This is a genomic window from Nitrospiria bacterium (genome assembly GCA_036397255.1).
GTDB lineage: Bacteria > Nitrospirota > Nitrospiria > DASWJH01 > DASWJH01 > DASWJH01.
On record DASWJH010000004.1, the window covers coordinates 1 to 57,671 of the forward strand.

Consider the following 57,671-nt stretch of genomic DNA (forward strand, 5'->3'; position numbering starts at 1 on the left):
CCCTTTAGCAAAGGGGGATGAAGGGGGATTTAAGATTACAAAATCTCCCCTGACCCCTCTTTTCCAAAGAGGGGAAATAGCATTTCCCTCATTATTGAAAAAGTATTATTATTCATCCTAACTCGTCATTCCCGGTTACCCCCGTCATTCCCGCGGAAGCGGGAATCCAGACATCCCCGTTTAAACCAACTGGATCCCCGATTACCTTTTCGGGGATGACGGCAAAGGGAGCTTTCAAATTACAAAATCTCCCCTAACCCCTCTTTTCCAAAGAGGGGAATTTTTTAGGAATTTTCTCCCTTAGAAAAAGGGAACCCTCCACCTCTCTCCCCCTTAAGAAAATGGGGCCTCCGTTTCTTTCCCACTTTAGAAAAAGGTGCCCTCCACTTCTCTCCCCCTTTAGCAAAGGGGGAATAAGGGGGATTTAAGATTACAAAATCTCCCCTGACCCCTCTTTTCCAAAGAGGGGAATTTTTTAGGAATTTTCTCCCTTAGAAAAAAGGGCCCTCCACCTCTCTCCCCCTTAAGAAATTGGGGCCTCCGTTTCTTTCCCACTTTAGAAATAGGTGCCCTCCACTTCTCTCCCCCTTTAGCAAAGGGGGAATAAGGGGGATTTAAGATTACAAAATCTCCCCTGACCCCTCTTTTCCAAAGAGGGGAAATAGCATTTCCCTCATTATTGAAAAAGTATATTCATCCTAACTCGTCATTCCCGGTTCCCCCGTCATTCCCGCGCAAGCGGGAATCCAGACATCCCCGTTTAAACCAACTGGATTCCCGATTACCTATTTCGAGGATGACGGCAAAGGGAGTTTTAAAAACCTGGTTAAGGTTGTGTCCCTGATGTTTCTTTCCGTTCACACTGAAACTTGGCGAAGGCCCTTATTAAAATAATTTTTGGGAGTTTTACGAGCCGGGTTGCTGATCCAGTTTTTCTTTTCGATCCTCTTTGAGGAGATCTTTGAGTTCCTCCAAGAATTCGTTGATGTCTTTAAATTCCCGGTAAACCGATGCAAAACGAACATAAGCCACTTGATCCAGGTGGTGGAGGGAGTTCATCACCTGCTCACCGATTTTAGTACTTTGAACCTCTTTCACTCCTAATTCTTGGGTCTCTTTCTCAATTCGATCTGCGACTTCTTCCAGTGTACCGATACTGATCGGTCTCTTTTCACAGGCTTTTTTTAACCCTTGAAGAATTTTCTGTCGATCAAAGGGTTCCCGGCGACTATCCTTTTTAATGACCAGGGGAAGAACCTCTTCAATCCGCTCGTAGGTGGTAAACCGGCCCTCGCATTTTAGGCACTCCCGGCGGCGGCGAATGGACTCCCCTTCTTTGCTTAAGCGAGAATCGACTACGCGATCTTCTAAATGAGTACAAAATGGACAGCGCATCCAGCACCTGGGGGGTTTTTAAGAATAAGAAAAAAGTGGAAAGCGACGGCACAGTGCTTTGACCTCTGCCCGAACCTTTTTCAGAACCTTTTCATCCTGGGGGGACTTCAAAACAGAATCCATTAACGCAACAATTTTTTTCATTTCCGGAACACCCATACCGCGTGTTGAAACAATGGGGGTGCCTAAGCGAATTCCGCTGGTGACGCGGGGGGGATTGGGGTCGTTTGGAATGGCGTTTTTGTTGACAGTAAGGCCTGCCCGATCCAGAGCCGCCTCCGCCTCAGCCCCGGTAATTCCCTTTTGCCGTAAATCCACCAACATCAGATGGGTATCGGTTCCCCCTGAAATGATTTGATAGCCCCTTTGAATCAAGCCCTCCGCCATGGCTTTGGCATTTTCAACAATTTTTTCCTGGTAAGTCCGAAACGTTGGGAGCATGGCTTCTTGGAAGGCCACCGCTTTTGCGGCAATGACATGCATGAGGGGGCCTCCTTGAAGCCCGGGAAAGATTTTTTTATCCACTGCCTTCGCGTGAACCTCTTTGCACATGACCATCCCTCCCCGAGGCCCCCGGAGGGTTTTGTGGGTCGTGGTGGTCACAAAGTCCGCATAAGGAAAAGGATTCGGATGAAGCCCAGCCGCAACCAAACCCGCGGGATGAGCAATATCCGCCATTAAAAGGGCGCCTGCCTGATCGGCAATTTCGCGAAACCGTTTAAAGTCAATGACCCGAGAGTAGGCGCTGGCCCCTACCACAATCAGCTTTGGATGATGTTCTTTTGCCAGGGACTCGGCCTGATCATAATCGATTAAACCGGTTTCAGGTTTCACTCCGTAAAAAACGGGACGGTAAAGTATCCCTGAAAAACTCACAGGACTTCCGTGGGTTAAATGCCCGCCATGGGCCAAATTCATTCCCATCAGGGTATCCCCTGGGTTTAAAACCGAAAAATAGACGGCCATATTGGCTTGAGAACCGGAATGGGCTTGGACATTGACATGCTCGGCCCCGAAAAGTTTTTTGGCCCTTTCAATGGCCAACTCTTCCGCATCATCCACAAATTCACACCCCCCATAATAACGACGCCGGGGGTATCCCTCCGCATACTTATTGGTAAAAACGGATCCCAGTGCCTCCATCACCGCACGGCTTGCATAATTTTCCGATGCAATCAGAATTATTTTTTCTTTTTCCCGGTGTTTCTCGGATTGAATGGCCCGATAAATATCCGGATCGGTTTCTTTTAACCGGGGCGGAGGGTTTTCTTTCATTGTCAATTTAATCCTTTTTACTTTTGGAATTCATGGTTGCTTTCTCTAACTCTTTAATTTTTTGTAACCGTCGGCCATGGCGGCCCCCTTCAAAATCTGTTGAAAACCATTCCTTAACCATCTCCAACGCATTCTCATGGTCTAAAACACGCCCTCCTAAAACCAGCACGTTGGCATCATTATGCTCCCGGCTCACCCGGGCCGTAAAGGAATCATGGCACAATGCAGCACGAACCCCTGGATACTTATTGGCAACGATGGACATACCAATTCCTGTTCCACAGATTAAAATTCCCTTATCCACGCTCCCCTCCGAAACCGCCTCGGCCACTTTAATCCCATAATCCGGATAATCTACGGAAGCCTCTCCGTCGGTTCCGAAATCCAGTGTTTTTAAACCCAAATTTTGCATGAGGGCTTTGATTTTCTCTTTTAACCCATGCCCCGCATGATCACTTCCAATAGCAACTTGCATCTCTCACCTTAAAAAAAGGGATGGTATCCTACTTTGAAAGAGAGAGTCAAGTCCATGTTTTATCCTCCGCAACCCTTTTTGATCAATCCCAAAAAGCACTTCTCGGACCTTCCTCTTTCACATCTTGACACCCAAAGGTGAACTGCCTATACTTCCCTTGAGTATCCCCAACCCTTCTTTCAGAAGAGCGCCCAACGGATGAAGAAAAAATATCCCCAGCCCATTGCTCCTATTTTATCTGGGATCGTTGAGCGATACGGGCTTCAAACCAACCTCCAGGTGGAAAACCTAAAAAAAAACTGGGAACAAATCGCCGGACCCCAATTGGCAGAGCATACCCTGCCCATCTCCCTCCGGTTCCGAAAATTAACTCTTTTGGTGGACAGCCCTTCTTGGACACAACAAATTAATTTTATTCGCCCAGGGCTATTGGATCAAATTAAGGCATTTCAAAAAAATTTGGATGTGGCCGAAATCGGCTTTAGAATAGGACCCCTTCCGGAGAAAAAACCTGCCATGGACAAGGAAACCCCAGGGTCTACCTTCCTATCCGAGGATGAATTCAATTTTATTCAGGAATCTTTAAAACCGATTCAGGATCCAAAAATACAGGAATCTTTCCGGAGGGTCATGGTACGGGCTTTACTGGCGAAGGGGCCCACCCACCCTTAAATCAGGGGGGGGGATCATCTAAAGGGGTTGGGGTCGTTTTTCCCAGGGTTGAAAAATTGGCCTGAACGGTAATGGACACCCGTTCCGCACGACGGAAAATTACCTCCTCATTCCCCTGGAAATCTGCTACGATATAATCTCCCATTTTAATTTCTCCCAGAGAATACAATTCGGCAATCTTTCCATCTATAAAACGTTCCACCCGATTGAGGAGCGGCCGGGCACCCATTTCGGGATTGTTTTCCTCACACACTAAAAATCGTTTCATCCGGGGGGTCAAATTCACGGCGAACCCCTTTTCCGCAAACCGTTCATAGCTTTTTTTGAGGATTTTTTCCAACACTCCGAATAAATCCTCCTCCCTGAGGGGTTGAAATACGACAAAATCACTGATCCGGTTTCGAAACTCAGGACTAAAGGTTTTCTCCATTTCCCGGCGGACCGCTTGATTAATCTGTTGATCAACGGCTTCGGGCCTTGTGGGGTTGACTCCTTTAAAACCGATCTGCTGTTCCTCAAGGAGCCGACTCACCGCCCGGGACCCCACATTACTGGTGAGGATCAAAATGGAAGAGGTAAAATCAACCCGCGTTTCCTCCTGGACACTTCGGCGCGTGACCGTGACGGATCCTTCATCCATTACCTGAAGGAGTAAATTGTGAAGAGAAGGATGGGCCTTTTCGATTTCATCAAAAACAACCACATTCCATTTTCTCGCCTCCACCTCCGTTTTATCCAATATGGCAGGCATGTCGCTTCCCATATATCCGGGGGGGCTTCCAATCAGTCGTGAAACGGTATGGGGTTCACCAAACTCGGAGCAGTCAATTTTTAACCAGGCTTTGGGATCGTGGTGAATGGCTCTCGCCAGTGCCCTTGCGGTCTCCGTTTTTCCAACCCCGCTGGGCCCTGAGAAGAAAAAGGTCGCAATAGGGCGTTCTTTATTTCGAAAGCCCGTGGCCGCCCGAACCAATGCCCGGATGATCGCTAACACTGCGGGATCTTGTCCCACGACCTCTTCCTTTAAAGTGGATTCAATGGAGGTGAGGGGCCCTCGGCCTTTGGGGTGGGTGGACATTAAAACGTTGGCCTCGGGAATAAGCGGGCTTGAAAATTCCGGTGGTAAATTTTTCTCTTTCACCTTGGAATGCCTACCTCATTTCAAAGCCTAACCAAGGGACTCTTTTTTGTCAAGAATATTGTCGGAATTCAGGATCGTTCGCGGGTGGCTTTGTCTCGTGTCTCCCGGATCCGTAACTCGAGAACCGGGCGATTCGGGTAGGATTCCAAAAGTTCTTTATAGATTTCTAAGGCCTCAACGTGCCGCTGGGTTTCCGCCAGACAATTGGCCATTTTAAATCTGGCCTCCAGCCTGTAAGAACTATCCGGATATTTTTGAACCAATTGTTGATAACGATCAAAAGCGTCTCCAAATTTGTCTTCTATAAAATAGGTTCCTGCAATCCGAAAGAGGGCTTCATCTACTTGATCCCCCTCGGGATGATTTCGAATAAAGGCCTCCCACTCGGTTCGGGCTTGTGCCAACTCTCCCCTATCAAAATAAATCTCCGCAATCCGAAGATGGGCCTTTTTTGAAAAAACGGGATCCTGCGTATCATTCACTAAACGTTGATAGGTGGTAATGGCACTTTGGGTTTCCTGGAGTCGCCGTTCGTACAACTCTCCCATAGAAAAAAGAGCAGAGGAAACCCGTTTATGATCGGGAAATTGGTTCACCAAAAACCCAAAAGCCTCCAAACTATGATCCGGGTCATCCAAATAGTGAAAATAAAGGACCCCCAACCAATAATAGGCCTCCCCGGTGAGTCGGCTTTTGGGAAACTCCTCAACCAACTTTTCATACTCTCGAGCGGCTCCCAAATAATCTCCTTGGTCCATGCGCTTCTCGGCGAGACTCAAATGCCGTTGGGGGGAAAATTCACAGCCGTTTCCCGCAACCAGGAGTATCGCCATCAGCATCCCGGAAATTCCAAAGTTCATCTTATTCCACCCCGCCCGGCTCCTCAGATGAACCCTCCTCTTCGACTTTTTCCGCCAACATGGCGGTACCCACCACACGATCCGTTTCCGCTATTCCAATCAACTTTACCCCTTGAGTATTTCGGCCGATGACACGAAGCCCTTCCATTTGGAGTCTCAAAATCATCCCCTCCGAAGTCATGAGCATAATTTCATCCTCCTGGTTGACCTGAAATAGAGAAACCACATTTCCATTTCGGGATGTGGTTTTAATCGTAATAATTCCTTTTCCTCCGCGGCCTTGCACACGGTATTCCTCCAGCTCGGTTCTTTTTCCAAAACCCCGCTCCGTCACCGTTAATATGGAGGAGGTTGCATCTTCACTGATGGTCTCCATTCCAACCACCTCATCCCCTTTCCCCAGGGTAATGCCTCGAACCCCACGTCCCGAACGGCCAATGGAGCGAACATCGCTCTCATGAAAACGAATGGCCAAACCCTTTCGGGTGCCCATCAAAATATCCTGATTCCCTTGAATAATCCGAGCGCCAACCAAGCGGTCCCCTTCATCTAAACTGATGGCAATGATCCCCCCGTTTCGAGGGTTACTGTAGGCTTCCAGACTTGTTTTTTTAATGACTCCCTGTCGTGTTCCCATCACCACAAAGCAATCCTCTCTGAACTCTGAAACCGGAAGGATGGCGGAAACCCCGTCCCCGGGGGATAACTGAAGAAGATTCACAATGGCTTTTCCTTTGGCCATTCTACCTGCCTCAGGAATTTGATGAACCTTGAGCCAATACACTCTGCCGATTTCCGTAAAAAACAAAAGATAGTCCCGGGTTGAGGCGATAAAAAGATGTTCCACAAAATCTTGTTCTTTCACACCCATGGCGATTTTTCCTTTACCGCCACGTCGCTGGCTCCGATAAATACTCACGGGGTTCCTTTTGATATAACCTGTGTGAGAAACCGTGATGACTGCCTCTTCAGGGGTAATTAAATCTTCCAGACTGATCTCTTCTGTTTCGGGAAGAATTTCGGTTTTCCGGGGATCGCTGTAGCGTTCCCGCACCTCGGTGAGTTCATCCTTGATGATCTTTAGGACCAATGCTTCATTTCCTAAAACCGATTGAAGATAACCGATACGCTCTAAGGTCTGCTGATATTCATCCACCAGTTTTTGGCGCTCCAACCCAGTTAACCTTTGCAGCCGCATATCCAAAATGGCTTGAGCCTGGATGGCCGTTAACCCAAAACGGGTGATCAACCCTACCCTTGCCTCCTCGGGGGATTGGGACTGTCGGATTAAGGTAATGACTTCATCCAAATGATCCAAGGCCACCTTGAGGCCCTCAAGGATATGGGCTCGTTCCTCCGCTTTTCGAAGCTCAAATTGGGTCCGACGAACCACCACCTCCCGCCGGTGTTCAATAAAGTGGAATAACATTTCCCGAAGGGAAAGGACTTTAGGCTGATTATTAACCAAGGCCAGCATGATGACCCCGAAAGTGGACTGGAGTTGGGTCAGCTTGAAAAGTTGGTTTAAGATAATGGTCGCAATCTCCCCTTTTTTAAGCTCTAAAACAATCCGCATGCCATCCCGATCGGATTCATCTCTTAAGTCTGAAATGCCTTCTACTTTTTTATCCCGAACCAACTCCGCCATCCGTTCAATGAGTCTTGCTTTATTGACCTGGTAGGGAAGTTCCGTCACGATAATGCTTTCCCGGTCATTTTTGGGGTTGCTCTCAATAAAGGCACGGGCACGCATTTGAATAATCCCCCGTCCGGTTTTGTAGGCATCCAGGATACCCTGGGTTCCATGAATGGCCCCCGCGGTTGGAAAATCAGGACCTTTAATCTTTTCCATCAAATTCTCCAGGGAAACATCGGGCGTGTCGATCATCATGATGAGCCCATCGATGATTTCTCCAAGGTTATTCGGGGGAATGTTGGTCGCCATCCCCACCGCAATCCCTGAAGACCCGTTTATCAAAAGGTTGGGAATCCGCGTGGGGAGCACCACCGGTTCTTCCGTCACTTCATCAAAATTAGGGGAAAAATTAACGGTTTCCATATCGATGTCCGCCAATAACTCTTCCGCCAAACGGGTCAATCGCGCTTCCGTATACCGATAGGCGGCGGGAGGATCACCGTCCACCGACCCAAAATTACCTTGACCATCCACAAGGAGGTATCGCATGTTGAAATTCTGGGCCATTCGGACCAGTGCGTCATAAACAGCAGCATCCCCATGGGGATGGTATTTTTTTATGACCTCTCCCACCACCCCCGCGCACTTGGAATATCGACGGCTGGATAGAAGACCCTCTCGAAACATGGCATAGAGAATCCGTCGATGAACCGGTTTGAGTCCATCACGGACATCAGGCAGGGCCCGTCCCACAATCACGCTCATGGCATAATCGAGGTAGGCAGATTTCATTTCATCTTCAAGGTGGATCTGTTCTACTCGTTCTTCTACTGGCACGGTTTCCTCCGCTCTACAAGGCCGTTACACTTCCTACGGGTTAAATTATTCGGAAAGACAGTGGATGGCAATTCTGATTCATCCAGGCAACCTTTGTCGGTAAGGGGAAGAATGGTGGATTCCAAGTTGCTTAAATATCCAGATTTCGTACTTCAAGGGCATGCTTCTGGATAAAATCTCGACGGGACTCCACGACATCTCCCATAAGGATGGTAAAAATTTCATCTGCAACCACGATATCCTCAAGGGTGACTTGGAGCGTGTGGCGTGTTTCAGGGTTCATGGTGGTTTCCCACAACTGATCCGGATTCATTTCCCCTAAACCTTTGTACCGCTGAATCATCAGTCCCCGTTTCCCGATTTCTAAAACGGCAGCAAGTATTTCCTGTGTGGTAACAAAAGATCTCTCCTCTCCCGCTTGCTTAGACCGCTTGGCCGATTTTCCCTCCCCTTCCGCTTCATGCTCCCTCAGTCGATAGGGAGGCTTTCCCAATCCCAAAACAAGGGGAGACAAAAGGGCCAGTTCCTTAAATTCTGGGGAGCTCACCAATTCCTGATTGATGAGCGTTCGGGTTACCACCCCATTGCGATGAAGGGTACACTGTATCTGATGCCCTTGATGCTCCTCATCCCGTTCCATTTCAAGATCACATCCATCATTAGGATACTGATTGCGAAAATATTCCCGGATTCCATCCCCTAAGAGGGTCACCTTGCGGTGGTCTCGGAAGATCTCTTTTTCCAAAAGCTGATGGGACAAACAGGCTCTGAGGACTTTTCCCTGAACCTGCTTTCTGTCAAAATGGCTCAAAATGGTTTCAAACCTGACCAGTTTTTCCAATAGTGCCTTGAGGGGTGGGCCGGAAATGCCTTCAGAGGCCCCCTCCACCAGCAGGGATACCTCATCCACCACCAGATCCATCAGATAATTTCTCATTGCGGTTTCATCTTTAATGTAAGCTTCTTTTTTCCCTTTCTTAACTTTAAACAAGGGTGGTTGGGCAATATAAATGTAACCATTTTCAATCATCTGAGGCATTTGCCGATAAAAAAAGGTAAGCAGCAAGGTGCGAATGTGGGATCCATCCACATCCGCATCGGTCATAATAATGATCCGGTGATAACGGGCCTTTTTGATATCAAAATCACCCACCCCAATGCCTGTCCCCAAGGCAGTGATTAAGGTTCGAATTTCTTCACTGGAAATCATCTTATCAAAACGGGCTTTTTCAACGTTTAAAATTTTTCCCTTCAAGGGGAGAATGGCTTGATACCGCCGGTCCCGTCCTTGCTTGGCGGACCCCCCGGCGGAGTCCCCTTCCACTAAAAAAATTTCGCTGTGGTCAGGATCTTTTTCCGAGCAATCCGCAAGCTTACCGGGAAGATTACTGCCATCCAGTGCATTTTTCCGTCGGATAAGGTCTTTGGCTTTTCTGGCTGCTTCCCGGGCCCGATAGGCATTGAGTGTTTTTTCAATAATCTTTTTTGCAATGGGCGGATTTTCCTCAAAAAACTCTCCCAGCGCTTCGTTAATGGCGGCTTCAACCAGTCCTTTTGCCTCGCTATTACCCAGTTTGGTTTTCGTTTGTCCTTCAAACTGCGGGTTGGGTAATTTCACACTAATCACCGCCGTTAAACCTTCCCGAACATCTTCCCCGCTTAGGGACTCCTTGGGGTCTTTAATAATATTGGCGGAGGTTCCATAACTGTTAACCGTCCGGGTGAGGGCCGCTTTGAGGCCAACCATATGGGTTCCCCCCTCCCGGGTATTAATATTATTGGCAAAGGAGAAAATATTTTCTGCATAGCCGTCATTATATTGAAGTGCAACTTCGAGCATGAGTCCATTTTTTTCCCGAGAAATATAAATGGGTTTATGGAGGGGGTTTTTATTTTCGTTAAGATGCTCCACGAAAGATAAAATTCCGCCTTTATATTGAAAAACCTGCTCCTTCTCCGTACGTTCATCTGTTAGGGTAATGGTAAGCCCTTTGTTGAGAAACGCCAACTCCCGAAATCGCCGCGCCAGGGTATCAAAATTAAATTCCATTTCCTCAAAAATTTGAGAATCCGGTTTAAAGGTAATTTTGGTGCCCCGCTTTTTTGTTTTTCCTGTGATGGCAAGAGACGCCATGGGGTGACCTCGTTCGTATCGCTGTTCAAAAACAGACCCCTCTTGGCGAATTTCCATTTCCAACCATTCAGAGAGCGCATTGACCACCGAAATACCCACGCCATGAAGCCCTCCGGATACCTTGTAGGCCTCATGGTCAAATTTTCCGCCCGAGTGTAACACCGTTAGGACCACCTCCGCAGCGGATCGTTTTTGGGTGGAATGAATTCCTGTTGGAATCCCCCTTCCATTATCATTCACCGTTGCACTGCAATCCACATGGAGGGTAATTTCAATGGAATCACAAAATCCAGCCATGGATTCATCGATACTGTTATCCACCACTTCATAAACCAAATGGTGCAACCCATCGATTCCGGTACTCCCAATATACATCGCCGGTCGCTTTCGAACGGCCTCTAAACCTTCCAGGACTTTTATTTTTTCGGCATTATACTGGTCGCCCATGAACCCCTCTATATTCTCATCGGCATAACGACACAAAGAAATTGGGAGTCGGTTTCATCCGTCACCATACATGGGCTAAAAGCATCATCAAAATGCAAGAAAACAGTCTCACTCTTTATGACAGAGATGGCGTCTAAGAGATAACGGGCGTTAAATCCGGCCACAATTTCCTCCCCCTTATACTCCGCCTTTACTTCCTCCTGAGCTTCCCCTACATCAGGGTTGTTGGATAAGAGTCCCAAGCGATTGGGTTGAACCGTCAACCGAATGGCATTGGTTTTCTCCCGGGCAAAAATGGATACCCTTTTCAAAGCCCCTTCCAGGGTTTTCTTTTCCAGGGCCATTTTATTTTTGTTGTTTCTAGGAATCACCTGTTCATAGTTGGGGAAACTGCCTTCCATTAAACGGGTGATAAAAAGTAAATTGCCTTTTTTCAAAACGATTTGGTTTTCCGAAAGTCCCATAACGGGCTCTTGGTCGTCTTCCTCCAGCAGCTTTTTGATCTCCAAGATCGCCTTCTTTGAAATGACCAAGTTATGTTCCGGGGGACCCGTCGTATTTCCCCCTTCCAGGGTCAGCTTTCTCTCCACTTTGGCCAAACGGTGCCCATCGGTTCCCACCAGGCGTAACGTATATCCCCCTCTTCCCTCTTGCTTGATGTTTAAAAGAACTCCGTTGAGAATATGGCGGGCGTCATTGTCTCCTACCGCAAAAACAACCTTTTCAATCCCCTCCAGAAAAGGTTTCCGGGGAACCGTCAACAGCACTTCTTTCTCCGGATTGGGAATTGGGGGGAATTCCTCAGGAGAAAGGCCCGCCATTCGAAACTTTGAAGATGCCGCGGTTATTTCTATCCAATGGTTATCTTGTGATGAAATTTCAATCTGCGTCTCAGGCAGTTCCCGAATAATATCCAAAAATTTTCGGGCTGAGATGGAAACCGCCCCCGCTTTCTTCACCGTGGCGGGATATTCTCCCTTTAACCCGATTTCTAGGTCAGTTGCAAAAAGCCTTAACTTTCCTTCTTCCGCTTCCATCAGAAGGTTTGAGAGAATCGGCATCGTATTTCTTTTTTCCACGATACCCTGAACTCTTTGTAGCCCGGACAACAGGACCCCTCTTTCGATTGTGAGTTCCATGGTCATCTTCCCTCCTTAAGCTTTTTGGTTAATAACTCAAGGGTCTTTCTAAGTTGGACATCTTTCTCCTTGCTCTCCCCTATGATTCGGCAAGAGTGCATTACCGTGGTATGATCCCTGCCCCCAAAGTTTCTACCAATTTCCGGAAAGGAAAGGGGGGTGATTTCTCGGCAAATATACATGGCTATTTGCCTAGGGTAAACCAGGTTTTTTGTCCTTTTCTTAGATTTCATGTCAGAGACCTTGATTTGAAATTGTTCGGCAACAGCTTTTTGAATCTCCTCTACGGAGACTACTTTTCCTTTTCCAATCAGGGTATCCCGGAGGACCGTTTTCGCCAACTCAATGGTAACCTCCTGCCCGGTAAGAGATGAAAAAGCCCCGAGACGAATGAGAGACCCCTCCAGTTCTCGGATGTTGGTTTGTATGTTGCTGGCCAGGAAAAGAGCCACTTCATCGTTTAAAGGCATTTTTTCCGTTTCAGCCTTTCTTTTTAAAATAGCAATCTTTGTTTCCAAATCCGGAGGTTGAATATCTGCAATTAAACCCCATTCAAACCGGGATCTTAAGCGTTCTTCAATAGTAGGCATCTCTTTCGGAAAAAGATCGCTAGTGATGACAATCTGTTTTTGAGACTCGTACAGCGTGTTAAAGGTATGGAAAAACTCTTCCTGGGTTCTCTCCTTCCCTGCGATGAACTGAATATCATCCACCAACAGCATGTCAATATTTCGATAGCGATTTCTAAAATCTCCCATTCGATCATAGCGGATGGAGTTGATGACCTCGTTGGTAAATTGTTCTGAAGAGACATAAACAATTTTAGTTAATCTTTTATGATTTAAAGCGTGGTTTCCAATGGCATTTAAAAGATGGGTTTTCCCAAGACCCACCCCTCCATAGATAAAAAGAGGATTGTAGGCCCGCGCGGGGTTCTCTGCCACCGCTTGCGTTGCCGCATGGGCAAATTGGTTGCTGGATCCTACCACAAAGGTGTTAAAGGTATATCTAGGATTTAAAGCGGCCCCAACCCATGTCCTGCGCTCTGGTTTCCCCTCTTCCTTCAGGACTTTTTCCCGGAATAGGTTCTCCTGCTTTTCCATTTTTACACCGAAAGTAATTTCAACATCGTTTCTTTGAAGAAGTCCATTCAGTGTTTCAATTAAGACATCCTGGTAATGATCCTTCAGCCAATCCCCAAAAAAACGGTTTGGAACCCCTATTTTTACTTTTCCTTCCTGAAGACTTTCGAGGTTTGCGGTTTGAAACCAGGTTTCAAAAATCTGCTTCGAAAATTTTCCTTGAAGAGCGTTCAACGTTTGGCTCCATATCTTCTCCCTCTCCATAAATAAACACAGACCCCCCTACCTTTAGAAAATTAACCACAACTTTATCAACACCTGTTGATAATAATAATTTCCCTTTATTTTCAATGAAATAAAGGATTTTTTTTATTTAATAGTAACACCCTTCTAGAAGAAATCTTATACAAGAAAAGCAAGTGTTTAGAGGCTGGTTAGCGGAGGCCATCTTATAACAAGGTTTTTTTTTTATCAAGTCTTTTTACCCTTATCATCTTTCCTAAAACACATAATTTTACACAAGGTCAAAATACCCTTATGATCCTAATTTTTATAGGGTAAAAAAATAAATTTCCCCTTTTCCCCCGCTTCTACTACTTCTCCTACTAGTTTTTAATTTAATAATACTATTAGTAATAAGGCTGTGGGAAAAAACTAAATTTTCTTGACAGTTCAAAACCTGGTCCATATAATACACCCTCTTAAAAATAAGGAGGAAAAATGTCAGAGACCTACCAACCCAGTCGAATTAAGAGAAAAAGAACCCATGGTTTTCTAAAAAGGATGAAAACCAAGGATGGGAGAAAAATTATTAACAATAGAAGAAAAAAGGGTAGGAGAAAGTTATCCGTTGAATAACAGAACCCTTGTAAAAAAAAAGGAAAAAAGGTCTATTCATATTAAAAGAACCTTTAAAAAAGGAAGGGTTCTTGAGAATCGATTTTTTAAGGTTTTTTTTGAAAAGGGAGAAGAAACAGAGGGTGGTTTTGCTGTGGTTGTAGGGAAAAAGTTCGGAAATGCTGTGGAAAGAAATAGGATAAAAAGAATTTACAGAGAAATACTTAGGAAACATAAGTCTTTTTTTGAAAAGAAAAACCTCATTATCCTTCCTAGAGGTCCTTCTAAAAAGGTGTCCTTTGGTCAATTGAAAGAAAAGGTTAAAGAAAGTTTGAAAGGATTTGATCAGGGTTTTCAGTGTTAAAAAAGATGTTTATCCTTTTAATTAGGGGATATCAAAGGATTATTTCCCCATTACTTTTCCCCTCCTGCCGTTTTTACCCTTCTTGTTCAAATTATGCGGTTCAAGCCCTTGAGGCCCGTGGGCTTTTTAAAGGGTTTTTCCTCTTTATGGTCAGGGTACTTAAGTGTCACCCTTTCCACCCAGGCGGTTACGATCCAGTAAAATAGGTTTTTTTAGTAAAAAAACATGGAAAAGAACGCAATTTTATTTTTAGTTATTTCACTGGTGATTCTTCTTTCTTATCCTTTAATCATGGAAAAATGGTTTGGAATAGGGGAGAAAAAGATAGAGACCCAGGAAAAAGGAAAAAAAGAAAATGAAAAAATAGAAGAAAAAAGTGTTTTCTCGGAGGAGATCTCTCCAGTCGAAGAGAAAAAAGAGGAAAAAGAAAAGAAAACATTTGATGCAATGGAGGTATCTGTTGAAACAGATCTTTTTAAAGCCATTCTCTCCAGCCAAGGGGGAGTGATTAAAACCTGGGAACTGAAAAAGTATAAAGAAAGCCTTAAAAAAGAAGCAAAAATTATACAATTGTTAAGTGAAGAAGGGGAAGTTTATCCCATGGATTTAAACATTGGGGGAGAAAGTTATGGAGATAAGGTTTTTCAAATCATTGGGGAAGATATAAATCTTCAAGGGAGAAAAGAAAAAGAAAAAATTTCCTTTATATACCAAGGAGAAAATGGGAGAGAGAAAATTAGAAAGGATTTTACTTTTCATAAGAACTCCTATCGTGTGGATGTCAGAATTACTTACACAGGATTTGAAGGAAAAGGAGTCCTTTCCCTTGGAGAGAATTTTGGCATCACCGACTGGGAGAAGAAAAAAATGGTTGGGTTTGTGGGTCCTATTAGTTTAGTCAACGGAAAAGTTGAAAAAGATAAAGTTGAAAATAGAGGGGAAAAAGTTCAGCATTTTGGAAGCGTTCGTTGGGTAGCGCTACAAGATAAATATTTTATTTCTACTATTATCGTCCCTAAACAGGAAGTTGAAACAAGGGTATTCACTGAAAAGTTGGGGGATGACAGAGTCACCATCGGGTTGGAGCTTCCCCAAGAAGCATTGGAGTTGGCCCTATATGCGGGGCCAAAGGAGCATGAACGACTAAAAGCACTAAATGCTCACCTTGAAGAGGCCATTGATTTTGGCTGGTTTATCTACGGTAGTTGGTCGGTGGTTCGACTGGTAGCAAAGCCTCTTTTCGCCATTCTGAATTTCTTTTACCAATTTAGTCACAATTATGGTTTCTCCATAATATTTCTAACTTGTTTGATTAAAACACTTTTTATCCCTTTAACCCACAAAAGCTATACGTCTATGAAAGGCATGCAGGCGATACAACCCCAAATGCAAGCGCTTCAAAAAAAATATAAAAATGACCGGGAGCGCCTCAACAAAGAAATGCTTTCTCTTTATAAAAACCACAAAGTAAACCCTCTTGGGGGATGCCTTCCGGTTATACTTCAAATACCTGTTTTTATAGCACTTTTTAATATTCTCTACACCACCATCGAGCTTCGGCAAGCCCCTTTTATTTTTTGGATCACAGACCTCTCAGATAAAGACCCCTTCTATGTTCTTCCCATTATTATGGGCGCAACCATGTTTATTCAGCAAAAAATTCAACCCACGCCAATGGATCCAAGACAAGCAAAAATAATGATGTTCCTTCCCTTTGTCTTTACTATTTTGTTTCTTAATTTCTCCTCTGGGCTGGTTTTATATTGGATGACCAACAATATTTTAACCATTACCCAGCAGTATGTAACCGTTCGTTTTCTTCAAAAGAGATAATCCGTGGCTAATCAAACGAAGCCTGAAAAAAAAACGACTAAAATAGAACCGTTACGGATCATACAGGAAGAACCTATATGCGCCATTTCCACTCCTTTGGGAGAAGGAGGTATTTCTATTATTCGTTTGAGTGGCGCCGGGGTTTTTGAAAAAATTGCCAAGGTTTTTAAAGCTCATCGGGAAAAAACTCAGATTGAACGGGTACCCTCCCATCGTATTTTGTATGGAGGCGTTTTTTCCTTTCAGGGCCGGAAAATAGACGAAGTTCTTCTCCTCATCATGAGAGCCCCACACAGCTATACACGAGAGGATGTAATAGAAATTCATTGCCACGGGGGCATTATGGCGGGTCAAAGAATTCTTCAGCTTTTAAATTCCATTGGGATACGGCTGGCCGAGGCAGGTGAGTTCACCAAAAGAGCTTTTCTGAACGGGCGGATCGACCTTGCCCAGGCCGAAGCAGTAATGGAGCTTATTCGGTCAAAATCTGATTTGGGATATGAAGCGGTGTTGAACCAATTAGACGGTGGACTTTCCTTTCGGGTAAACCAAGTGAGAGACCTTTTAATTAATATATTAGCGAGAATTGAGGTTTCCATTGATTTTTGTGAGGAAGATATTGATTTTATTGATATAAAAACCCTTCAGGTTGAGGTAGGAAAAGCCATTCAACAAATAAAAGGGATCATGAACGCTTCAGAGGATGGAATTCTTCTTCGGGAAGGGCTTAAAACGGTCATTACGGGTAGGACCAATGTGGGAAAATCCAGCCTTTTCAATACCCTCCTGCGAATGGAACGGGCCATTGTAACGCCTCATCCAGGGACCACCCGGGATCTTTTGGAAGAAACTGCTATGGTGGGGGGAGTACTTCTTCGAATTATCGATACCGCGGGGTTTCGTCAGTCCTCGGATCCTGTAGAACAGGAAGGGATTACCCGAAGTGTTTCGGCAAAACAGAGTGCGGATTTAATTTTACTTGTTTTAGATGGGAGCGAACCTCTTTGCGATGTTGATTTGGAGTTAATTCAAAAGACCTCTGAAAGAAAAAGAATTATTATCATTAACAAAACAGATAAAAAAAAGGTTTGGAACCCCAAGTCGTTATGGAGCGGACCCATAATTGAAATATCAGCGACCTCTGGGGTGGGAATGGAAATGTTACATCAAGAGGTGCGGCGTGTTGTTTTTGGAGGGGTTTCCCAGAGAGATCAGTCCCCTTTGGTTACAACCCTTCGTCAGAGAGGAGCTTTTCAAAAGGCACATGATTCTTTAAATCACCTTTTACGTTCCTCCGAAAAACAGATGTCGTGGGAGTTTTTGGCTGTAGATCTCCGTGGGGCCTTGGATGCGTTGGGTGAGGTCACCGGTGTAACTGTATCGGAAAATATTTTAGATCGGATTTTTAAAGGTTTCTGTATTGGTAAGTGACTATATTGGGTATGTTCCACGTGGAACATACCCGTTTTAAAAAAAAGAATGTGGGTTTTTAGGACCAAAATTTAGCAATTTTTTAGTTATTTGTGGGATTTCAGGTTTATGTTAGTGGAAAAAACAAGGTTTGATGTTGTAGTGGTGGGAGGGGGCCATGCAGGGTGTGAAGCTTCTTTAGCTGCAGCCAGGATGGGTTGCAGGACGCTTTTGGTTACCGTAAGTTTAGATCATATCGCCCAGATGTCTTGTAATCCTGCTATTGGAGGAATAGCGAAAGGACATTTGGTAAGGGAAATTGATGCCCTTGGAGGAGAGATGGGCAGGGTGATTGATCGGACAGGGCTTCAGTTCCGAATGCTAAATACAAGAAAAGGTCCCGCGGTGCAAGCGCTTCGAGCCCAGGCAGATAAAATAGAGTATAAGTTGGAAATGAGGCGGGTTTTAGAGAATGAACCTAGACTTGATCTTTACCCGGGGATGGTGAAAAAAATTTTAGTAGAAGGGGAAAAGGTTGTTGGAATTGAAATGGAAAAGGGTTCCCGATTTTTCACCCGGGCGTTAATCATTACTACGGGGACCTTTTTGAAGGGTTTGATCCATGTTGGAATGAAACAAACTCCTGGAGGCCGGGTTGGAGAAGCTCCCTCACATTCCCTCTCCGATAGCCTTGATGATTTAGGTTTTCAAATGTCCAGATTAAAAACAGGCACACCCCCAAGGCTAGACGGAAGAACCATTAACCATTCCGTCATGTGTCCCCAATATGGAGATAATCCTCCTGTTCCATTTTCTCACTTTACGGATAGGATTGAACGGGAGCAGGTCCCTTGTTTTTTAACCTACACCAACGGGGAGACCCATCAAATCATCCGTGATAATTTAGACCGTTCTCCCCTGTACAGTGGGATTATAGAAGGAGTTGGCCCTCGTTATTGCCCCTCCATTGAGGACAAGGTGGTCCGTTTTTCAGAAAAAGAAAGGCATCAGGTGTTTTTGGAACCGGAAAGTCGATCCACTATTGAATGGTATCCCAATGGAATTTCCACAAGCCTCCCTGCGGAAATTCAACTCAGAATGGTTCAAAGTATTAAAGGTCTTGAAAATGCGGAGATGATCCGTCCGGGATATGCCATAGAATATGATTTTGTTCATCCAACCCAACTCAAGCCCACACTAGAAACAAAATCGGTTTTTGGCCTTTTTCTTGCGGGGCAGATTAACGGTACTTCCGGATATGAAGAAGCCGCGGCCCAAGGGCTGATGGCAGGAATCAATGCGGGACTTTCCATTAAAGGAGAGGACCCTTTTATTCTGGGTCGGGCAGATGCTTATATTGGTGTTTTAATTGATGATTTAGTTACCCTGGGAACGGAAGAGCCCTATCGCATGTTTACTTCTAGAGCCGAGTACCGGCTGCTTCTTCGACATGATAATGCAGATCTGCGTTTGATGAAAAAAGGGTATAAATTAGGTTTAATTTCCTCTGTTGCATTTCAACGCTTGGTTAAAAAAGAAGAGGCGGTTCTGAACGAAATCACTCGATTGAAATATACAAAAATTCGGGATAAAAAAACACCAAACCTTCTTGAACCACCTGTGTTTGTTGATATTCCGGGAGAAACCTCTTTGTTTCAACTGCTCAAAAGGCCAGAAATGGACTTTAAAAAAGTGTCTACCTTTTATGAGAAAATCTCATCGATCGACACGGATGTTTCTGTTCAGGTCGAGGTTCAAGTGAAATATGAGGGGTATATCCAAAGGCAGCTGGTACAGGTGGAGCGTTTTCAGAAAATGGAGGAGAAGAGGGTTCCAGAAGGATTTGATTACGACCGCTTGTCCAGCCTTTCCCGTGAAGTAAAAGAGAAACTTAAAAAAGTAAGACCCCTATCCCTTGGCCAAGCTTCTCGAATTTCAGGGGTGACCCCAGCCGCCATTTCCGTCCTCGTTGTTGCATTGGAAGCCCAAAGAAGGCGAGAAGAGGGATGCGACAGGATTTCCCACGCCAACTGACCGAAAAAGAAATTCAAGACCTTGAATTTCTCCTTGTCAAAGGAGCAAAGGGTCTTGGGCTTGATCTTACCAAAACCCAACAGAAGCAGTTCCTAACCTATTTAAATGACCTGAAGCGGTGGAATCAAGTCCACCGTCTAACCGCCATTACAGAGGATCAGGATATTATTATTAAGCATTTCCTGGATTCACTTTCCCTTGTTTTGATTTTTCCGGTTTGGAATCAACTGGCTGTTTTGGATGTTGGGAGTGGTGCAGGGTTACCTGGAATTCCGCTGAAAATAGTTTTCCCACACCTATCCCTTTTTCTTCTTGAGGGCTCGGAAAAGAAGTCTTCCTTTCTCCATCATATTGTGGGGCTCCTTGGATTGGAGAAAGTTGAAATAATAAATAAAAGATTTGAGGCGATTCTTTCCGATAAGGCGTATAGGGGTTTTTTCGATCGAATTGTTTCCCGGGGGGTTGGAAAGGGATCCCAATTGGTTAATAAAGCGGAGAATTTGCTAAAAAAGGGAGGAGCGGTTATTCTTTATGGTGGGGAGGGGACTGGTACCAAAAAAGATAAGGAAATAGGAATTAGGAAAGAGTTGGTTCTCATTCCTTGTTCTTCTCAACAAAGAACCTTCTGGATTATTTCTCCCCCCAATTGACCTCAATGTTCCACGTGGAACATTAGATTTTACTTTTCAAGCATTCAGTAGTGTGTTATGATCCGGTCCGTTTGTGAGGGGGGGGTCTATGGGGCGGGTAATTGCTATTTCAAATCAAAAAGGTGGGGTAGGAAAAACAACAACCGCAATTAACTTAGCCGCTTCATTAGCCATTGCGAATCGAAATATTCTGCTTGTGGATATTGACCCTCAAGGGAATGCAACCAGCGGGTTGGGAATCAATCGGGAGGGCCTAAAGGAAGGGGTTTATGAGGTGCTTTTAAACGGTTTCCCTCTTCCACAAATATTACAACACACTGAAATTTCAAGTCTTTTAGTCGCTCCCGCAACAATCAATTTAGTCGGGGCTGAAATTGAATTGGTTGATTTTCCCCAGCGGGAGGGCGCACTGAAGCAGGCCTTGGAAGATTTTAAAGAAGGCTATGATTTTATAATAATTGATTGTCCCCCATCGCTCAGTCTTTTGACATTAAACGCCTTAACTGCAGCTGATTCAGTGATTGTCCCTGTTCAGTGTGAGTATTATGCAATGGAGGGGCTGGGGCAGCTTTTAAAAACTATTAAATTGATTCAGCAATCCTTTAATCCGGACCTGAAGGTGGAAGGGATATTGCTCACTATGTTTGATGGGCGGACCAGCCTGAGTCATCAAGTCCTCCAGGAAGTCCGAGGCAACGTTCACCAAAGGGTTTTTGAAACTATTATTCCTAGAAATGTGACTTTAGCGGAGGCGCCCAGCCATGGCAGGCCCGTGCTCTTATATGATATCGGTTCAAGAGGGGCCCAAATTTATCTGGAATTAGCAAAGGAGCTAGTCAGTTATGCAAAGGAAACCGTTGGGTAAAGGAATTGGAGCTCTTTTTTCAGAGCCTCGAGAACGGGAGTCGGGTCAGGGAAGTGGTTCAGAAGGGACAGTTCAAGTTTCCGTTAATCGAATTCATCCAAACCCTTACCAACCCAGAAAAGCTTTTGATGAAAAGGATCTTTCAGAGTTAACCGACTCAGTCAAAGAAAAAGGTGTGATTCAGCCCCTTTTGGTTCGAAAAGAGGGGGAGCATTTTGAATTAATTGCGGGAGAGAGAAGGTGGAGAGCAGCCAAGTTGGCAGGCCTTGAGTTTGTACCCGTCATGGTGCGGGAGGCTTCCGGGACTGAACTTTTAGAGTTGGCCCTTGTAGAAAATATTCAACGACGGGATCTCAATCCCATTGAGGCTGCAAAGGCTTTTCGGCAATTGGTTGAGGAATTCGGTTTAACCCAAGAGGAGATTGCCAGGCGTGTGGGGAAAGATCGTTCCACCATTACCAATACATTGCGCCTTCTTACCCTCCCTGTAACCGTTCAGGCAGAAATGGTTTCTGGCCGGTTATCCTACGGTCATGCAAAAGTTCTTCTCTCCATGAAGATTCCCAGTTTAATTGAGCGCACCGTTCACCAAATTATCCAAAACGGTCTTTCCGTTCGGGAGACCGAGGAATTATTAAAAGCGAATCAGAAGAAGAGTTCGGGGGGGGTAATCCATAACAAAGCCCCGGAGGTAATGGAGCTTGAAGAAAAATTGATCCGTCACCTTGGAACAAAGGTGAAGGTAAAAGGGAAGCAGGATCGGGGACGGATTATTCTTGAGTACTATTCCGCAGATGACCTTGACCGTTTGATTGAAACACTGTTAGGAAAATAAAAAAAAGGATTCAACGGGGTTTGCCTAAGACGACCGTGCTGTCTGGGGGCACCCACTTGTCCTATGGGAAAGTCGGGGTTTTATTTTTCCGAAAGACCCACTTAAAAAAGGGAGGGATTATGTTAAAAAGGGATGATAAAGATTTTCGGAACGATGATATTATTGCCTTTCTCGGAAAAGGAACTGAATTTAAGGGCGTGATGACCTACGAGGGAACCGTTCGTGTGGACGGGAAGATAGAAGGGGAAATCCTTACCAAAGGAACCTTGGTGGTGGGGGATACAGCCGTCCTTAACGCTGAAATTAATGCGGGAACCATCATCTGCAGCGGAAAGATTAATGGAAACCTCGTGGCCAAGGAGAAGGTTCAGTTATTAAGTCCCGCGGTTTTAACCGGGTCCATCAAATCCCCAATTCTTTTGATTGAGGAAGGGGTGCGGTTTAATGGCACCTGCGATATGGGAAAAGAAAAGGAAGAGATTCCTTCCTTTGGCAGTCCGTCAAACAATTCCAAAGTGAAAGAAGAAGTGAAAGTCGGATAAAATGGGGAATATACCGCAGCGGTATAAGGTGATTCTGGGAATGAGTGGCGGGGTCGACAGTTCCGTGGCGGCCGCCCGGCTCCAAGCCCAAGGCCATGAAGTCATCGGGGTGACCCTCAAACTTTGGGAGGGAGAGGAAGGCCCCGAAGGACGATGGCAGGACCGTTCTTGTTGCAAGGTCGGAATCGCGCGCTATGTGTGCGAGCGCTTGGGAATCCCGCACCATCTGTTTAATGCGGAGGAAGCTTTTGAACGGGACGTCATCCAGGATTTCGGCGCCGAATATCTTTCGGGGCGAACGCCTAACCCGTGTGTCCGGTGCAATGAGCGGGTAAAGTTTGGCCACCTCATTAAGGTTGCCGAAAAATTTGGGGCGGACTATTTGGCCACGGGGCATTACGCACGGGTTGAGTATGATTCAAATTCAAACCGCTATCAGTTGTTGAAGGGGGTGGATGAGACGAAAGATCAGAGCTATTTTCTCTATCGCCTTTCACAGAGACAGCTTTCCCGGGTTTGGTTTCCCTTGGGAGATTTAAAAAAGGAAGCGGTTTGGAAAGAAGCGGAAAACTTAGGGTTGCCTGCCGATGAAATCCGGGAGAGTCAGGAGATCTGCTTTGTCACCCAGAAAGGCTACAGGGGGTTTATCGAAGAGCGTTATCCGGAGGCCTTGAAGACCGGTGAAATGGTGACTGCGGATGGAAAAGTTTTAAGTCACCATCGGGGACTCTCCATGTACACCGTGGGCCAGCGAAGAGGATTAGGAATTCCAGCAGGACAGCGTTTATACGTGACTCATTTGGACCCGGTCAAGAACCAGGTATTGGTGGGGCCGGAAGAGGCGCTCTTTCAGCAAGAGCTGTTTGCCCAGGATTTAAATTATGTCGGCATATCCACGTTTGATTCGGATGTTTGGGTCAAAGCAAAAATCCGGTATCGAACACCGGAGCAATCCGCTCGGGTGCAGTCCATATCGGAGAACTCTTTTCGCCTCACTTTTAAATCTCCTCAAAAAGCCATAACCCCGGGCCAGTCTGTGGTCCTTTATGATGGCGACCGCGTCCTTGCCGGCGGTATCATTGAGCGCGGGAAAGGATTAAGATTGACTGGATGAAAGGTGGCAGAATGGTAAAAATCGCTTAAACAAAAGTTTACCTCAAAACCGCTTTAACGGTTTAAACCCTTCTGGTTTTTATTTTCTCCCTTCCTAAAATATTTGTCTTCCCTGTCATAGGTTGTTCAAAAATGGCCTATCCCACTGATTTTTATTGGAAATTTATTTGACAGAAAAAAAAACCTCGGTTAAGTTCAGTTAAATGCCCTTCATGGAGCGGAACATCGAAAAAAAAGCAAATTTCGTTTTTCCAATAAATGAGGAGGTGTTCCCATGTATAACTGTTTGTCCCGGAGGTTTTTTGGTCAAACAAGAAACATAACCTTTTTCACACTCTTTCTCCTTTCCCTTATTCCGATTTCTGTTTTTGCCGGTACTTATACTGTTTTCGGTCCCGAAGACATTGTGCGTGAATCAAAACGATCCAAGGTCGTCTCCTTTCATTTTTCGGTTCCCAATCCAAACATTTCCTATATTCTTGAGGTCTATAACGGAGGAATGGAGATAGAGGAAGATCCTGCCGATCCGGTGGCGGATGCCCCCCCCATTTTGAAAAAGCCGTTTTTTTCATGGGTTTCCAAAAAAGGTGATCGGCATCAACCTGAATTTAAACATGCCAATTCCCTTCTCCATTGGAAAAAAAAGGCGCTCCATTTCAAACGGGAAAAATTTCCGTTCTTTTTCCTCCAGGACAGGCCCTATCATCTGGTCTCTTCCGCAAATGTTATTTTAAACGGACAGAAAATCCTTGTTCCACGGGATTTTAAACGAAGGGTTTATTTTTTAGAAAAACCGATCACAGCGGGGATAGACAATACACTTTCAATCAAACTTAAAGGAAAACCTGGTTCAGGATTGACCCTCCGGATCGTCGGAGCGGACAATGATCCACCTGTGATTACAGCAACGATTGATCCTTTACCCAATTCCTCAGGCTGGCACAATCAGCATGTAACGGTGACCTTTCATTGTGAGGATACTCTCTCCGGCGTGGCCTCCTGTCCCGATCCGGTTGTAGTCAATGAAGAAGGCGCAGGGCAAATTGTAGGCGGAACCACGGAAGATAAAGCGGGGAATACTGCTTCCACAAGCGTGACCATTCATTTGGATAGGACCCCTCCGGTTATATCCGCTTCGGCTTTACCTTTACCCAATTCCAATGGCTGGAATAATACCGATGTGGATGTTTCATTCTCGGGGATAGATAATTTGTCCGGGATGGATACGGTTACGCCAATGAAAACGGTTGGAACCGAGGGAGCGGATCAGTGGGTGGAGGGAACAGCAGCAGACCTCGCTGGGAATGTTTCCCATGATTCCATCCGTGTCAATATCGATAAAACCCCGCCCACCCTTACAAAGAACATCTCCCCTGTTCCTAATTCATCGGGATGGAATAACATCGATACAATCGTTAATTTTATTGCCGTCGACGGTTTATCCGGGGTGGAATCCCATTCCCCTCCGGTGACGCTTACCACGGAAGGGGCAAACCAATTGATTAATGGAACGGCAACCGATATGGCAGGCAATACTGAAACGGCTCAGGCGAACATAAACCTGGACAAAACACCGCCTTCTATCAATGCCACGGTCTCCCCCCCCCCAAATCCTGCAGGATGGAACAATACCGATGTGAAGGTGGTTTTTGATGCCTCTGATGCTTTATCGGGTTTGAGCACGGTGACACCCCCAGCTCCTATTGCCACCGAAGGGATGAATCAAACCGTTTCAGGAACCGCCGTTGATTTAGCGGGTAATCCTGCCACCACGACGGTTTCGGTCAATATCGATAAAACCCCCCCGGTGCTCACCTTGAATTCGCCCAATTCGAATCTTGCCACCAACCAGGAGATCCTCACGGTTTCAGGAACGGCGGTTGATGCTAATATCGTTTCTGGGGTTTCCATTAGTGGATACAGTGTAACAATGGTAGGGAATTCTTTTCAAACTAATATCACCCTTTTGGAGGGGGAAAACCCGGTTACGGCTCTTGCCACCGACGTTGCGGATAACAGCACAGCCCTGACCCGTACGGTGACGTTCTATAAACCCATCAGTACTTTTGCACCAGTCCCCCTCTCCTATGTGGCACTTCCGGGTAAGGCGTATAATGTGGACGTAAAAGAGGATTTTGCATTTGTGGCCGCCGGTGCAGAAGGGCTTCAGGTGGTTAATGTGTCGAACCGTCGTTCTCCCTTTATTGTTGGTTCTTTGAAGTCCACTGGGACTTCAATTGATGTCAAGGTCGTAGGCAATCTTGCTTTTATTGCCAATGTGGGTCTCGGACTTTGGGTTGTGGATATTTCCAATCCTTCAAACCCCGTATCCCTGGGTTCAGCGCCAACCGTAGGCGGAGCATTTGATGTGATGGTTTCCGGTTCTCGTGCAATGGTGGTGGATGGTGCAGGGGGCTTACAGGTTTTTGATGTGACCGAACCCGCTCATCCTTTTCTGTTGGGATCGGTTCCCACCCCAGGAACGGGAAGAGGCGTAGATATTTCCAGAACTTTTGCCGTGGTGGCAGATGGGACAGCGGGGGTCCAAATTATCGATATTCAATCCCCCATGAACCCTCAAATTGTGGGAACGGTGGATACTCCCAGGAATGCACAAGATGTGGTGGTGGATGGGGACACTGCTTTCATTGCCGACCATACGGGAAGTCTTCAAATCGTTGATTTTTCCGATCCCTATCATCCGGCCATCGTCGGTTTTACCCATCAAGGAGTGGGAGGCACTTTATTTGACGTGGCCCAGTCGGGCTATGTGGTTTTTGGGGCAGATGCGTTTTTCACCAATTTTGTTCCTATGATCGATGTCTCCGATCCTTCCCATCCAGCAGGTCTTCAGGGAATCGATTTCTCTTCTTTCCGTGCGGACATGGGCTTTGGTATTGCCGTGGATAGTCGATACGTTTATGTAGCCACGCAAAACCCCGGGGCAGAATCTCGTTTATATATTGGCCAGTACCTGGATATTACAGATAACGGAGGTATTTCTCCCATGGTCATCCTTACTTCGCCCAGTGATGGAGATACCCTTGTGGAGGGAGAAACCATTCAACTTTCAGCCATTGCGGTGGATGATATTCTGGTGAAAAAAGTGGAATTTTTAGTGAACGGGATAGTAGTAACCTCCGATACCACCAATCCCTACCAGTTTGATTTCACAATACCGGTGGGCGTCTCAAGCCTTACAATCGGAGCCCGAGTTGTGGATCATGGAGGTAACATCGGATTGGCAGATGGCCTCAACAACAACGTTATGCCGGACCTTAAAACAACCGTCGTGGGAAGAGTTGTGGATTCCAACGGTACTCCAGTATCCGGGGCCACCGTGACAATGGCGGTCGGAACCTCGGTGGTGACCGAAATAGATGGGATCTTTTTAATTCCAACTGTTCCAACTGTATTGGGTGATTTGGTGGTGAAAGCGTCCGCCACCATAAGTGGAAATCGAATTAAGGGTGTGTCCAGTCCCTTCTTCCCGGTGGCCGGAGGAACCACCGATATAGGGGATTTGGTAATTGTTCCTTAGAATTCTATAGGGTTGATTCTGAAATAGGGACCCCTGTGAAAATCGGGGTTGGGGTTGTGCACCCTTCCGCGGAAATAGGAGGAAATCGGTTTGCGATCCTGAGATGGCAAAGAGCCTTTACAATAATTAAGATCTTCTAAACGGTTTTTCTGAAATTTTCCCGCCAGTTGTATCTGGAAATTTCCTTGACATTAAAGTCGACCATATGATAGCGTACGTAAGTTTTTTAAAAGATTAGGATTTAGGGAATTTTTCCTGGATTTTAGGAATCGATTTGAGATTCTCAAATCGGTTTTTTTATTTAAAATATCATTTGGTTCGGATCAAGTAGGGTCCTATTGTGTTTAAGGACGTTTTAGCAAGGCGTTATTCCAAAGCCTTTTTTGAAAGCCAGCCCTCAATTGAAAAATCCGTAAAGACTTTTGATGACCTCGAAACCCTGGCTTCGTTGTTTGAGGAATCTCACGCGGTTCGGGTTTTTTTGCTCAGCCCCAGTTTTATCCCGGAAGAGAAAATTGCCTTTATAAATCAAATTTCTGAGCAGAATGGGTGGCGGGACGAGACCAAAAGGTTTGCGCGGTTATTGATTGAAAAAAACCGTATTCGTTACATAAAAGAAGTGGTTCAGGCTTTAGGTCAGTTGATTGACCAAGCCCAAGGCCGCAAACGTGTCAAAATTTTAACGGCAACGCCTTTCAATGAAGAGCAGACAAACCGGATCCGTCAGCGGATGAGGGAAATTACCGGTCAAGAGGTTGAAGTTTCTGTGGATGTTGATTCGAGCCTCATTGGAGGCATGTTGGTACAAATAGGCAGCCGTGTATTTGATGGAAGCGTTCGGGGAAGGCTTGAGGCTTTAACGGATCGTTTGGTGAAAGGGGCTTAAGATGCAGATTAGGGCAGGTGAGATTACGGAGCTGATTAAACAGCAGATCCAGGATTTTGAAAAAAGGAGCGATGTTCAGGAGGTTGGAACCGTTCTTCAAGTGGGTGACGGGATTGGAAAAGTATATGGTTTGGAAGGTGCCATGGCCGGGGAGCTGTTGGCGTTTCCTGGAGGTGTTTTCGGGATGGTGCTGAACCTCGAAGAGGATAATGTGGGTGCGGTGTTACTTGGGCCGGATGTTGGAATTAAGGAGGGAGACCTGGTTAAGCGAACCGGAAGAATCGCAGAGGTACCCGTTGGAGAGGCCCTTGTTGGCCGCGTGGTGGATGCCCTGGGTCAACCTGTGGATGGGCGAGGTCCCATCAAAACCGATCAGACACGACGTTTGGAGGTGATCGCACCCGGAATTGTGGTTCGTCAGTCGGTGAAAGAACCTCTTCAAACGGGGATTAAAGCCATCGATGCTATGATTCCGGTTGGTAGAGGCCAGAGAGAGTTGATCATTGGTGATCGCCAGACCGGAAAAACCGCTGTTGCGGTGGATACCATGATTAATCAAAAAGGCCAGGATGTGGTTTGCATTTATGTGGCCGTGGGACAAAAACGATCCACCGTTGCCCGTGTGGTGAAGACACTTGAGGATCATGGCGCAATGGAATATTCCATTGTGGTGGCAGCAACTGCCAGTGAGCCAGCCCCTCTTCAATTTATTGCCCCTTATGCGGGGTGTGCCATGGGAGAATTTTTTCGGGATAACGGAAAGCATGCCTTAATCATTTATGATGATTTATCCAAACACGCTGTGGCCTACCGACAGCTTTCTCTCCTCTTAAGGCGTCCCCCGGGTCGGGAAGCTTTTCCCGGTGATGTGTTTTATGCCCATTCTCGTTTATTGGAGCGGGCCGCGAAACTCAGTGAAAAAGAAGGGGGAGGGTCCCTCACCGCGCTTCCAATCATTGAAACCCAAGCGGGAGACGTGTCTGCCTATATTCCCACCAATGTGATCTCAATTACCGATGGACAAATTTATTTGGGAAGCGATCTGTTCTATTCCGGAATCCGGCCAGCCATTAATGTGGGTCTTTCCGTTTCTCGTGTAGGAGGAAGTGCCCAGATCAAGGGGATGAAAAAGGTTGCCGGGACCCTGCGTTTGGATTTGGCCCAATACCGGGAGATGGCTGCCTTTGCTCAGTTTGGAAGTGAATTGGATAAAGCTACTCAAGCCCAATTGGCCCGGGGAGTTCGCATGGTTGAACTACTTAAGCAGGATCAGTATGAGCCGGTGCCGGTGGAGTTACAGATTCTGGTGATCTTTGCCGGAACCCAAGGGTATTTGGATGATATTCCGGTAGAGGAAGTCCGGCCATTTGAGAAGCGTTTGGTTCAGCATATCACGGATGATCACGGAGATCTTCGGGCGGAGTTGGTCAAGAAAAAAGCAATGGATGATGAATTGACCGCAAAGGTCAAACAGATTCTAGAAAATTTTAAAAAAGAATACATGGCCAGCCGGGTTTAATTAATCATGCCGAGTTTACAGCAAATTCGCCGCAGAATATCCAGCGTTAAAAATACACAACAGATTACCAAGGCAATGAAGATGGTGGCTGCCGCCAAATTAAGGCGGGCACAGGACCGTGTGGTTGAGGCCCGGCCTTATGCTCAGCGGATGGCATTACTGTTGCAGGGTTTGGTGGGGAGGGTGAACCGGAATCTTCACCCCATGTTGAATCGCCAGGAAGGGAGTCGGTTAGAAGTTTTATTGGTCACGGCGGACCGTGGGTTATGCGGTGGTTTCAATGGGAATTTAGTTCGAAAAGCGGCAGAGGTAGTACGACAGAAAAGAGCGGAAGGGAATGAGGTTTCATTAAACATCGTGGGTAGAAAAGGACGGGATTTTTTCCGAAGAAGGGAGATTCCCATCCGAAAAGCGACGGTAGGAATTTTTGACCGGTTGGGATATGAGCATGCGGTTGAGCTTGGAACCGATTTAACCCAGGCCTACGGGGAAGAAAAATTTCAGGAAGTCCATCTCATCTATAACGAATTCAAATCGGCCATTTCCCAAAAAGTAATCGTGAAACAACTGCTTCCCATTGATCCCCCTTCAGGAGAGGTTTCCCTGGGTGGAGGAACTTTGTTTGAGCCCTCTGAAGAAGATATTTTAAAAATGCTCCTTCCCCGATACATTGAGGGGCAGGTGTTTCAGGCCCTTTTGGAATCATCGGCTAGTGAGCAAGGGGCGCGTATGGTGGCCATGGATTCAGCAACCCGTAATGCCAGGGAGATGATTTCTAAATTAACCCTGTATTTCAATAAAGCCAGGCAGGCCACCATTACCAAGGAATTAATGGATATCGTGGGAGGCGCTGAGGCGTTAAAATAGTTTTTGATCAAAACAAAATGAACGGTTAAGAGAGGATAAAATGAATAAGGGACATATTGTTCAGGTCATTGGCCCAGTGGTGGATGTGGAGTTTCCAATTAAAAAACTCCCCAACATTTTTAATGCCCTTCAAATCAAACTTAAGGGAGACGGCAAAAAAGCCCCGGCGCAACTGGTTTTAGAAGTGGCCCAGCATTTGGGGGAAAACCGTGTGCGCGGGATCGCCATGTCCTCAACCGATGGGTTGGTGAGGGGAATGGAAGTGTTGGACACCGGGGCGCCGATCAGTGTTCCTGTGGGTCCCGAGGTTTTAGGAAGAATTGTGAATGTTCTGGGGGAGCCCATTGATCAAATGGGTCCCGTGGGGGCTAAAAAAACCTATCCCATTCACCGGCCCGCCCCTTCCTATGAAGATCAACAGACCTCTACGGAAATATTTGAAACGGGAATCAAGGTGGTTGATCTTTTAGAGCCTTACTCCAGGGGTGGAAAAACCGGTCTTTTTGGCGGGGCAGGAGTGGGAAAAACTGTTATTATTATGGAGCTGATTCACAACTGTGCCACCGAGCATGGTGGTTACTCGGTCTTTGCGGGTGTGGGGGAGAGGACCCGTGAGGGAAACGACCTTTGGATGGAGATGAAAGAGTCAGGTGTGATCAGCAAAGCGGCACTGGTTTATGGACAGATGAATGAGCCCCCGGGAGCAAGACTCCGGGTGGGGTTGTCCGGCCTTACTGTTGCGGAATATTTCCGGGATGAAGAAAATCAGGATGTGCTGCTTTTTATCGATAATATTTTTCGATTTACCCAGGCGGGATCAGAAGTTTCCGCACTTTTAGGGCGAATGCCGTCGGCGGTGGGTTATCAACCGACCCTTTCCACCGAAATGGGGACCTTGCAGGAACGTATTACAACTACAAAAAAAGGGTCCATTACATCCGTTCAAGCCATCTATGTTCCCGCCGATGATTTGACGGATCCCGCTCCTGCAACCGCCTTTGCTCATTTGGATGCAACCACCGTGTTGTCCCGTCAATTGGCGGAGCTGGGGATATACCCCGCCGTGGATCCCTTGGACTCCACTTCCCGAATTTTGGATCCGAAAATTGTAGGGGATGAACATTATAAAGTTGCCAGAGACGTTCAGGGAATTCTTCAGCGGTATAAAGATTTACAGGATATTATCGCTATTCTGGGGATGGATGAACTCTCCGAAGAGGATAAACTGGTGGTGGCCCGTGCACGAAAGATCCAACGGTTTCTGTCCCAGCCTTTCTTTGTTGCGGAGGCTTTTACGGGAACCCCTGGGCGGTATGTGAAACTCAAGGATTCCATTCGAGGCTTCAAAGAGATTGTAGAAGGGAAATATGATGATCTTCCGGAGCAGGCCTTTTATATGGTTGGGACCATTGAAGAGGTTATTGAGAAAGCGGAACGTTTAAAAAGTTAAGGTAAAAGAGGCTGTATGGCTGAAAAAACGTTTCAGTTTGAAGTGGTTTCCCCCAGCAGGGTTTTGGTCCAAGAAGAGGTGGAGTTTGTCCTTGCTCCCGGGGCTGAAGGCGATTTTGGTGTTTTGGTGGGGCATTGTCCCTTTATTACGACTCTAAAAATTGGGCCCCTCGTTTTCCGGAAAAACGGAACGGAGCAATATATGACGGTGATGGGAGGGTTTGCAGAAGTGACTCCAACCAAAATGGTGGTTTTGGCCGAGCTTGCCGAAAAAACCGAAGAACTGGATATTGAACGGGCGAGAAAGGCTCAGCAGGAATCCGAAAAAAAACGGGCCTCTGCGGTTACAGAATCTGAAAGAGAGGAGGCTCAGAAAAGTTTAGACCGATCCTTGGTTCGTCAGGCCGTGGCCTCTAAATCTCAAAAATAGGTCCAACCTTTTTCCCCTACCCCTGATTCTTAATAAAATCATTTAAACGTTTTTTATTTTCTTCGGAAAGCTGGGAAAACTCAATTCCCATTCCCACCGTCTGTTGATTCCAGACCACGGTTCCTTCGCCGTCAATGGGTTTTTCGGAAGGCGAATTGGATAAACGAAAATTAAATTTGACCTGATCTCCCGATTGAAGAGGATTGACCGTATCGATAAAAACGCCTCTTTCGCTCACGTCGGTTATGCGAGCGGTAATGGGAGGACTATTGCTGGAAAATTGAATTTCAATAATGATGGGAACCCTAGGGGAGTTTCGACGGTCTTTCTGGTCCATTGAAGGTATCTCCATGAGGGATAATGGTTAAAGTTTTTTACCATGGTTTTTGAGGAAAGTCAAATTTTTTAGGAATCGTGTTGGGGTGACTTAACGCGGACAAATGGGGTTCGGTGAATATTCTTGCGAAATGTCTAAGGTATTGGAGGTGGAACTGTTTTGGGAATGAGTCCGTAATTTTTTGGATGAGCCCTCTTTTTTCTCGATTTGTTTTCCATTTTCTTTTTGGTTGATACATTGAACCGCCCTCCAAAAATGGAAACGGTGAATTTTGTTTTTTCGATTAACCACGAGGGGCGTGTCTTTCAGAATAGTTCCTAAATCTAGGTCGGTTCGAAATCCGATTCTTTTGCAAAGCGGGGAAACGCTTTTCTCAAAAACGGAAATCCATTTTTTCCCATTTTTAAAGTGGTTCAAAAAAACAATTTTTCCACCGTTTTTGCAAACCCTAACCATTTCTTCAACAACGATCTTAGGTTCGGGAACAGTGGAGATGACATAGGCTGCAAAAACAGAATCAAAGGTGTTATCGGGAAAATCCATTCGGGTGGCGTCCATTTTTTGGAGGGTGACATGAGAGAGGTTTTGCTTTTGAACCCGCTGCCATCCTTTATTCAACATGGATCGGGATAGATCAATTCCAGTAATGCTGCAATGACGTGGGTATAAAGGCAGAGAGAGTCCGGTTCCCACCCCTACTTCTAAAATGTTCTGTCCAGGATCGATCTCTAATAAATCAATGGCTTTTCCGCGGCTTTTATGAAAAATTTTTCCGAATATTAGATCGTAGAACCCAGAATAAAAGGAATAGACCCTCTCAACCCCTTTGGTATCCATCCTTTCCTCCCTAGGAAAAACCCAGTTATCATTTCCTTTGGTGGTACGGGATCTATTTCCCCGAACATTTTCTTATAGAAGATTTTCAAGAACCTTACCCCAAGAATTTTTTGGGTAGGGAAAATCGTTGCATTTTACCACATTCACTAAATAAATCAAGGGGTGAGACCCGGGTTTCCAAAAGGAACCAGAGCCTTAAGAAAAATTTTAAACCAAGGGCCAAACCATCCCCGGCACTTCAAGGCCTGTGATTGTCAACCAAGAAGTAAGTGTGTATACTTTTTGCCGTTTAACGATCAGGGAGCTTTTTTCAAGAGGATGGTGATTTTAAAAAAGGAAAGGCCAAGTTGAAGGAAACGTTTTTAATTTTTAAAAAATTAGTCCGAAAAGGAGATCTGAACGCCTTTTTCGGTCTGATTGTTGATAATATGACCCAGTTGGTCATCATGGCCTCGATCCTGGTGGGTGTGTTTGGTTTTCCTCGGGACATTGTTTTTTATTATATGATTCCTGGATCAGCGGTGGGGGTTCTCATCGGGGATTTGATTTATAGCCTTATGGCCGTTCGACTTGCCCAAAAAACAGGCCGGACCGATATCACGGCCATGCCCTTGGGGATTGATACCCCCTCATTGTTTGCCTTTACCTTTGGGGTGGTGGGTCCGGCCTATTTGGCTACCCAGGACGGATGGCTGGCTTGGAAAATTTCCATGGGCGTTATCGTGGTGGTTGGGTTGGTGAAAATCTCAGGTTCTTTTTTAGGGTCTTCTATTCGGCGTTCCGTTCCCCGGGCTGGGCTTTTGGGACCCATTGCGGGGGTGGCCTTATTGTTAATTGCCTTTTTACCCTCCTTGAAAATTTTCCATTCCCCTTTGGTTGGTTTAATTTCCCTAATTGTTATTCTCACCTGTATCACCGGAAAAATTGCGTTCCCATTTCGTTTACCCGCTGCTTTCGCTGGGGTTTTGATGGGAGTTGGGGTTTATTATTTTCTTTTCTTGTTTGGGTTTTGGCAGACACCCCTCCCCATTCTTCACCATCTTTCGGCCTTACAACCCGTTTTTCCCTTTCCCACCCTTGGTTTTTTGGAAGGGTTTCCTTATCTTTTTTCTTACCTTCCCTTGGCTATTCCTTTTGCCTTGGTGGTGTTGGTGGGCGGTATTGATGTGACAGAAAGTGCCTCGGCCTCGGGGGACGAGTATGATACCCGGGCTATTTTGCTCACCGATGGATTTTCTACTTTAATGGGGGGTCTATGTGGAGGGGTAGTTCAAACCACCCCCTATATCGGCCACCCCGCCTATAAAGAAATGGGAGGGGGTGTGGGATATACTTTTTTTACGGCATTGTTTATCGGATTGGGTGGCGTTTTAGGTTATTTGGGCTTAATGGTGGATCTTTTGCCAGAAGCGGCGGTAGCGCCCATATTGGTTTTTATCGGGCTGGAAATTGCGTCGCAAGCTTTTTATGCGACTCCTCGAGCACACTACAAAGCGGTCGTCATTTCGTTTCTTCCTATTATTGCCAGCTTGGTAATAATTGAAATGAACAGCCTTTTAGGGCATTTTGGAAAAACCATTAATGATCTAAAGGGAGAGGTGATGATTACCTATGAAACCCTCCTGATTCTTTCCAACGGATTTATCATTTCTTCACTTATATGGGGAGGGGCACTCTCTTTCATTATCGACCACCGACTCAAAAAGGCGGCATTCTTTTTTTGGGTGGCATCTCTCCTCACCCTATTTGGGGTTATTCACTCACCCTTTCCGGATGGCCGAATGTTTTTTCCGTGGGAACAGGTATTGTCCACAACGGTGTCTTTAAGCGGGGCTTATGGATTAATGGGATTTTTTTTATTATGGTTAGAGGGTTTTCATTTAAAAAGAGGCACCCTTGTCCCGACACAACGAACGTCAAATTAAAAAAAAGGGTTATGACGCCTTTCTTCCCCAACGGTGGTGGTAGGACCGTGCCCTGGGCAAAGGATGGTTTCTTCTGGCAATGTTAATACCTTTTCTTTGAGTGAACTTAAAAGAGTTTGAAAACCATCGGGGGAAAAAGATCGCCCGGTGGATCCCGCAAACAGTGCGTCTCCCACAAAACAGTATTTTCCGGAATAGTAGGATACTCCGCCGGGGGTATGTCCGGGTGTTTCTAATACCTTGAGGGTTTTTTGGCCACACCCAATGGTGATCCCTTCCTCGGCCATTTGGTCAGGGGGTTTTGTCTCATGGGCTTTGTAGAGGGGAAGTTCCCTGGCATGAAGATAGACCTGGGCTCCGGTTTTCGTTCGAATTTTAGAAATCCCGTGAATATGGTCATGATGGGCATGGGTTAAAAGAATGGCTTTAAGAGATAAATCGTTCTCCCATAGGGTTTTTAAAACCAGATCGGGGTTGTAAGCAGTATCGATGAGAAGGGCCTCGTTCCGATGGGATGTTACAAACAGGTAGCCCTTCACTTCGTAATCTCCCAGATACCCTTTTAGCGTAATGACTTCTTTTTCGGCTTCTTTTGGAAAAGGAAGGGGTGTCCAACGTTTATTTCCAATTTCTTCCAGCCGGTTTTTTTCAAGACCGAGAGTTTGAGCCAACATCCTCAGTTGTTCCGATGTTGGGGTTTCTATTCCATCTTCAAATTTCTTTAGTTTTTTTTCATCCAAGCCGGTTTGGGAGGAAAGACCGGGTAAGGAAAAACCTTTTCCGGTCCGGGCTTTTTGTAAAATATCTTCAAGGTTATCTTCCAAATGAGGGGCCATGACCAGTTCTCTTCTTAGCAGAAAAAACGGTGGAATTTTCTATTTCTTTGAATAAATTCTTCCTATTTATTTGCTTTCTTTAAGTTTTCCGATTCGATGGAAAAATTAACATGGATGGGGTCCTTTTGTCAAAGATCGTTTTTTTGAATAAAAGCCAAGACCTTGCGTCCAATCCTCGTAGCTTTGCTCTTGACAGGACCAAACGGGGTGGCTATGCTGATGGGCACTTTAAATTAGGTGTGGCTCCCGCCTTAGCGAAGAGCCTTTGCTCATTCTTAATCAAAGAAAACAAAGGGGGTGATTTTATGTTGAACAAAATCGTAGTAATGAGTTTGGCGTTTTTTCTCGTTTTGGGTGGAATAGCCCTGGCGGGAGAAGGGAAAGGAAACCTATCGGGTGAAATTACAAAGATTGATGGGGATATGGTGACTGTCAAAACAGAAGATGGAGAAGATAAGAAAATCCATGTAGACTCCGCTTCTACCAAAAAAGAAGGAAATTTGGAAGTGGGAACCCATATTGCCGCGGACGTCACCTCGAAAGGCCACGCCAATTGGATTAAAGAAATTGAAGAAGATGAAGAGGAGTAGTTCGGGCCTTTTGTCTTTTTTGCTGGGTTAAAAAAAAAGGGCATCTGTAGAGCGTGGTTTTGCAGATGCCTTTTTTAATTGGATTTGGCAAAGACTTCCTTATGGAGGGAATGGAAAATTACACAGAGGGTTCTTTAGAAATTTTTTGGCGGGAGCGTCTTTCCCGCCTTTTTTTTTGCCGGCGAATTTGGTTTCTTTTTTGATCGGCTCTGCTTGGGGTTTTCAGTAGGGTTTCTTCGATTTTATCCAGGAGGGCACGCCAGGCGAAATACCGGTTAAGTCCTTGGGATCGTGTCTTTTCAGATTTCACCGTTTGACCCGAGGGTCGGTAGGTTACACGGGCCCCGGTAGAGGCTTTATTGGCCCTCTGTCCTCCCGGGCCTGAAGATGGGGTAAACTGCTCCTCAAAATCTCTTCGGTGTAGACCAAGGCGTTTCAGCCGATGGATTAATTCTTTCTCCTTTTCAGAAGATACAGGAAATTGAAACATGGAAACTTATCCCCTGGGTTCTTATCGGCCTATGGGTTTTGCAAGAGGCGGAGGATTTTTTTTATGGTTTTGTAGGAGAGGATGGTGCTTTTTCTCCTTTGGGTTTGAATTGGGCCCGGTATAGCCAAGTGCCTGCTGCAATCACCGGGGGCAATATTACACAAGTGACAGTTAACCCCAATAAAAAATAAAAAACCCTTGCAAGGGTTCCCGCAGGGCCTGAGTAGACTTGCGGGGAAGCGTAATTGTTTCCCTCACCGGTCATATAAAAAGCATAACTGGAAAAGATAAAATAGCTGAGAATGACCTCAGCACCGAGGCCCATTAGGAATAGCAGAGAAAGTTTAAATGCGAACGAAAAACTCATGAAACCGATCGGGGTTGAAACGCTTTTTAAAAGGGTACGCCTTCAACCCAAGGATGTCAAAAGGGATTTATGGTTGGGTTGAAGGTAAAGAACGTATTTGATATTCTTACTGTATTAATTTCTTTTTGGTGGTCCCAAAGGGTAAACAATCTAATTTTAGTTTGAGTGGAGCAGGAAAATGGGAATGAAAAAAGTTATGGCCATTTTGGTATTGTTTGTATCCATGGGGTGTTCCGCAATGCAGGGAATGAAATCTCACAAGGCAACCCTTCCAGAGGAACCCCCCACTTATGAGCAGGAGGACTACGACCATTTGGGGCAGGCCTCTCCCTATCGAGACCTGGATGCCCTTGAAGAGGGGGCGATTTTGCATGTTCCCACCGGGGTGGAGGTGAGTGAGGATCGGCTTTTTAATAACCTGGTGGGTTCCCGAATTATTTATGTGGGAGAAGTCCACTCCAATATGCAGCATCACCGTGTCCAATTGAAGGTTCTGGAGGGGTTGGAAAAAAAGTTTCCCGGTCAAATTGCCGTTGGAATGGAGATGTTTCAACGGCCCGCCCAGTCTGCTTTGGATCAGTGGGGGGAAGGAAAATTAGACCCAAAAGGGTTTGAGAAACTGTTTCGTGCCAATTGGTCCCAGGGATATCCCTATTATCAAAACATTTTTGAATGGATCCAAAAAAAGAAAATCCCTCTGATTGCCCTGAATGTTTCCGATGAAGTTGCGATTGAGGTTTCAAAAAAAGGTTTTGGAAAGGTCTCGGATAAAATAAAAGGGGACCTTCCGGACCTGGATCCAACCGATCCCTTCCATCGAAAAGCGCTGGAGGCTGCTTTTAGTGGGCATTCCCATGGGGGAGAAAAGGGGTTCGAAAAGTTTTTAAACACCATGCTTCTATGGGACGAAACCATGGCCGAAAGTGTGGTGAGGTTTTTAAAGAGTCCGGAAGGAAAAAATAAAAAAATGGTGGTGTTGGCTGGAGGATTTCATGTGGCTCGGGGATACGGGGTTCCCCGCCGGGTTTTTCGCCGTTTTCCCGAACCCTATTCCATTGTTCTTCCCTATACCCCTATTCGGGAGGTTCCGAAGGGAAGGCCGGATCTTTTAATGGAGAGCTCCGAGCCTCTACTTCCTCTTTACATCGCAGATTATGTTTGGTCGGTGGGGTATGAAGAAATAAAAGAGAAGCGGGTTTTTTTAGGGGTCCAGATTGAAAAAGCCGAAGAGGGAGTTCGAATAATTGATGTTCTTCCCGAATCGGTTGCTTCAAAGGCTGGGTTTCAGCCCGGAGATATTGTCGAATCCTTCGATGGAAAGAGGATGGAAGAACCGTTTGATTTATCCTATGAGGTGGGTCTTCAACAACCCGGCGATAAGGTTTACATAGAAATTATACGGGACGGAAAGAAGCTGGAAATGGAGGCCACCTTTTCAGCGCCGTGATCTGAAACGTGAGGAATGATGATGGGGCGGATTAAAGAAACGGACTGAGGGACGTTTGAAAAAACCGATCAGGATAATTCCCGCCACAAACCCCCCTACATGTGCAAACCAGGCCACCCCACCCCCTCCGCCTCCCAGACTCGCTCCTCCGCTTAGTAGCTGCATTAAAAACCAGAGTCCGAGGACAAAACCCGCGGGCCAATACATGGTATACATAAAAAATCCGAGAGGAACGAGGACCATGACCGATGCTCTGGGATAAAGTAACAAATAGGCCCCCAGGACCCCTGAAATCGCTCCACTGGCCCCGATCATGGGGATGGTAGAAGCGGGATCCGTCAGTGCATGGGTGTATGCGGCAACAATGCCACACAGAATATAAAAAATAATAAAACGAACATGACCCATAGCGTCTTCTATGTTATTTCCAAAAATCCATAAATAAAGCATGTTTCCCAAAAAATGCATCCATCCTCCATGTAGAAACATGCTAGTCAATAAACTGAAAGAAGCGGGAAGAGCGGCGATTTCTCTAGGAAGGGATTCTATTCCAAACAAAACCGCGGGAATGGCACCGTATTGATACACAAACAGTTGTCCTGCTCGGGGGGGGAGGGATAATTGAAGGAAAAACACCAAACCACACAGGGCGATAAAAGAAACGGTAATATAAGGTGTGATTTCGGTGGGGTTATCGTCTTTAAAAGGAATCATCTTTATAAAAATTTCTTAATTGCGTTTCAGAAGATAACGAATCTTCCACTAGAATGTCAAAAAGAATTTTGTGCGGGAAAAAATGAAACCCATTTACCCCTTTTGATCCTTGGGGTAAAGATGGGCGACATATGGATCGTAACCGTTAAGCATCAGGGTAGGAAGGCGCTTTTTGGTTCCGATCATCCGCTCGGTGGCCTGGGACCACCGGGGATGATCGACATTAGGATTCACATTAGCCCAAAAATCATATTCCCGAGGACTTAAGATATTCCAAAAAGTGGCGGGTTGCTTTTCGACAAACTCGATTTTCACAATGGATTTGATGCTCTTATATCCATATTTCCAGGGAACGATTAAACGTAGTGGGGCGCCGTGCTGTTTCGGTAACGGGTGACCATAGATTCCGGTCACCATCATGGTGAGGGGATTCATAGCCTCTTCCATGGTCAGTCCTTCGGTATAAGGCCACGGGGCCCGAAAAGCAAAAAAATTCCCTCCTTGCGTTAACATGAAGCTGACAAACCGGACATATTTTGCCTTCGATGAGGGTTGAACATGATCGATCAACGCTTTGAGGGGAAAACCGCTCCAGGGAACGGCCATGGCCCAGGCCTCCACGCATCGAAGCCGATAAAGCCGTTCTTCCATGGGCATTAACCGCAATAGGTCGTCAGGGTCGAAGGTTTTCGGTTTATCCACCAAACCGGTGACTTCAACCGTCCAAGGACGGGTGGAGAGACCTTCTACTTTTTTGTAAACATCGTCCTTATCAACGGAAAATTCATAAAAATTATTAAAACGAGCAGCCACGGATTCATCGGTCAAGGGACGATCCAATTTAAATTCCGGGTTTCGGGTGGCGGGGTAGACCTTTGCTTCCGCCTTACTGAGAGGCCATTCCGAAAGGGGTTTAACCTCCGGTCCGTTTTCTCCTAGCTTGGTGCACCCCGATAAAAGGGCAATGGAGTAGGCCCCCGCGATTCCCGCTGAGGTTAGGAATCTCCGTCGGTTTAAATAAACAGTTTCAGATGTTGCCTCACCTTCCGGTATTTCCCAGTTTCTGGGAATTTTAATCAACATATCTTTGGTCTCCAACCGTCATTGTTTTCTTTTAGGGTTCAGACAAGAGCCGTTGGATCATGGCTTCCGTTTTTGAATAACCCCCTTCCCCGATCCGCGAGTAACGAATCTGCCCTTTTTTATCGATTAGATAAATCGTGGGCCAATAACGATTATTATAATGATTCCAAATGGAAAAGGTATTGTCAATGGCCACAGAGTATCGGATATTGTTTTTTTTCACATATTCACGGACCGACTCAATATTTTTTTCGTATGCAAATTCCGGCGTGTGAACGCCAATGATGACAAGACCTTGATCCGAATAGGTTTGATTCCATTTTTTAATTTGAGGCTCAACATTCCGGCAGTTGTAACAGCCGAAGGTCCAAAATTCCACCATGACTACCTTTCCCCGAAGTTTCGTCAATGATTTAGGTTCGGAATTAATCCAAAAGGGACTGGAAAAATCCGGTGTTTTTTCCCTTACAAGGGCAGACGTTAATGGGGGAAAAGAGAGAAGGCCTATCATGAGTATTGTTGGAAAAACTCCAACCATTAACCCTAAATTTTTTTGAAACTTTTTATTCATAAAAACCTTATCTTCAATCCTTACTCTCCTGGGAATTTTTTGGAAGGACATAAAAATGAAGGCCAATGGAGGGGGTAAAAGCAAATAGTTGGCTGCTTTGCTCTAGTATGACATGCCGAAAGGCCAATTCAGGTGCCACCCCTAATTTCCAAATACGCGCTTCCCACCCCACCCCCAAATAATATCCTCCTCCCAGCAGATTTCCCAAAGACCCCCGTGTGTCTAAAATATTGGCAGTGAGTCCGATTCGCCCAAAAAGGCCATGTTTGTCCGGGAAAAAGAAATATTTTCCTTCAAACCCGATGTTCCAGAGACGGACCTTGGAATCCGTGCCGGTTGGGGCTGAATCCCGTGATTTTGCCGATCCGATTACCGGCCCAAAGGCCAATCCCAAGGCGTATTGAAAGGGTTCTTCATACCATAAATTGATGGTATTGGTCAGCCCAAAGTACCTTTCGGTATCATTGACCGCACCGTATTTTATGGAGAGCCACTCAAAATGCTCCCTGGCGCGAAGCCGGACATTGCCGGCTTCTGCCACGGCGGGTAGATAGGCGATCAGGAAAGTTAATATAACCAGGGAAGACGTTTTCCAAAGTTGGTAGAAGGGGTTTTCCATCAAAATTCCCCTTTTTTATTTTTTCATCATCTCTGATTCTAATGAAGCGCGGCCGATTTCCACATTGAATTTTTTGCACCAGACCACCACGCTATTGTAATCTTCTGTATCCACATTGTGGGGGATTTTAAATTCCAGATCTCCGGAAAACTTTTTTAATTTTCCTAGCTCGACGCCTTTTTGGTAATCTCCGTCTTTAGCCAGATAGACACGGCCATCGGGAACTTTATCAATGGTTGCGCTGGACAATCTTAGTAAAGTTTTTCCTTTTTCTATATGAACGATGCTGACTTTTCCTGCTGCCTTGTGACCTTCGGCTCCCTCCAGCATTCCAGTCCTGGCATCCATCATCATCATATCTTTTGAATGTTTCCCCATTCCTTTTTCCTGGTCCGTCATCATCTCATTGGAGTGTTTTCCCATTTCTTCTCCCACTGCAAATGTACCGAAAACAAGAAGGTAGAAAAAGGTGGCGGCGCTAATAAATTTTATTTCCTTTTTCATTTTTATCCTCTCTAATTAAACAGATTTAAATAAATTATCCGGAGGCTACCAAAATGGCCTCCGAATATTAGTAAGCGTTTTATTGGAGGCGTTGAATTGATATTTTCGCAACCGGGTTTCTCCAATCCTGCTGGCTGGTATCTAGATCGCCAATACCATGGATGCCCGCGTGTATGTGCACATATCCTTCAGCGCCTTCCGTTACACGAACCTCGCCATTTCCGCAAGGAGGACCAGGGATGTGGTTGCAATCCTCTGTGTTGCCTTCGCTGCCTGCGTCGTATGCTGGCGCATAGAGGGTGAGTGCTCTTTTGCCTTTGGGCCGGTAAACTCCATTTATTGCAAAAAAGGCATCGTTGGTGATGGCCAGCATTCCGATGGTGCTGATCTGGTTAAACCTGCCCGGAGCCATGATCTCCATGGTTACGGAATGACCTGGCGGTAGTGGGCCTGGGGAAACCCCGTAGTCGTAAACAGAAGGCAAGGTGCCCAGCAATGAAACCAGGTCTGCGGTGATCCCATCCTCCGCTAGGGTGGCCAACTCAGGTATTGCTGCCGATCCTACTTCAAACAGTTCAAAATTCCGGGTGTGGCTAAACAAAACCGGTGGGGTGAGGACCTGTCCCCGGGTCAAATTGGTGATGGTTACCTCAAACCGTGTTCCATGTTCCTCTGAGTCCTCTCCCTCTGCAATGACTGGAGTGGAAGACAAGGCTCCTAATCCTAAAAGAAACCCGGAAAGAGCGCAAGTTAAAAGAAATCTCTTCATGAATTTTCTCCTTTTCTTGAAAATGACTTTTGATTTAAACCTAAGGAGAAGTGTAATTGTTTAAGTTCACAGAGGTTTCACGAAAAGTTCAAATTTTTATCACGAAAAAATGAGAGGGAAAATAAAGGGTTAAATTTTCGAAACAGGGAGATGAAAGCTAAAAGTCGTCCCCTGATTGATTTGGCTTTTGACCGCCATGGAGGTTCCGTGGAGCTCCATGATCCGTTTGGTAATGGCCAAACCTAGGCCGGATCCTTCCCCTCCGCTTGCATTACCTTGGGTTGCACGGTAAAAGCGGTGGAAGATATAAGGGATTTCTTCGGGGGGGATCCCGCAGCCCGTATCGGACACCTCAATGGTAATCTCCCCGTTGGCTTTTACGTTGAACCTTTTATCGGTTTTCGAAAGTTGGATTGAAATGGTTCCTGCCTCTGGGGTAAAACGAAGGGCGTTTTCAATTAAATTCCCAAGGACCCGTTCAATGAGCCCTATATCGGCGTAAACAAAAGGAAGCTCTTGGTCGAGGTTGGTTTGAATATGAACCCCTTTTTTCTCTGAAGCCAGTTTAAACTTTTGAACCACATCCTGAACAAGCTCACAAATGGAAAAAGGTTCAAGATGTGGTTGGGTTTCATGGGAATCCAGGCGTGCCAATTCAAACAGCTCGGAGATGAGTTTTCCTAAACGTTCACAATGGCGTGTGGCGATTTCTAAATATTCACGTTGTTCTTCCGGTGAGAGTTTTCCTTCCTTGAGATGCAGGGTCTCAAGATAGCCCTGAAGGGCTGCCAAGGGAGTTCGAAGATCATGGGAAACATTGGCCACCAACTGTCGGCGAAGGGAATCGATCTCTTTGAGTTTGTTCATTTGGATTTGGATTCGCTGTGCCATTTCATGAAAGGCGGACCCCAGCCGGTCAATTTCATCCCCCGATTTTGTGTTAAGGGGTGCTGGAAATTCCAGGGGTTTTAAAAAATTTCCCCGCTGAAATTCCTCCAACCCATGGGTTAGGCGGGTGAGCCTTCGGGTGAGGAGATTAAAAATCAACAGCCCGGCTACGAGAATGAAAAAAATCCCTCCCATGAGGGCCCATGTGCTTAATTTTAAAATATAACTTCCTTGAAGCATTTGAGCAGTAGAATCAAAGGCTTCTCCCCCTAGAATGACATATAAATAACCTTGAAGCTCATTGTCTTTGAAGATCGGGGCGACGGAGAATACTTTTTGCCGAGATTTCCCCCGCGGATCATCCCCCAGCAGGGGGAAGTTGGTTTCTTGATTTAAAAATTGGTGTATGGGTTGAAGGGAAATCTGTTTCCGTTTTACTTTTCCGGGGGGTGCGGAAAAAGCCAGTAGGGTTCCTTGAGGATCCAAGAGGTAAACTTCAATGGTGGGATTAATTACCATCAGCATATGAAAGATTTCTTTTAAAGCTTCATTATTGGCTTTTCCATCCGATATGAGGATTTTTTCCGTTACCATGTGATTGGCCAGTGACCGGTTCAGCTTTTGATTGACCTCCATCAGAAACAACCGCGTGGTCCAAAAGGTCAGCCCGATATAAAGGGTTCCCAGGAGAAGCAGCAATGCGAAAAAAGAGACGGCTAATTTTCCATAGAGGGTTTTAAGCATGGTTAGGTTCCGGAGAGACCTTCATCTTCACAAAATTTGTAGCCAATTCCCCAAACCGTCAGGATAAAGCGAGGTTTGGCCGGGTCCTTTTCAATTTTTGCACGCAGGCGATTGATATGGGAATTGACGGTGTGTTCGTATCCATCGTGCCCATACCCCCAAACCAGATCCAATAGCTGTGTGCGGGTATATACCCTTCCGGGATGTTCTGCAAATTGGCGAAGTAAATCAAATTCTTTGGCGGTCAAATCCATCCCTTGTCCCTGGAGGGTCACTTTCCTTTTTTCGATATCGATGAAAAGTTCTCCGAATCGGATTTTTTTGGAAGGGTTGAAAGAAGCCTGGGTGCGGGTTGCGTCCATCCTTCTTAACAAGGCTTTCACACGGGCCAGAAGTTCCCGGATGCTAAAGGGTTTGGTCAGATAATCATCCGCTCCCACTTCCAAACCTAGGACCCGGTCCAGTTCTGAGGTTCTGGCCGTTAACATGAGGAGGGGAATATAGGTTTGTGAGGCCCTGAGATGGCGGCAAACTTCCAATCCCTCCATTTTTGGAAGCATGAGGTCGAGAATCACCAGGTCATATTCAAGGGTAAGGCCCTCATGAAGTCCCACCTCACCATCTAAGGCCACTTTTACCTCAAACCCCAAATCTTTGAGGTGAAGTTCTACCAGATTAGCAATATCCCGGTCGTCTTCAATGAGAAGGATTTTCCGTGCCATGACATTCATTAAGATTCATAGGTTTTATTCTATGAAGAAAAAGATACCATGAGATTATCACAAAACCATCACGGGGATGGATAAAGGCACTTCCCCTTTAACGGGAGAGGTATTTTAATTAAAAAAGAGGTGGCAATTTCGCTAAATCCTTTATAAAAACATAAAGGAATTCCCTGGGGTAAAACGGTTTTAACGTTTTTTCGTTTTGCTTTTTTTCCTTTGCGGGGTTCCTTTTTTAGCCTTTGTTTGTTTTTTTGAAGAGGTTTTTTTGACGGCTTTTTTTTTGGATGTTGAAGGGTTTTTTGGTTTTCTTTTGGGTGAAGGTTTGGAAGAAGGAGGGTTTGATAAGGACCAGTGATAGTGACAACGTTTGCAGTTCCAACGTTTTGTTTCCAGTGTATAAGAAACCGAAATCCAATCACATTTTGGGCAGCGCATTAAACTCCTCCCTTGGTAGTTAAGTCTATTGTGCAAATGTTTTATATCACATTCACCAAATCCTTGTCATTAGTGAGGGGGCAGACCTTCGGGAAGGGTTCCTGGCAGACAATTTTTCCAGATCTCCATTTATCTGAGAAGATGGGAAAAGGAAGAGGAGGTATGTTATACTTCGGCCGGGAGAAGAGCGATTATGGATCTTTTTGATAAGGAAAAGAAAGAGGATCTTTTGGCCCCCCTTGCGGATCGAATGCGCCCCCGGAGTCTAGAAGAATTTGTCGGACAGGAACATTTGGTTAGGGAGGGGGGGATTCTTTCCAAGATTGCGACTTGGAAACGACCTCCATCGATGATTTTTTGGGGTCCTCCCGGTTCAGGGAAAACAACCCTTGCGCAAATCATTGCTAAATCCTGCCGGTCTCATTTTGTATTTTTCTCTGCCGTTCTGGCCGGCGTGAAGAACCTTCGTGAGATGGTGGTGGAGGCTAAACACCGTGCGCGAACGGTTGGGCAAGCCACGCTTCTTTTTGTGGATGAAATTCATCGATTCAACAAGAGCCAGCAGGATGCTTTCCTTCCCCATGTGGAAGATGGGACTTTGACGCTTTTGGGGGCAACCACCGAAAATCCAAGTTTTGAAGTGAACGCCCCTCTTCTTTCCCGCTGTAAGGTTTTGGTTCTTCGCCCCTTGCTGACCCAGGGTATCTCCAGAATTCTTAAGCGTGCTCTTGAGGATTCTGAGCGGGGGTTGGGGGGAATGAAAGTGGTCTGTTCCCAAGACCTTTTAGGGGAGATGGCGGAATGGGCTCAAGGAGATGCCCGGCGGGCATTAAACCTTCTTGAAACCGCGGTTTTAATAACTCCTGAAAAAGAGGGAAAACGGGTACTTGCGAAAAATGGGATAAAGGAAGCGGCCCAAGAACGTCCCCTTTTGTTCGATAAGGATCGGGAAGAACATTATCATGTGATTTCAGCCTTTATTAAGAGCATGCGCGGAAGCGATCCCGATGCAGCGATTTATTGGTTAGCTCGAATGTTGGAATCCGGGGAAGATCCTCTCTTTATTGCCAGACGGATGATCATCTTTGCATCTGAAGATGTGGGCAATGCTGATCCCCAAGCCCTTCCATTGGCGGTTGCAGGTCTTCATGCCTTTCAAGCGGTAGGTCTTCCCGAGGGGTGGATCCCTTTAAGCCAGGTAGTAACCTATTTATCCTCTGCTCCCAAAAGTAATGCAAGCTATTTGGCGTATCAAAAGGCAGTTAATCGGGTGAAGGAAAAAGGGAGCCTTTCCGTTCCCCTTCATCTTCGAAATCCCTCAACCCGCCTGATGAAAGGCATGGGCTACGGAAAAGAATATCAATACCCCCATGATTTTCCGGATCAGTGGGTTTCTCAGGATTACCTTCCGCAAGAATTGGTTGGGGAGAAGTATTACATTCCCGGGGATTCCGGGGTGGAAGGTGAGATCAAAAAAAGATTGGAAAATCGGGGATTGGAAAACAAACATTCAGAAAGTTCAGCGGGGGAAACGATTTAAAGGGTTTTGAAGGAGTGATGGATGATTGAAGGGTTTTTGCCGGTCATCACCACACACGTTTATGCGTGACCCCCATGACCTTCGATTTGCTGAAGATAAAAGGAAACACATTTGTTACATGCCCCATTGGCTTCCACCCATTCCGGGTGTTGGCGTTTAATTTCATTCATGACCCCTTCTAAAAGGCTTTTCTCTAGGCCGCTTTCTATTTCTTCTTGGCAAATCGGGCATTTGATTTTCATGAAAAATCCCTTTATTTTCCTTAATGACCCGCCGTCTGAGGTTTAACCGGTGACGGGTCCGTAGGGAGAATCCCCACAGTCCAAGCAGACATAGTCGCCATCAAAAAAAAGCGTAGGCTCTCCACAAAAGGGGCAAGGGGAACCTTCTTTTTTTGGAATATTTAAGGGGGGAAGTTCAAAATCTTCCGGATCTTCCACGTTAATGCCCTCCTGGGTAGAAATTAAAACCAGAGGCATTCTAACACATGGGAGGGGTAAATGATACCTGTGGAAAAGAGCGGTTCTTAGATCAGAACCTTTCAATTGAAGCTAGGGAGATCTTTTTGGGTATTCAATAAAAAAATAGAGAAGAGCGATCACAGAATTGCGATTGCCTGGGGGTTAAGGCAAAAAAATTAGGAGTTACAAAGACTTGGGGTCTTGCAATGTTTAAAAAACTAGACTATGATAGATCGTTTTGAAAGCGGTTGGAGAATCATGAAAGGCCTGGATCAATACCGGCAGGAAATTGATAAAATCGACGAACAGATTCTGAAGCTTCTCAACAAAAGAGCTCGGGTCGTTCTGAATATTGCGAAAGTGAAAAGGGAGGGAAAGGTTTGCTTTCATGCTCCTCTTCGCGAAAAAGAGATTTTCTCCCGTTTAAGCCGGCTTAACCCCGGTCCTTTTCCTAAAGAAGCCCTGCGGGCTATTTTCCGAGAAATTATTTCCTCCTCCCTGGCCCTTGAAGCCCCGGTTCGGGTGTCCTATCTGGGGCCGGAGGCAACCTTTTCCCATCAAGCCTGTTTAAAACAGTTTGGGAGTGCGGCCCAACTGGTTCCTATGGGGAGCCTCCGAGAAGTTTTTGAAGAGGTGGAGCGTGGCCGGGCTGATTACGGGGTGGTGCCTATTGAGAACTCCACGGAAGGGGTGGTTAGCCATACATTAGATCTCTTTGTGGATTCACCGGCAAAAATCACGGGGGAGATTATTCAAAACATTTCTCATTTTTTGCTTTCAAAGACCGGAAAGCGACAAAAAATTAAAAAGCTCTATTCCCATCCCCAAGCGATTGCTCAGTGCGGTTCATGGCTTGAGGCGAACCTGAAAGGGGTAGAAGTGGTGGAAGTGGCCAGCACAGGAAAAGCTGCGGCCTTATCACAGAAGGATCCAAAAGCCGCTGCCATTGCCAGTGAACTAGCGGCGCCTCTTTACGGCCTTCGTGTGGTTGAACCCCACATTGAGGACCAAGCCAATAATGTCACCAGGTTTTTGGTTATTTCCATGACGGATCTTGGGAAGACGGAGGATGATAAGACGTCCATTCTCTTCTCGGTGAAAGACCGTGTGGGAGCCTTATATCACATGCTTCAACCTTTTTCCCAACACCATATTAACCTGAGCAAAATTGAATCCAGACCCTCAAAGAAAAAACCTTGGGAATATATTTTTTATGTGGATTTAGAGGGGCATCAAGAGGATCAAACCGTGAAAAACGCCTTGAAGGAATTAGAAAAAGAATGTCTATTTCTCAAAGTGCTAGGGTCCTATCCCAAAGGGCAGGTTACAGGCCCATGAAAAAAATTTCAGTGACCCGGGAGATCCAATCCATTCCCGTCTATACCCCCGGAAAACCCATTGAAGAGGTGGAGCGGGAGTTGGGGATTCGGGGGTCCATCAAACTGGCCTCCAATGAGAATCCAAGGGGGCCGTCCAAAAGGGCACTTCGCGCAATCAAAGAGAGTTTAAAGGAGATCCATCGTTATCCGGAAAGCAACGGAGAACCGTTGGTATTAGCTCTGGCTAAGAAATGGCGCCTCAACCCCGAACAAATTTTATTGGGAAATGGGTCCAATGAAATTATTGAAATGTTGACCCGGACGCTTTTGGTTCCGGGGGATGAGACGATCTTTGCGGATTGGACCTTTTCGGTTTACCAAAGGATGGTTTTGGCTTCGAATGGGAAACCGGTCATTGTCCCTTTGAAACTGTTTCGCCATGATTTAACCGGAATGGCCGCTCGGATTTCAAGACGAACAAAAATTATTTTTATCTGTAACCCTAACAATCCCACTGGAACCTTTGTGACCAAAGAGGAAATGGACCGGTTTTTTGAACGGATCCCGGACCGAGTCATTGTGGTAATGGATGAAGCCTACGGGGATTTTGTGACTCACCGTCAATGTGCCAAAGGGATCGGCTATCTGAGGGCCGGACGTAATCTGGTGGTCCTACGGACCTTTTCAAAAGTTTATGGATTGGCGGGACTTCGCCTGGGGTATGGCATGGGATCAGAAGAGTTGGTGTCTTACATGAAGCGCGTCCGGCAGCCGTTTAATACCAGTCTTTTAGCGCAGCGGGGAGGGCTGGCTGCTCTTTCGGATGAAACCCATGTTCGAGAAAGCCTGCGTCTTAACCAATTGGGCCGCCATTATCTTTACCAGGTGTTTGATTCCATGGGGGTTTTTTACCTTCCAACCCAGGCCAATTTTATTTTAATTCGAATTAAAGAAGGGGAAACCGGGGTTTATGAAAAGCTTTTAAAAAAAGGGGTTATTGTCCGAAATTTGGGGGAAGGGTTTCTAAGAGTGACCATTGGGGTTCCTGAAGAAAACAAACGGTTCGAAAACGCTTTCCGGGAGGTCGTAGGGTGTGAGCAATAAGGGCTCCTTTAACAAAATGATGAATGGCTGGGTTTAGATGAAGCCGATTTTTAAAAAAGCATTAATTATTGGCGTAGGTCTCATTGGGGGTTCCCTTGCCCTTTCAGCACGGGCCAAAGGAGTGGTGAGAGAAATCGTTGGTTTGGGCCGGAGTCAGCGTTCACTTCAACGGGCCTTGGAATTGGGTGTGATCGATGCAGTGGCAAAGGATTTAAAAGAGGGGTTGCAAGGGACCGATTTGGTGGTTTTAGCCATGCCTGTTGGAAAATTTGAGGAATGGGCCCTTGCCCTTTCCCAGCACACCTTGGAAGGTGTTACCGTCACCGATGTGGGAAGTGTGAAGGGAAATTTAGTTATTAAACTGGAGGAGATCCTAAAAGGAAAAGCCGTTTTCGTGGGTGGGCATCCCATTGCAGGAAAAGAAAAATCAGGAGTGGAAGCTTCTCAAGCCACCTTGTTTGAGGGAGCCTTGTGCATTTTAACGCCGACGCCACAGACCCCGCCGGAATCGTTAAAACGGGTTCAGAGTCTATGGGAAGGGGTTGGATCAAAGGTCTCAATCGTTGACCCTTTCCTTCATGACAAACTGCTGGCTTTGGTGAGTCATCTTCCCCATATGGTTGCCTATGCTCTGGTGAATGCCGTTTTGGATGCCGATGTGGGGGGGCACGATCCCATTTTCTATTCGGGAGGGGGGTTCCGCGATTTTTCTCGTATTGCGGCAAGTTCAGAGGAAATGTGGGCGGATATCTGTCTTCAAAATCGGGATGCCTTGGTTGATATGCTCAACCTCTATCAAGAAAAGCTCAGCGAATTAAAAGAAAAAATCATCAATGGCAATAGGGAGGCTCTCTGCCAGACCTTTCATCGCGCAAAGGAAATGAGGGGGAAAATTGCCTGAGATTGCTCGCGTCAGTATGAAGGCCTGTAAGGGTTTGCAGGGGAGTCTTCAAGTTCAGGGGGATAAGTCGATCTCTCACCGGGTGGCCATGTTTGGGGCTTTGGCTCACGGGAAAACCATGATTGAGGGATTTCTTCCCGCTGATGACTGCTTGAGAACACTTTGGGCGTTGGAAGCTATGGGGGTTCGGGTGGATCGTGTGGACGAAACGTCTTTTGTGATTCAAGGGGCCGGACCGGTTGGATTACGTGAGCCGGAAGTGGTTTTGGATCTTGGAAACTCGGGAACTGGAATTCGGTTGCTGCTGGGGATGGTTTCTGGAAACACCTTTTTTTCCGTTTTAACGGGAGATAACTCTCTTCGAAGAAGGCCCATGGAAAGGGTGGTGGACCCTCTACGGAAAATGGGAGCGGACATTACCGGGCGGCAGGGAGGGCGTTTAGCGCCTTTGGCAGTTCAGGGCCGTGCGCTTCACGGCATTGAATATTCCCTTCCCGTTCCAAGCGCTCAGGTTAAATCCGCAATCCTCTTTGCGGGTTTCTCTGCGGAAGGGACAACCTCAATCATTGAAACTCAGCCCACCCGAGACCATACGGAAAGATTATTAAGGGGTTTTGGGGGCCGGATTGATACCGAAGGAACCACAATTCGAATTTGGGGGGAACAGAGGCTTGAAGGACAACATGTTGTGGTTCCGGGAGATCTGTCTTCTGCCGCATTTTTCCTGGTTGGGGGAAGCATTGTTCCAAATTCTGATATTTTTATACAAAATGTGGGAATTAACCCCACCCGTACTGGAATTTTAGATGCCCTAATGGGAATGGGAGCCGATATTACATTGGAGGACCAAAAGGAAATCAGCGGGGAACTGATTGCCAACATTAGGGTAAGAAGCGCTTCTCTGAAAGGATTTACTCTTCCCAAAGAATGGATTCCTCGTATCATAGACGAAATTCCCGTTTTGTGTATTGCTGCCGCCTGTGCAGAGGGTGAGACATTAATTCAAGGGGCGGGTGAGCTTCGGGTAAAAGAGAGCGATCGCATTTCAGCCATGGCAGAGGGGTTAAGAAGGATCGGTATCGAAATCGAAGAATTCCCGGATGGGCTAAGGGTTTTGGGAAAAAGGTCTATCAAAGGGGGGTGGGTAGAGAGTTATGGAGACCACCGCGTGGCGATGTCTTTTTTAATTGCAGGGCTTGTTGCTGAGGGTGAGATTGTGGTTGGAGGAACAGGATGTATTGACACCTCTTTTCCGAAGTTTACCCCCTTGTTGAAGGGATTGATGATTCATTAATGGAAAGGTTTATTATGAGAGAACCATTGGGAAAAGGAGAAAAGCGTTTGGAAAAAAGATTTATTATTGCTATCGATGGTCCCTCCGCTTCGGGAAAAAGTACGACAGGAAAATTGCTGGCTAAACGGATGGGATACCTCTATATCGATACAGGGGCCATGTATCGGGGGCTGGCCTGGAAATTTTTACAGCTCAATATTAATATTGACGATTCATCCGCCCTCCAAAAAGCGTGTTTGGAAACGAACCTGGAACTGGAAGAAGATGAACGGGGGATTCGTGTGTTTTTGGACCAAAAGGATATCACCGATGAGATTCGAACCCCAGAGGTTGGAATGATGACCTCAAAAATTTCATCTCTTACGACGGTAAGGCAAAGGCTTCTGGACTTTCAGAGGAAAATGGGAGAAAAGGGAGGGTTGGTGATGGAAGGAAGGGATATTGGCACGGTGGTTTTTCCCAAGGCTGATGTTAAATTTTTTTTGGATGCAATGCCCAGTGTTAGGGGAAAAAGGCGTTATTTGGAATTTCAAGAAAAGGGGGTTCCGGTTGATTTTGCCGATACCTTGAATCAGGTTGAGGAGCGGGATCGTTTAGACCGGGAGAGAAAATATTCCCCTCTCAAATGTGCAAAAGATGCGGTTCGAATCGATTCTACCCAAATGACCATCGATCAGGTTTTGGACCTGATGATGGAAGAGGTGGGCCGAAAATCAAAAGTCCGAAACAGGTCTGTTTCCCAATGAAAGGGCGAATGGTTTAACTCTCATAAGAACCTGAACCCAAATTTTTTTTAAAAAAAAGCCAACGATGCTCTATGGAATTGCACATGTTTTGATCTCTTTTTTGGCAAAGATTTTTTTTCATCTTCGAGTGAATGGATTGGATCATGTTCCTCTGGAAGGCCCTCTAATTATCGCCGCCAATCATGCCAGTCATTTGGATATTCCACTTTTGGGCTGCACCCTTCCCCGGAGGGCCTATTTTGTGGGAAAGAATGAACTATTCCGAATCCCGATTTTAGGGCGCTTTTTGCGCTATCTGGGAGGAATTCCAATTCGAAGGAGAGGGATTGACCGGGGCGCTGTTGTGGAAATTAAAAAGCAGTTGGAGGAAGGGCATCTCCTGGTGTTTTATTTGGAGGGGAGCAGAACGGCAAATGGGATGCTTCAAAAGGCCAAGGCCGGGGTGGGTATGATTGCGGCAATGACGGGGGTCCAGGTGGTTCCCGCTTATATAGAGGGTACTTATCACGTTCTCCCCAAGGGTAGAAAGTTTTTTCATCTTGCCCCTGTGACCATCACCTACGGGGCCCCGGTGGATCTTTCTCATTGGCGAAAACCCAAGGGAACCAAACTAGACTATCAAGCAATGGCGGATCACATTATGAAGGAAATAGCAAGTCTCTCCGGGGATCAAAGAAAGGCGGAAAAAGCGGTTTTGGGTACCGTTGGGGATTTATAAAAACTTTTGCGAAATTTACTGGTAGATTTGGAAATCTTGTAGTAGAATGGTGGGGTTCAAGCCTTAAGGTGAGGAGAAAAATCCCTTTGGGTTTGGGCAAAAATTTAAAAAAGAAGGAGGCCTTTTCACATATGGCACAAACAGAAAAACAAGAAGATTCATTAACCAATCAGGAGGGAGGTGTGATAAGCAAACCCGCGGATGCCTTCAATGAGTATAGTCCTGAGGAAATGGAAACCCTTTATGAGGAAACGTTTAAAAATTTAGTGGAAGGAACCATCATCGAGGGTACGATTATTGCGATTGAACCCGATGGCGTCATGGTTGATATCGGTTATAAATCGGAAGGCATTATTCCTTTGGAGGAGTTTACTGAGGAAAGTGTTGAGAGCCTGAGTATAGGACAAAAAGTTGTGGTATACCTCCAAGAAAGAGAGGATACCGAGGGGAACCTGGTTCTTTCCAAAGAAAAAGCCGAAAAAATGAAAATTTGGAAAGATCTTGAAGCCTCTTACAATAAAGAAGAGGTGGTTGACGGAAAAATCCTGTCCCGAATCAAAGGCGGGATGATTGTGGATATCGGTGTAAAAGCCTTTTTACCGGGATCTCAGGTTGACCTCCGGCCCGTTCGCGATTTAGATTCCCTGGTTGGGAAGAGCTTTCAAATGAAAATTATTAAGATGAACCATAAGCGGGGAAATATTGTTCTCTCCCGACGGGTTTTGTTGGAGGAGTCCCGAGACCGAAAGCGGCAAAAAACCTTGGCTTCTTTGGAAGAGGGGCAATTGGTTGAAGGTGTCATTAAAAATATTACCGAATACGGCGCTTTTATCGATTTGGGTGGCATTGATGGGTTGCTTCATGTAACGGATATGTCCTGGGGCAGAATCAGTCATCCCTCCGCCCTCTTTGCGGTGGGAGATAAAGTCCAGGTTATCATTTTAAAATATGACAAGGAAACCGGCCGTGTTTCATTGGGTGTGAAACAAAAAACACCCGATCCTTGGAAAAATCTTGATACCAAATATCCCATAGGATCCAAAGCGCTGGGAAAGGTTGTCAGCTTGGCTGATTATGGGGCCTTTGTCGAATTGGAAGAAGGGGTAGAGGGGCTGATCCATATCTCCGAAATGTCCTGGGGACATGAGGTCCGGCATCCGTCTAAAATGGTATCCGTGGGAGATAAAGTGGATGTGGCCATTTTAAATGTGGACAAAGAGCACCGGAAAATCTCACTTGGTATGAAACAGATGGCTCCGAATCCGTGGGATTTGGTAGGAGAGCGCTATCCTGTGGGTTCCACCATTGATGGGAAAATTAAAAACCTGACGGAATTTGGGGCATTTGTGGGTCTTGAAGAAGGAATTGATGGTTTGATCCATATTTCGGATTTGTCCTGGACCAAACATATCAAACACCCTTCCGAGGTTTTTAAAAAAGGTCAGGATATTCAAGCCGTGGTATTAAGAGTAGACCGGGAAAAAGAACGGCTCTCACTAGGTTACAAGCAACTTTCAGGTGATCCGTGGGAATCCGAAATTCCAGAGAAATACCCGGTGGGAAGTAGTGTGTCTGGTAAAGTGGTAAAAATTACCGAATTTGGGGTTTTTGTGGAATTAGAAGAGGGAGTGGAAGGCTTGATCCACATTAGCGAGGCCGATTTAGAACCCCAAAAACGGTTGGAGGATTGTGTTCAGCTAGACAGTACCTTGGAAGCCAGGGTAATAAAGATTGACCCGGTAGAGCGGAAAATCGGGTTGAGTATCCGGGAACCCAAAAAAGAGGGGGATCGGTCTGAAATGGATCAATATATCAGCAATCAGGAACAGGCTGACCAGACCTTTGGAACCATTGCCCAACGGAGCAGTTCCAAAAAAAATAAGAAGGAATGTTGAAAAAAATAGGAGTCAGAGACTTTTTAAAGTGAATGTTCATTCCAATTCGTTGAGGCGAGGATGTATTCGATGAGGGCCAAAGAAGGCCCTTGGCGAACGGGCTTGGCCATTTTGATTGGGCTGGGAATCATTTTTTTCCTTGGTATTTTTTGGTTAACCTGGACTGCGGAAAAATCAAACACCAGTGGGGAGCGGATTGCCTTGATTCGGGTTGAAGGGGTTATCCTGGATTCAAAGGAAATACTGGATGAGTTAGAAAAATATGAAAAAAATCCTTCCGTCAAGGCTCTCCTCCTCCGGATTGATAGTCCGGGAGGGGCGGTGGCCCCCTCACAGGAAATTTATGAAGAGGTAAAAAAATTTCGGGAAAAAGGCGGGAAAAAAGTGGTAACCTCCATGGGATCGGTGGCAGCATCAGGGGGATATTATATTGCGGCTGCTACTGATAAGATTGTTGCCAATCCCGGAACCCTGACCGGAAGCATTGGGGTTATTTTGGAGCTCACTAATGTGGAAGGTTTGATGGAAAAAGTCGGAGTTAAAAGTGTTGTTATTAAAAGTGGGGAGAAAAAAGATTTAGGATCCCCTTTTCGTACCATGAGTCCGGGGGAACAAAAACTGCTTCAATCTGTTTTGGATGATGTCCATGATCAATTTATTGAAGCGGTGGCGGAAGGCCGAGGGCTCTCGGAAGAGAAGGTCAGACCCTTAGCGGACGGCCGAATTTTTACCGGACGCCAAGCCAAAGGAATGGGGTTGGTGGATGAATTAGGTAATCTTCAGGATGCAATCCAATTAGCAGCTGACATTGTTGGTATTAAGGGAAAACCGAAAGTAATTGAAACCAAAAAAAAGTTTTCTTTAATGGACTTTTTTAGGACCCAATGGCAAGGGTCCATAGGGTCAGTAGGATTTTCACGAGGGGTTGTCCGTTTGGACTATCTCCTTCATTTAGGGGCATAAACTGTTGGCATCCTTAACATTTATCTCACTAAAGGGGAGTCTCATTCATGACAAAAGCTGAATTAATTGAGCGGGTATCTGAAAAGGTAAATGGTCTTACCAAACGGCAGACCGAGATCATTGTGAATACCGTTTTTAATAGTATTCGGGACACCCTGTCGCGGGGTGAGAAGTTGGAAATTCGAGGATTTGGAAGTTTCCGAATCCGTTCCCGGCGAAATAGGGAAGGAAGAAACCCAAAGACAGGAAGTTCCGTTTCGGTTCCCGCCAAGCGCGTTCCCTTTTTTAAGGCGGGAAAAGAAATGAAGGAAATTGTGGATAGTTAAAAGGTCTGGAAGGGGGGGGTTAGGATTAAACCTGCAATAACGTCTCCTCCTCCATGATGAGAAAAAAACATTCCGCTATGACTCTTTGGCAAGAATAGCGGAAAGATCTTTGATTTCAATTTCGTTTTGCTCTTTATTTCCCATGTTTCGGAGGGTGACCTTTCCCCTTTGTAGTTCGTCCTCGCCTAAAATCACTACATAACGTGCCCCAAGTTTATTGGCCCTTCTCATTTGGCTTTTCAAGCTTGTGTTCTG

At 45.9% G+C, this 57,671-nt stretch carries 55 protein-coding genes (1 of these 55 running past the window's edge); 30 read left to right on the plus strand and 25 right to left on the minus strand.

Annotated features, from left to right (window positions below):
- Positions 1-112 precede the first annotated feature (112 nt).
- The 4 genes from VGB26_00320 to rpiB form a co-directional block, all read right to left on the minus strand.
- Positions 113-238, minus strand: a complete 126-nt coding sequence (locus VGB26_00320) for a hypothetical protein (protein ID HEX9756224.1) — start codon at positions 236-238, stop codon at positions 113-115.
- 668 nt (positions 239-906) lie between these two features.
- Positions 907-1,395 (minus strand): transcriptional regulator NrdR, encoded by a 489-nt coding sequence (nrdR, locus tag VGB26_00325; GenBank protein ID HEX9756225.1) that lies wholly within the window; start codon positions 1,393-1,395, stop codon positions 907-909.
- An 18-nt stretch (positions 1,396-1,413) separates the two neighbouring features.
- Positions 1,414-2,670, minus strand: coding sequence for a serine hydroxymethyltransferase (gene glyA / locus VGB26_00330; protein ID HEX9756226.1), 1,257 nt, complete (start codon positions 2,668-2,670; stop codon positions 1,414-1,416).
- 7 nt (positions 2,671-2,677) lie between these two features.
- Positions 2,678-3,145 carry a ribose 5-phosphate isomerase B gene (gene rpiB, locus VGB26_00335; protein ID HEX9756227.1) on the minus strand — a complete coding sequence of 156 codons (468 nt, stop codon included), beginning with the start codon at positions 3,143-3,145 and terminating at the stop codon, positions 2,678-2,680.
- Between the two features lie 198 nt (positions 3,146-3,343).
- On the opposite strand from rpiB, the gene VGB26_00340 reads away from it, so the two are divergent.
- The gene (locus VGB26_00340) at positions 3,344-3,817 is read left to right on the plus strand and encodes a DUF721 domain-containing protein (protein HEX9756228.1); all 474 of its coding nucleotides are present in this window, start codon (positions 3,344-3,346) and stop codon (positions 3,815-3,817) included.
- A gap of 1 nt (position 3,818) precedes the next feature.
- On the opposite strand, the gene VGB26_00345 is transcribed toward VGB26_00340, so the two are convergent.
- The 6 genes from VGB26_00345 to dnaA form a co-directional block, all read right to left on the minus strand.
- Entirely contained in the window at positions 3,819-4,958 is a 1,140-nt protein-coding gene (locus VGB26_00345) for an AAA family ATPase (GenBank protein ID HEX9756229.1), read from the minus strand.
- Between the two features lie 68 nt (positions 4,959-5,026).
- A complete protein-coding gene (locus VGB26_00350; protein HEX9756230.1) occupies positions 5,027-5,818 on the minus strand; it encodes a tetratricopeptide repeat protein in 792 nt (263 codons plus the stop codon).
- Between the two features lies 1 nt (position 5,819).
- On the minus strand, positions 5,820-8,291 hold the full coding sequence (gyrA, locus tag VGB26_00355) for a DNA gyrase subunit A (GenBank protein HEX9756231.1): 2,472 nt from the start codon (positions 8,289-8,291) through the stop codon (positions 5,820-5,822).
- A gap of 130 nt (positions 8,292-8,421) precedes the next feature.
- Complete coding sequence (gene gyrB / locus VGB26_00360) at positions 8,422-10,872, minus strand: DNA topoisomerase (ATP-hydrolyzing) subunit B (GenBank protein ID HEX9756232.1); 2,451 nt, start codon at positions 10,870-10,872, stop codon at positions 8,422-8,424.
- Between the two features lie 8 nt (positions 10,873-10,880).
- Positions 10,881-12,011, minus strand: a complete 1,131-nt coding sequence (gene dnaN / locus VGB26_00365) for a DNA polymerase III subunit beta (GenBank protein HEX9756233.1) — start codon at positions 12,009-12,011, stop codon at positions 10,881-10,883.
- Between the two features lie 2 nt (positions 12,012-12,013).
- The gene (gene dnaA / locus VGB26_00370) at positions 12,014-13,357 is read right to left on the minus strand and encodes a chromosomal replication initiator protein DnaA (GenBank protein ID HEX9756234.1); all 1,344 of its coding nucleotides are present in this window, start codon (positions 13,355-13,357) and stop codon (positions 12,014-12,016) included.
- Between the two features lie 456 nt (positions 13,358-13,813).
- On the opposite strand from dnaA, the gene rpmH reads away from it, so the two are divergent.
- From rpmH to VGB26_00450, 16 genes are all read left to right on the plus strand, one after another.
- Complete coding sequence (rpmH, locus tag VGB26_00375) at positions 13,814-13,951, plus strand: 50S ribosomal protein L34 (GenBank protein HEX9756235.1); 138 nt, start codon at positions 13,814-13,816, stop codon at positions 13,949-13,951.
- Between the two features lie 348 nt (positions 13,952-14,299).
- On the plus strand, positions 14,300-14,500 hold the full coding sequence (gene yidD, locus VGB26_00380) for a membrane protein insertion efficiency factor YidD (GenBank protein HEX9756236.1): 201 nt from the start codon (positions 14,300-14,302) through the stop codon (positions 14,498-14,500).
- Positions 14,501-14,519: 19 nt separating this feature from the next.
- The gene (yidC, locus tag VGB26_00385; protein HEX9756237.1) at positions 14,520-16,127 is read left to right on the plus strand and encodes a membrane protein insertase YidC; all 1,608 of its coding nucleotides are present in this window, start codon (positions 14,520-14,522) and stop codon (positions 16,125-16,127) included.
- A 3-nt stretch (positions 16,128-16,130) separates the two neighbouring features.
- On the plus strand, positions 16,131-17,558 hold the full coding sequence (gene mnmE, locus VGB26_00390; protein ID HEX9756238.1) for a tRNA uridine-5-carboxymethylaminomethyl(34) synthesis GTPase MnmE: 1,428 nt from the start codon (positions 16,131-16,133) through the stop codon (positions 17,556-17,558).
- 108 nt (positions 17,559-17,666) lie between these two features.
- Positions 17,667-19,571 carry a tRNA uridine-5-carboxymethylaminomethyl(34) synthesis enzyme MnmG gene (gene mnmG, locus VGB26_00395; protein HEX9756239.1) on the plus strand — a complete coding sequence of 635 codons (1,905 nt, stop codon included), beginning with the start codon at positions 17,667-17,669 and terminating at the stop codon, positions 19,569-19,571.
- Positions 19,544-20,221, plus strand: coding sequence for a 16S rRNA (guanine(527)-N(7))-methyltransferase RsmG (rsmG, locus tag VGB26_00400; GenBank protein HEX9756240.1), 678 nt, complete (start codon positions 19,544-19,546; stop codon positions 20,219-20,221). Before mnmG ends, rsmG begins: the two co-directional genes overlap by 28 nt.
- An 88-nt stretch (positions 20,222-20,309) precedes the next feature.
- On the plus strand, positions 20,310-21,086 hold the full coding sequence (locus VGB26_00405) for an AAA family ATPase (protein HEX9756241.1): 777 nt from the start codon (positions 20,310-20,312) through the stop codon (positions 21,084-21,086).
- Positions 21,064-21,921 carry a ParB/RepB/Spo0J family partition protein gene (locus VGB26_00410; GenBank protein HEX9756242.1) on the plus strand — a complete coding sequence of 286 codons (858 nt, stop codon included), beginning with the start codon at positions 21,064-21,066 and terminating at the stop codon, positions 21,919-21,921. The genes VGB26_00405 and VGB26_00410 overlap by 23 nt, the downstream gene beginning before the upstream one ends.
- A 119-nt stretch (positions 21,922-22,040) precedes the next feature.
- Positions 22,041-22,463: a polymer-forming cytoskeletal protein gene (locus tag VGB26_00415; GenBank protein ID HEX9756243.1), complete on the plus strand. Its 423-nt coding sequence runs from the start codon at positions 22,041-22,043 to the stop codon at positions 22,461-22,463.
- Between the two features lies 1 nt (position 22,464).
- The gene (gene mnmA / locus VGB26_00420; protein ID HEX9756244.1) at positions 22,465-23,577 is read left to right on the plus strand and encodes a tRNA 2-thiouridine(34) synthase MnmA; all 1,113 of its coding nucleotides are present in this window, start codon (positions 22,465-22,467) and stop codon (positions 23,575-23,577) included.
- A 273-nt stretch (positions 23,578-23,850) separates the two neighbouring features.
- Positions 23,851-27,117 carry an Ig-like domain-containing protein gene (locus VGB26_00425; GenBank protein HEX9756245.1) on the plus strand — a complete coding sequence of 1,089 codons (3,267 nt, stop codon included), beginning with the start codon at positions 23,851-23,853 and terminating at the stop codon, positions 27,115-27,117.
- A 340-nt stretch (positions 27,118-27,457) separates the two neighbouring features.
- A complete protein-coding gene (gene atpH, locus VGB26_00430) occupies positions 27,458-28,003 on the plus strand; it encodes an ATP synthase F1 subunit delta (protein HEX9756246.1) in 546 nt (181 codons plus the stop codon).
- 1 nt (position 28,004) lies between these two features.
- On the plus strand, positions 28,005-29,522 hold the full coding sequence (atpA, locus tag VGB26_00435) for a F0F1 ATP synthase subunit alpha (protein HEX9756247.1): 1,518 nt from the start codon (positions 28,005-28,007) through the stop codon (positions 29,520-29,522).
- Between the two features lie 6 nt (positions 29,523-29,528).
- Entirely contained in the window at positions 29,529-30,389 is an 861-nt protein-coding gene (gene atpG / locus VGB26_00440; GenBank protein ID HEX9756248.1) for an ATP synthase F1 subunit gamma, read from the plus strand.
- A 40-nt stretch (positions 30,390-30,429) separates the two neighbouring features.
- Positions 30,430-31,839, plus strand: a complete 1,410-nt coding sequence (gene atpD, locus VGB26_00445; protein HEX9756249.1) for a F0F1 ATP synthase subunit beta — start codon at positions 30,430-30,432, stop codon at positions 31,837-31,839.
- Between the two features lie 15 nt (positions 31,840-31,854).
- On the plus strand, positions 31,855-32,268 hold the full coding sequence (locus tag VGB26_00450) for a F0F1 ATP synthase subunit epsilon (GenBank protein ID HEX9756250.1): 414 nt from the start codon (positions 31,855-31,857) through the stop codon (positions 32,266-32,268).
- 16 nt (positions 32,269-32,284) lie between these two features.
- Here VGB26_00450 and VGB26_00455 read toward each other — a convergent pair whose 3' ends face one another.
- Complete coding sequence (locus VGB26_00455) at positions 32,285-32,605, minus strand: PilZ domain-containing protein (protein ID HEX9756251.1); 321 nt, start codon at positions 32,603-32,605, stop codon at positions 32,285-32,287.
- A gap of 90 nt (positions 32,606-32,695) precedes the next feature.
- A complete protein-coding gene (locus VGB26_00460) occupies positions 32,696-33,442 on the minus strand; it encodes a methyltransferase domain-containing protein (GenBank protein ID HEX9756252.1) in 747 nt (248 codons plus the stop codon).
- A 347-nt stretch (positions 33,443-33,789) separates the two neighbouring features.
- Here VGB26_00460 and VGB26_00465 point away from each other — a divergent pair, with 347 nt between their 5' ends.
- Positions 33,790-35,367, plus strand: coding sequence for an MFS transporter (locus VGB26_00465; protein HEX9756253.1), 1,578 nt, complete (start codon positions 33,790-33,792; stop codon positions 35,365-35,367).
- Here VGB26_00465 and VGB26_00470 read toward each other — a convergent pair.
- Positions 35,364-36,203, minus strand: a complete 840-nt coding sequence (locus tag VGB26_00470) for an MBL fold metallo-hydrolase (protein ID HEX9756254.1) — start codon at positions 36,201-36,203, stop codon at positions 35,364-35,366. The genes VGB26_00465 and VGB26_00470 overlap by 4 nt on opposite strands.
- Before the next feature lie 125 nt (positions 36,204-36,328).
- On the opposite strand from VGB26_00470, the gene VGB26_00475 reads away from it, so the two are divergent.
- Positions 36,329-36,793 carry a hypothetical protein gene (locus VGB26_00475; GenBank protein ID HEX9756255.1) on the plus strand — a complete coding sequence of 155 codons (465 nt, stop codon included), beginning with the start codon at positions 36,329-36,331 and terminating at the stop codon, positions 36,791-36,793.
- A gap of 118 nt (positions 36,794-36,911) precedes the next feature.
- Here VGB26_00475 and VGB26_00480 read toward each other — a convergent pair whose 3' ends face one another.
- Both VGB26_00480 and VGB26_00485 read right to left on the minus strand, forming a co-directional pair.
- Positions 36,912-37,283 (minus strand): peptide chain release factor-like protein, encoded by a 372-nt coding sequence (locus VGB26_00480; GenBank protein HEX9756256.1) that lies wholly within the window; start codon positions 37,281-37,283, stop codon positions 36,912-36,914.
- A gap of 61 nt (positions 37,284-37,344) precedes the next feature.
- Positions 37,345-37,650, minus strand: a complete 306-nt coding sequence (locus VGB26_00485; protein ID HEX9756257.1) for a hypothetical protein — start codon at positions 37,648-37,650, stop codon at positions 37,345-37,347.
- 184 nt (positions 37,651-37,834) lie between these two features.
- Between VGB26_00485 and VGB26_00490 the strand changes: the two genes are divergently transcribed.
- Complete coding sequence (locus tag VGB26_00490) at positions 37,835-39,097, plus strand: ChaN family lipoprotein (GenBank protein ID HEX9756258.1); 1,263 nt, start codon at positions 37,835-37,837, stop codon at positions 39,095-39,097.
- Here VGB26_00490 and VGB26_00495 read toward each other — a convergent pair.
- The 8 genes from VGB26_00495 to VGB26_00530 all read right to left on the minus strand — a co-directional run bounded on the left by VGB26_00495 (position 39,086) and on the right by VGB26_00530 (position 45,711).
- Entirely contained in the window at positions 39,086-39,811 is a 726-nt protein-coding gene (locus VGB26_00495; GenBank protein HEX9756259.1) for a rhomboid family intramembrane serine protease, read from the minus strand. The two genes, VGB26_00490 and VGB26_00495, sit on opposite strands and share 12 nt — an antisense overlap.
- Positions 39,812-39,904: 93 nt before the next feature.
- Positions 39,905-40,894 (minus strand): protein-methionine-sulfoxide reductase catalytic subunit MsrP, encoded by a 990-nt coding sequence (msrP, locus tag VGB26_00500; protein ID HEX9756260.1) that lies wholly within the window; start codon positions 40,892-40,894, stop codon positions 39,905-39,907.
- A 31-nt stretch (positions 40,895-40,925) separates the two neighbouring features.
- A complete protein-coding gene (locus VGB26_00505) occupies positions 40,926-41,465 on the minus strand; it encodes a redoxin domain-containing protein (GenBank protein ID HEX9756261.1) in 540 nt (179 codons plus the stop codon).
- A gap of 13 nt (positions 41,466-41,478) precedes the next feature.
- The gene (locus tag VGB26_00510; protein ID HEX9756262.1) at positions 41,479-42,084 is read right to left on the minus strand and encodes a hypothetical protein; all 606 of its coding nucleotides are present in this window, start codon (positions 42,082-42,084) and stop codon (positions 41,479-41,481) included.
- 15 nt (positions 42,085-42,099) lie between these two features.
- Entirely contained in the window at positions 42,100-42,588 is a 489-nt protein-coding gene (locus VGB26_00515) for a DM13 domain-containing protein (GenBank protein ID HEX9756263.1), read from the minus strand.
- Positions 42,589-42,667: 79 nt separating this feature from the next.
- Positions 42,668-43,357 carry a spondin domain-containing protein gene (locus tag VGB26_00520; GenBank protein ID HEX9756264.1) on the minus strand — a complete coding sequence of 230 codons (690 nt, stop codon included), beginning with the start codon at positions 43,355-43,357 and terminating at the stop codon, positions 42,668-42,670.
- A 129-nt stretch (positions 43,358-43,486) separates the two neighbouring features.
- Positions 43,487-44,989: an ATP-binding protein gene (locus tag VGB26_00525; GenBank protein HEX9756265.1), complete on the minus strand. Its 1,503-nt coding sequence runs from the start codon at positions 44,987-44,989 to the stop codon at positions 43,487-43,489.
- A gap of 2 nt (positions 44,990-44,991) precedes the next feature.
- On the minus strand, positions 44,992-45,711 hold the full coding sequence (locus VGB26_00530) for a response regulator transcription factor (GenBank protein HEX9756266.1): 720 nt from the start codon (positions 45,709-45,711) through the stop codon (positions 44,992-44,994).
- 631 nt (positions 45,712-46,342) lie between these two features.
- On the opposite strand from VGB26_00530, the gene VGB26_00535 reads away from it, so the two are divergent.
- Positions 46,343-47,689 (plus strand): replication-associated recombination protein A, encoded by a 1,347-nt coding sequence (locus VGB26_00535; GenBank protein HEX9756267.1) that lies wholly within the window; start codon positions 46,343-46,345, stop codon positions 47,687-47,689.
- Between the two features lie 59 nt (positions 47,690-47,748).
- Here the strand turns inward: VGB26_00535 and VGB26_00540 are convergent, their stop codons facing one another.
- Positions 47,749-47,931, minus strand: a complete 183-nt coding sequence (locus tag VGB26_00540; GenBank protein HEX9756268.1) for a hypothetical protein — start codon at positions 47,929-47,931, stop codon at positions 47,749-47,751.
- A gap of 477 nt (positions 47,932-48,408) precedes the next feature.
- Here VGB26_00540 and pheA point away from each other — a divergent pair, with 477 nt between their 5' ends.
- The 9 genes from pheA (at position 48,409) to VGB26_00585 (ending at position 57,416) form a co-directional block, all read left to right on the plus strand.
- Positions 48,409-49,488 (plus strand): prephenate dehydratase, encoded by a 1,080-nt coding sequence (gene pheA, locus VGB26_00545; GenBank protein HEX9756269.1) that lies wholly within the window; start codon positions 48,409-48,411, stop codon positions 49,486-49,488.
- Entirely contained in the window at positions 49,485-50,573 is a 1,089-nt protein-coding gene (gene hisC, locus VGB26_00550; GenBank protein ID HEX9756270.1) for a histidinol-phosphate transaminase, read from the plus strand. The genes pheA and hisC overlap by 4 nt, the downstream gene beginning before the upstream one ends.
- Positions 50,574-50,610: 37 nt before the next feature.
- Complete coding sequence (locus VGB26_00555) at positions 50,611-51,474, plus strand: prephenate dehydrogenase/arogenate dehydrogenase family protein (GenBank protein HEX9756271.1); 864 nt, start codon at positions 50,611-50,613, stop codon at positions 51,472-51,474.
- A 1-nt stretch (position 51,475) separates the two neighbouring features.
- On the plus strand, positions 51,476-52,768 hold the full coding sequence (aroA, locus tag VGB26_00560) for a 3-phosphoshikimate 1-carboxyvinyltransferase (GenBank protein HEX9756272.1): 1,293 nt from the start codon (positions 51,476-51,478) through the stop codon (positions 52,766-52,768).
- A 14-nt stretch (positions 52,769-52,782) separates the two neighbouring features.
- Positions 52,783-53,514, plus strand: coding sequence for a (d)CMP kinase (gene cmk / locus VGB26_00565; GenBank protein ID HEX9756273.1), 732 nt, complete (start codon positions 52,783-52,785; stop codon positions 53,512-53,514).
- Positions 53,515-53,578: 64 nt separating this feature from the next.
- Positions 53,579-54,232 carry a lysophospholipid acyltransferase family protein gene (locus VGB26_00570; protein HEX9756274.1) on the plus strand — a complete coding sequence of 218 codons (654 nt, stop codon included), beginning with the start codon at positions 53,579-53,581 and terminating at the stop codon, positions 54,230-54,232.
- A 131-nt stretch (positions 54,233-54,363) separates the two neighbouring features.
- A complete protein-coding gene (locus VGB26_00575; protein ID HEX9756275.1) occupies positions 54,364-56,127 on the plus strand; it encodes a 30S ribosomal protein S1 in 1,764 nt (587 codons plus the stop codon).
- A gap of 69 nt (positions 56,128-56,196) precedes the next feature.
- A complete protein-coding gene (gene sppA, locus VGB26_00580) occupies positions 56,197-57,090 on the plus strand; it encodes a signal peptide peptidase SppA (protein HEX9756276.1) in 894 nt (297 codons plus the stop codon).
- Between the two features lie 47 nt (positions 57,091-57,137).
- Entirely contained in the window at positions 57,138-57,416 is a 279-nt protein-coding gene (locus VGB26_00585) for an integration host factor subunit beta (GenBank protein HEX9756277.1), read from the plus strand.
- A gap of 75 nt (positions 57,417-57,491) precedes the next feature.
- Here VGB26_00585 and hisS read toward each other — a convergent pair whose 3' ends face one another.
- Positions 57,492-57,671: the end of a histidine--tRNA ligase gene (hisS, locus tag VGB26_00590; GenBank protein HEX9756278.1), read on the minus strand. The gene runs 1,071 nt beyond the window's last position; only the last 180 of its 1,251 coding nucleotides appear in the window; its start codon lies off the right edge, out of view; it ends in the stop codon at positions 57,492-57,494.

Excerpts from the sequence above, each read along its gene's own strand:
- nrdR (HEX9756225.1), bottom strand. The coding sequence starts at position 1,395 with ATGCGCTGTCCATTTTGTACTCATTTAGAAGATCGCGTAGTCGATTCT.
- glyA (HEX9756226.1), bottom strand. The coding sequence starts at position 2,670 with ATGAAAGAAAACCCTCCGCCCCGGTTAAAAGAAACCGATCCGGATATT.
- rpiB (HEX9756227.1), bottom strand. The coding sequence starts at position 3,145 with ATGCAAGTTGCTATTGGAAGTGATCATGCGGGGCATGGGTTAAAAGAG.
- VGB26_00340 (HEX9756228.1), top strand. The coding sequence starts at position 3,344 with ATGAAGAAAAAATATCCCCAGCCCATTGCTCCTATTTTATCTGGGATC.
- VGB26_00350 (HEX9756230.1), bottom strand. The coding sequence starts at position 5,818 with ATGAACTTTGGAATTTCCGGGATGCTGATGGCGATACTCCTGGTTGCG.
- gyrB (HEX9756232.1), bottom strand. The coding sequence starts at position 10,872 with ATGGGCGACCAGTATAATGCCGAAAAAATAAAAGTCCTGGAAGGTTTA.
- dnaN (HEX9756233.1), bottom strand. The coding sequence starts at position 12,011 with ATGGAACTCACAATCGAAAGAGGGGTCCTGTTGTCCGGGCTACAAAGA.
- dnaA (HEX9756234.1), bottom strand. The coding sequence starts at position 13,357 with ATGGAGAGGGAGAAGATATGGAGCCAAACGTTGAACGCTCTTCAAGGA.
- rpmH (HEX9756235.1), top strand. The coding sequence starts at position 13,814 with ATGTCAGAGACCTACCAACCCAGTCGAATTAAGAGAAAAAGAACCCAT.
- yidD (HEX9756236.1), top strand. The coding sequence starts at position 14,300 with ATGTTTATCCTTTTAATTAGGGGATATCAAAGGATTATTTCCCCATTA.
- yidC (HEX9756237.1), top strand. The coding sequence starts at position 14,520 with ATGGAAAAGAACGCAATTTTATTTTTAGTTATTTCACTGGTGATTCTT.
- mnmG (HEX9756239.1), top strand. The coding sequence starts at position 17,667 with ATGTTAGTGGAAAAAACAAGGTTTGATGTTGTAGTGGTGGGAGGGGGC.
- rsmG (HEX9756240.1), top strand. The coding sequence starts at position 19,544 with ATGCGACAGGATTTCCCACGCCAACTGACCGAAAAAGAAATTCAAGAC.
- VGB26_00405 (HEX9756241.1), top strand. The coding sequence starts at position 20,310 with ATGGGGCGGGTAATTGCTATTTCAAATCAAAAAGGTGGGGTAGGAAAA.
- VGB26_00410 (HEX9756242.1), top strand. The coding sequence starts at position 21,064 with ATGCAAAGGAAACCGTTGGGTAAAGGAATTGGAGCTCTTTTTTCAGAG.
- VGB26_00415 (HEX9756243.1), top strand. The coding sequence starts at position 22,041 with ATGTTAAAAAGGGATGATAAAGATTTTCGGAACGATGATATTATTGCC.
- mnmA (HEX9756244.1), top strand. The coding sequence starts at position 22,465 with ATGGGGAATATACCGCAGCGGTATAAGGTGATTCTGGGAATGAGTGGC.
- VGB26_00425 (HEX9756245.1), top strand. The coding sequence starts at position 23,851 with ATGTATAACTGTTTGTCCCGGAGGTTTTTTGGTCAAACAAGAAACATA.
- atpA (HEX9756247.1), top strand. The coding sequence starts at position 28,005 with ATGCAGATTAGGGCAGGTGAGATTACGGAGCTGATTAAACAGCAGATC.
- atpG (HEX9756248.1), top strand. The coding sequence starts at position 29,529 with ATGCCGAGTTTACAGCAAATTCGCCGCAGAATATCCAGCGTTAAAAAT.
- atpD (HEX9756249.1), top strand. The coding sequence starts at position 30,430 with ATGAATAAGGGACATATTGTTCAGGTCATTGGCCCAGTGGTGGATGTG.
- VGB26_00450 (HEX9756250.1), top strand. The coding sequence starts at position 31,855 with ATGGCTGAAAAAACGTTTCAGTTTGAAGTGGTTTCCCCCAGCAGGGTT.
- VGB26_00455 (HEX9756251.1), bottom strand. The coding sequence starts at position 32,605 with ATGGACCAGAAAGACCGTCGAAACTCCCCTAGGGTTCCCATCATTATT.
- VGB26_00460 (HEX9756252.1), bottom strand. The coding sequence starts at position 33,442 with ATGGATACCAAAGGGGTTGAGAGGGTCTATTCCTTTTATTCTGGGTTC.
- VGB26_00470 (HEX9756254.1), bottom strand. The coding sequence starts at position 36,203 with ATGGCCCCTCATTTGGAAGATAACCTTGAAGATATTTTACAAAAAGCC.
- VGB26_00480 (HEX9756256.1), bottom strand. The coding sequence starts at position 37,283 with ATGTTTCAATTTCCTGTATCTTCTGAAAAGGAGAAAGAATTAATCCAT.
- VGB26_00485 (HEX9756257.1), bottom strand. The coding sequence starts at position 37,650 with ATGAGTTTTTCGTTCGCATTTAAACTTTCTCTGCTATTCCTAATGGGC.
- VGB26_00490 (HEX9756258.1), top strand. The coding sequence starts at position 37,835 with ATGAAAAAAGTTATGGCCATTTTGGTATTGTTTGTATCCATGGGGTGT.
- VGB26_00495 (HEX9756259.1), bottom strand. The coding sequence starts at position 39,811 with ATGATTCCTTTTAAAGACGATAACCCCACCGAAATCACACCTTATATT.
- msrP (HEX9756260.1), bottom strand. The coding sequence starts at position 40,894 with ATGTTGATTAAAATTCCCAGAAACTGGGAAATACCGGAAGGTGAGGCA.
- VGB26_00505 (HEX9756261.1), bottom strand. The coding sequence starts at position 41,465 with ATGAATAAAAAGTTTCAAAAAAATTTAGGGTTAATGGTTGGAGTTTTT.
- VGB26_00510 (HEX9756262.1), bottom strand. The coding sequence starts at position 42,084 with ATGGAAAACCCCTTCTACCAACTTTGGAAAACGTCTTCCCTGGTTATA.
- VGB26_00515 (HEX9756263.1), bottom strand. The coding sequence starts at position 42,588 with ATGAAAAAGGAAATAAAATTTATTAGCGCCGCCACCTTTTTCTACCTT.
- VGB26_00520 (HEX9756264.1), bottom strand. The coding sequence starts at position 43,357 with ATGAAGAGATTTCTTTTAACTTGCGCTCTTTCCGGGTTTCTTTTAGGA.
- VGB26_00525 (HEX9756265.1), bottom strand. The coding sequence starts at position 44,989 with ATGCTTAAAACCCTCTATGGAAAATTAGCCGTCTCTTTTTTCGCATTG.
- VGB26_00530 (HEX9756266.1), bottom strand. The coding sequence starts at position 45,711 with ATGGCACGGAAAATCCTTCTCATTGAAGACGACCGGGATATTGCTAAT.
- VGB26_00535 (HEX9756267.1), top strand. The coding sequence starts at position 46,343 with ATGGATCTTTTTGATAAGGAAAAGAAAGAGGATCTTTTGGCCCCCCTT.
- VGB26_00540 (HEX9756268.1), bottom strand. The coding sequence starts at position 47,931 with ATGAAAATCAAATGCCCGATTTGCCAAGAAGAAATAGAAAGCGGCCTA.
- pheA (HEX9756269.1), top strand. The coding sequence starts at position 48,409 with ATGAAAGGCCTGGATCAATACCGGCAGGAAATTGATAAAATCGACGAA.
- hisC (HEX9756270.1), top strand. The coding sequence starts at position 49,485 with ATGAAAAAAATTTCAGTGACCCGGGAGATCCAATCCATTCCCGTCTAT.
- VGB26_00555 (HEX9756271.1), top strand. The coding sequence starts at position 50,611 with ATGAAGCCGATTTTTAAAAAAGCATTAATTATTGGCGTAGGTCTCATT.
- cmk (HEX9756273.1), top strand. The coding sequence starts at position 52,783 with ATGAGAGAACCATTGGGAAAAGGAGAAAAGCGTTTGGAAAAAAGATTT.
- VGB26_00570 (HEX9756274.1), top strand. The coding sequence starts at position 53,579 with ATGCTCTATGGAATTGCACATGTTTTGATCTCTTTTTTGGCAAAGATT.
- VGB26_00575 (HEX9756275.1), top strand. The coding sequence starts at position 54,364 with ATGGCACAAACAGAAAAACAAGAAGATTCATTAACCAATCAGGAGGGA.
- sppA (HEX9756276.1), top strand. The coding sequence starts at position 56,197 with ATGAGGGCCAAAGAAGGCCCTTGGCGAACGGGCTTGGCCATTTTGATT.
- VGB26_00585 (HEX9756277.1), top strand. The coding sequence starts at position 57,138 with ATGACAAAAGCTGAATTAATTGAGCGGGTATCTGAAAAGGTAAATGGT.